Annotated in this window: 48 protein-coding genes, 1 tRNA gene and 2 pseudogenes (2 of these 51 running past the window's edge); 36 read left to right on the forward strand and 15 right to left on the reverse strand. The window is 55.3% G+C overall.

Annotated features, from left to right (window positions below; genetic code table 11):
* From BB497_00490 to BB497_00500, 3 genes are all read left to right on the forward strand, one after another.
* Positions 1 to 464, forward strand: the 3' portion of a protein-coding gene (locus tag BB497_00490) for a transposase (GenBank protein AVI61285.1). It extends 355 nt beyond the left edge of the window; the window shows 464 of its 819 coding nt (coding positions 356–819); its start codon lies off the left edge, out of view; the stop codon is at positions 462 to 464.
* A 539-nt stretch (positions 465 to 1,003) separates the two neighbouring features.
* Positions 1,004 to 1,627, forward strand: a complete 624-nt coding sequence (locus BB497_00495) for a hypothetical protein (protein AVI61286.1) — start codon at positions 1,004 to 1,006, stop codon at positions 1,625 to 1,627.
* The gene (locus tag BB497_00500; protein AVI61287.1) at positions 1,624 to 2,694 is read left to right on the forward strand and encodes a nucleotidyltransferase; all 1,071 of its coding nucleotides are present in this window, start codon (positions 1,624 to 1,626) and stop codon (positions 2,692 to 2,694) included. Before BB497_00495 ends, BB497_00500 begins: the two co-directional genes overlap by 4 nt.
* A 134-nt stretch (positions 2,695 to 2,828) precedes the next feature.
* Here the strand turns inward: BB497_00500 and BB497_00505 are convergent, their stop codons facing one another.
* The 4 genes from BB497_00505 to BB497_00520 are packed head-to-tail and all read right to left on the reverse strand — an operon-like array spanning position 2,829 to position 9,266.
* Positions 2,829 to 3,698 (reverse strand): hypothetical protein, encoded by an 870-nt coding sequence (locus BB497_00505; GenBank protein ID AVI61288.1) that lies wholly within the window; start codon positions 3,696 to 3,698, stop codon positions 2,829 to 2,831.
* On the reverse strand, positions 3,695 to 4,948 hold the full coding sequence (locus BB497_00510; GenBank protein AVI64217.1) for a hypothetical protein: 1,254 nt from the start codon (positions 4,946 to 4,948) through the stop codon (positions 3,695 to 3,697). The genes BB497_00505 and BB497_00510 overlap by 4 nt, the downstream gene beginning before the upstream one ends.
* A 20-nt stretch (positions 4,949 to 4,968) precedes the next feature.
* Positions 4,969 to 5,604 (reverse strand): hypothetical protein, encoded by a 636-nt coding sequence (locus BB497_00515; protein AVI61289.1) that lies wholly within the window; start codon positions 5,602 to 5,604, stop codon positions 4,969 to 4,971.
* Positions 5,601 to 9,266: an ATP-binding protein gene (locus tag BB497_00520; GenBank protein ID AVI61290.1), complete on the reverse strand. Its 3,666-nt coding sequence runs from the start codon at positions 9,264 to 9,266 to the stop codon at positions 5,601 to 5,603. Before BB497_00520 ends, BB497_00515 begins: the two co-directional genes overlap by 4 nt.
* Positions 9,267 to 9,612: 346 nt before the next feature.
* Between BB497_00520 and BB497_00525 the strand changes: the two are divergent.
* The 4 genes and pseudogenes from BB497_00525 (at position 9,613) to BB497_00540 (ending at position 13,854) form a co-directional block, all read left to right on the forward strand.
* Positions 9,613 to 10,665 (forward strand): annotated as a pseudogene (locus BB497_00525) (C4-dicarboxylate ABC transporter substrate-binding protein).
* A gap of 88 nt (positions 10,666 to 10,753) precedes the next feature.
* Positions 10,754 to 11,269, forward strand: coding sequence for a C4-dicarboxylate ABC transporter substrate-binding protein (locus tag BB497_00530; protein AVI61291.1), 516 nt, complete (start codon positions 10,754 to 10,756; stop codon positions 11,267 to 11,269).
* A complete protein-coding gene (locus tag BB497_00535; GenBank protein ID AVI61292.1) occupies positions 11,266 to 12,594 on the forward strand; it encodes a C4-dicarboxylate ABC transporter permease in 1,329 nt (442 codons plus the stop codon). Before BB497_00530 ends, BB497_00535 begins: the two co-directional genes overlap by 4 nt.
* A gap of 147 nt (positions 12,595 to 12,741) precedes the next feature.
* Positions 12,742 to 13,854, forward strand: coding sequence for an aminotransferase (locus BB497_00540; protein AVI61293.1), 1,113 nt, complete (start codon positions 12,742 to 12,744; stop codon positions 13,852 to 13,854).
* On the opposite strand, the gene BB497_00545 is transcribed toward BB497_00540, so the two are convergent.
* The 4 genes from BB497_00545 to BB497_00560 form a co-directional block, all read right to left on the reverse strand.
* A complete protein-coding gene (locus BB497_00545; GenBank protein AVI61294.1) occupies positions 13,836 to 14,786 on the reverse strand; it encodes an ornithine cyclodeaminase in 951 nt (316 codons plus the stop codon). The genes BB497_00540 and BB497_00545 overlap by 19 nt on opposite strands.
* 254 nt (positions 14,787 to 15,040) lie before the next feature.
* Entirely contained in the window at positions 15,041 to 15,808 is a 768-nt protein-coding gene (locus BB497_00550; protein AVI61295.1) for an AraC family transcriptional regulator, read from the reverse strand.
* 182 nt (positions 15,809 to 15,990) lie between these two features.
* Positions 15,991 to 22,203, reverse strand: coding sequence for a hypothetical protein (locus tag BB497_00555; protein AVI61296.1), 6,213 nt, complete (start codon positions 22,201 to 22,203; stop codon positions 15,991 to 15,993).
* Between the two features lie 275 nt (positions 22,204 to 22,478).
* Positions 22,479 to 22,565, reverse strand: a tRNA-Leu gene (locus BB497_00560).
* A gap of 113 nt (positions 22,566 to 22,678) precedes the next feature.
* Between BB497_00560 and BB497_00565 the strand changes: the two genes are divergently transcribed.
* The 5 genes from BB497_00565 (at position 22,679) to BB497_00585 (ending at position 28,228) form a co-directional block, all read left to right on the forward strand.
* A complete protein-coding gene (locus BB497_00565; GenBank protein ID AVI61297.1) occupies positions 22,679 to 23,710 on the forward strand; it encodes a tRNA preQ1(34) S-adenosylmethionine ribosyltransferase-isomerase QueA in 1,032 nt (343 codons plus the stop codon).
* A gap of 16 nt (positions 23,711 to 23,726) precedes the next feature.
* Entirely contained in the window at positions 23,727 to 24,872 is a 1,146-nt protein-coding gene (locus BB497_00570; GenBank protein AVI61298.1) for a tRNA guanosine(34) transglycosylase Tgt, read from the forward strand.
* 80 nt (positions 24,873 to 24,952) lie between these two features.
* Complete coding sequence (locus tag BB497_00575; protein ID AVI61299.1) at positions 24,953 to 25,279, forward strand: preprotein translocase subunit YajC; 327 nt, start codon at positions 24,953 to 24,955, stop codon at positions 25,277 to 25,279.
* 134 nt (positions 25,280 to 25,413) lie between these two features.
* A complete protein-coding gene (locus tag BB497_00580; GenBank protein AVI61300.1) occupies positions 25,414 to 27,267 on the forward strand; it encodes a protein-export membrane protein SecD in 1,854 nt (617 codons plus the stop codon).
* Between the two features lie 34 nt (positions 27,268 to 27,301).
* Entirely contained in the window at positions 27,302 to 28,228 is a 927-nt protein-coding gene (locus tag BB497_00585) for a protein-export membrane protein SecF (GenBank protein AVI61301.1), read from the forward strand.
* A 98-nt stretch (positions 28,229 to 28,326) separates the two neighbouring features.
* On the opposite strand, the gene BB497_00590 is transcribed toward BB497_00585, so the two are convergent.
* Positions 28,327 to 29,121: an inositol monophosphatase gene (locus tag BB497_00590; GenBank protein ID AVI61302.1), complete on the reverse strand. Its 795-nt coding sequence runs from the start codon at positions 29,119 to 29,121 to the stop codon at positions 28,327 to 28,329.
* A gap of 144 nt (positions 29,122 to 29,265) precedes the next feature.
* On the opposite strand from BB497_00590, the gene BB497_00595 reads away from it, so the two are divergent.
* The 15 genes from BB497_00595 to BB497_00665 all read left to right on the forward strand — a co-directional run bounded on the left by BB497_00595 (position 29,266) and on the right by BB497_00665 (position 43,560).
* Entirely contained in the window at positions 29,266 to 30,009 is a 744-nt protein-coding gene (locus tag BB497_00595) for an RNA methyltransferase (protein AVI61303.1), read from the forward strand.
* 167 nt (positions 30,010 to 30,176) lie between these two features.
* Complete coding sequence (locus tag BB497_00600) at positions 30,177 to 31,055, forward strand: serine O-acetyltransferase (protein AVI61304.1); 879 nt, start codon at positions 30,177 to 30,179, stop codon at positions 31,053 to 31,055.
* Positions 31,056 to 31,132: 77 nt separating this feature from the next.
* Entirely contained in the window at positions 31,133 to 31,600 is a 468-nt protein-coding gene (locus BB497_00605) for a Fe-S cluster assembly transcriptional regulator IscR (protein AVI61305.1), read from the forward strand.
* Positions 31,601 to 31,625: 25 nt separating this feature from the next.
* Complete coding sequence (locus BB497_00610) at positions 31,626 to 32,801, forward strand: cysteine desulfurase IscS (protein AVI61306.1); 1,176 nt, start codon at positions 31,626 to 31,628, stop codon at positions 32,799 to 32,801.
* A 57-nt stretch (positions 32,802 to 32,858) separates the two neighbouring features.
* On the forward strand, positions 32,859 to 33,185 hold the full coding sequence (iscA, locus tag BB497_00615) for an iron-sulfur cluster assembly protein IscA (GenBank protein AVI61307.1): 327 nt from the start codon (positions 32,859 to 32,861) through the stop codon (positions 33,183 to 33,185).
* Positions 33,186 to 33,350: 165 nt separating this feature from the next.
* Complete coding sequence (locus tag BB497_00620) at positions 33,351 to 33,776, forward strand: nucleoside-diphosphate kinase (protein AVI61308.1); 426 nt, start codon at positions 33,351 to 33,353, stop codon at positions 33,774 to 33,776.
* 84 nt (positions 33,777 to 33,860) lie between these two features.
* Entirely contained in the window at positions 33,861 to 35,045 is a 1,185-nt protein-coding gene (locus tag BB497_00625) for a 23S rRNA (adenine(2503)-C(2))-methyltransferase (GenBank protein ID AVI61309.1), read from the forward strand.
* Positions 35,046 to 35,220: 175 nt separating this feature from the next.
* Positions 35,221 to 35,952 (forward strand): type IV pilus biogenesis/stability protein PilW, encoded by a 732-nt coding sequence (locus tag BB497_00630; protein ID AVI61310.1) that lies wholly within the window; start codon positions 35,221 to 35,223, stop codon positions 35,950 to 35,952.
* A 40-nt stretch (positions 35,953 to 35,992) separates the two neighbouring features.
* Positions 35,993 to 36,928 carry a cytoskeleton protein rodZ gene (locus tag BB497_00635; protein AVI61311.1) on the forward strand — a complete coding sequence of 312 codons (936 nt, stop codon included), beginning with the start codon at positions 35,993 to 35,995 and terminating at the stop codon, positions 36,926 to 36,928.
* 8 nt (positions 36,929 to 36,936) lie between these two features.
* Positions 36,937 to 38,052: a 4-hydroxy-3-methylbut-2-en-1-yl diphosphate synthase gene (locus BB497_00640; GenBank protein ID AVI61312.1), complete on the forward strand. Its 1,116-nt coding sequence runs from the start codon at positions 36,937 to 36,939 to the stop codon at positions 38,050 to 38,052.
* Positions 38,053 to 38,135: 83 nt separating this feature from the next.
* The gene (locus tag BB497_00645; protein ID AVI61313.1) at positions 38,136 to 39,431 is read left to right on the forward strand and encodes a histidine--tRNA ligase; all 1,296 of its coding nucleotides are present in this window, start codon (positions 38,136 to 38,138) and stop codon (positions 39,429 to 39,431) included.
* A gap of 86 nt (positions 39,432 to 39,517) precedes the next feature.
* Complete coding sequence (locus BB497_00650; GenBank protein AVI61314.1) at positions 39,518 to 40,177, forward strand: hypothetical protein; 660 nt, start codon at positions 39,518 to 39,520, stop codon at positions 40,175 to 40,177.
* On the forward strand, positions 40,177 to 41,358 hold the full coding sequence (locus BB497_00655) for an outer membrane protein assembly factor BamB (protein AVI61315.1): 1,182 nt from the start codon (positions 40,177 to 40,179) through the stop codon (positions 41,356 to 41,358). Before BB497_00650 ends, BB497_00655 begins: the two co-directional genes overlap by 1 nt.
* Positions 41,355 to 42,758: a ribosome biogenesis GTPase Der gene (locus tag BB497_00660; GenBank protein AVI61316.1), complete on the forward strand. Its 1,404-nt coding sequence runs from the start codon at positions 41,355 to 41,357 to the stop codon at positions 42,756 to 42,758. Before BB497_00655 ends, BB497_00660 begins: the two co-directional genes overlap by 4 nt.
* 187 nt (positions 42,759 to 42,945) lie before the next feature.
* Positions 42,946 to 43,560 (forward strand): hypothetical protein, encoded by a 615-nt coding sequence (locus tag BB497_00665; protein ID AVI61317.1) that lies wholly within the window; start codon positions 42,946 to 42,948, stop codon positions 43,558 to 43,560.
* 65 nt (positions 43,561 to 43,625) lie between these two features.
* Here the strand turns inward: BB497_00665 and BB497_00670 are convergent, their stop codons facing one another.
* Positions 43,626 to 44,495, reverse strand: a complete 870-nt coding sequence (locus BB497_00670; protein ID AVI61318.1) for an AAA family ATPase — start codon at positions 44,493 to 44,495, stop codon at positions 43,626 to 43,628.
* Positions 44,496 to 44,593: 98 nt separating this feature from the next.
* On the opposite strand from BB497_00670, the gene BB497_00675 reads away from it, so the two are divergent.
* On the forward strand, positions 44,594 to 45,397 hold the full coding sequence (locus BB497_00675; GenBank protein ID AVI61319.1) for a peptidase: 804 nt from the start codon (positions 44,594 to 44,596) through the stop codon (positions 45,395 to 45,397).
* Between the two features lie 22 nt (positions 45,398 to 45,419).
* On the forward strand, positions 45,420 to 45,677 hold the full coding sequence (locus BB497_00680) for a hypothetical protein (protein ID AVI61320.1): 258 nt from the start codon (positions 45,420 to 45,422) through the stop codon (positions 45,675 to 45,677).
* Positions 45,678 to 45,800: 123 nt separating this feature from the next.
* Here the strand turns inward: BB497_00680 and BB497_00685 are convergent, their stop codons facing one another.
* From BB497_00685 to BB497_00705, 5 genes are all read right to left on the reverse strand, one after another.
* A complete protein-coding gene (locus BB497_00685; protein ID AVI61321.1) occupies positions 45,801 to 46,625 on the reverse strand; it encodes a shikimate dehydrogenase in 825 nt (274 codons plus the stop codon).
* 9 nt (positions 46,626 to 46,634) lie between these two features.
* Positions 46,635 to 47,567, reverse strand: a complete 933-nt coding sequence (locus tag BB497_00690) for a coproporphyrinogen III oxidase (protein ID AVI61322.1) — start codon at positions 47,565 to 47,567, stop codon at positions 46,635 to 46,637.
* 40 nt (positions 47,568 to 47,607) lie between these two features.
* Entirely contained in the window at positions 47,608 to 48,162 is a 555-nt protein-coding gene (locus BB497_00695; GenBank protein AVI61323.1) for a tRNA threonylcarbamoyladenosine biosynthesis protein RimN, read from the reverse strand.
* Positions 48,163 to 48,230: 68 nt separating this feature from the next.
* On the reverse strand, positions 48,231 to 49,352 hold the full coding sequence (locus BB497_00700; GenBank protein AVI61324.1) for a DNA protecting protein DprA: 1,122 nt from the start codon (positions 49,350 to 49,352) through the stop codon (positions 48,231 to 48,233).
* A 35-nt stretch (positions 49,353 to 49,387) separates the two neighbouring features.
* Positions 49,388 to 50,437 carry a peptidoglycan-binding protein gene (locus tag BB497_00705; protein AVI61325.1) on the reverse strand — a complete coding sequence of 350 codons (1,050 nt, stop codon included), beginning with the start codon at positions 50,435 to 50,437 and terminating at the stop codon, positions 49,388 to 49,390.
* Positions 50,438 to 50,627: 190 nt separating this feature from the next.
* Here BB497_00705 and BB497_00710 point away from each other — a divergent pair, with 190 nt between their 5' ends.
* From BB497_00710 to BB497_00740, 7 genes and pseudogenes are all read left to right on the forward strand, one after another.
* Entirely contained in the window at positions 50,628 to 51,140 is a 513-nt protein-coding gene (locus BB497_00710; GenBank protein AVI61326.1) for a peptide deformylase, read from the forward strand.
* Between the two features lie 138 nt (positions 51,141 to 51,278).
* Positions 51,279 to 52,265, forward strand: a complete 987-nt coding sequence (locus BB497_00715) for a methionyl-tRNA formyltransferase (protein ID AVI61327.1) — start codon at positions 51,279 to 51,281, stop codon at positions 52,263 to 52,265.
* The gene (locus tag BB497_00720) at positions 52,262 to 53,596 is read left to right on the forward strand and encodes a 16S rRNA (cytosine(967)-C(5))-methyltransferase (GenBank protein AVI61328.1); all 1,335 of its coding nucleotides are present in this window, start codon (positions 52,262 to 52,264) and stop codon (positions 53,594 to 53,596) included. The genes BB497_00715 and BB497_00720 overlap by 4 nt, the downstream gene beginning before the upstream one ends.
* A 49-nt stretch (positions 53,597 to 53,645) precedes the next feature.
* Positions 53,646 to 53,828 (forward strand): annotated as a pseudogene (locus BB497_00725) (hypothetical protein).
* Positions 53,829 to 53,965: 137 nt separating this feature from the next.
* A complete protein-coding gene (locus BB497_00730; GenBank protein AVI61329.1) occupies positions 53,966 to 55,339 on the forward strand; it encodes a Trk system potassium transport protein TrkA in 1,374 nt (457 codons plus the stop codon).
* A gap of 49 nt (positions 55,340 to 55,388) precedes the next feature.
* Positions 55,389 to 56,837: a potassium transporter gene (locus BB497_00735; protein AVI61330.1), complete on the forward strand. Its 1,449-nt coding sequence runs from the start codon at positions 55,389 to 55,391 to the stop codon at positions 56,835 to 56,837.
* A 54-nt stretch (positions 56,838 to 56,891) separates the two neighbouring features.
* Positions 56,892 to 57,671: the 5' portion of a conjugal transfer protein TraB gene (locus BB497_00740; protein ID AVI61331.1), read on the forward strand. Its footprint extends 474 nt past the window's final position; only the first 780 of its 1,254 coding nucleotides appear in the window; the start codon lies at positions 56,892 to 56,894; the stop codon falls past the right edge of the window.

A 57,671-nucleotide genomic window follows, 5' to 3' on the forward strand; every position in this document is an offset into this window, starting at 1 on the left:
GCACTTATGAAGGCTGGCTTTACTTAGCGGTAGTTATCGACCTGTTTTCTCGTCAAGTGGTTGGCTGGTCGATGAAGTCTCGCATGACTACGGAGTTGGTACTGGATGCTTTGTTATCAGCAGTCTGGCGACGCAAGCCACAAGGAACGGTGATGGTGCATTCGGATCAAGGAAGCCAGTTTAGCAGTGGAGACTGGCAAAGCTTTCTGAAAGCGAATCACTTGGTAGGCAGCATGAGCCGACGTGGTAACTGTCATGACAACGCCGTTGCTGAAAGCTTCTTTCAACTTCTAAAGCGAGAGCGAATCAAGCGACAGATTTATTCAACACGCGAAGCAGCTAGATGTGACGTGTTCAATTATATTGAAATGTTTTACAACCCAAAGCGCCGACACGGCACAAGTGATAACTTGTCACCGGTTGAGTATGAAAGGCGTTACTTTAAGAGCCTAACGGGTGTCTAGAATATCCGGGGCGATTCAAGATAACGACGCAGCCAAACAGTTTTATTTGAAGGCCGGAGGCCAAAAAGATGACGTGTGGGAGCTTTGGGAATTGAAACATTCAATAAAAGCTGAGTGATCTTAAGCTTGTAGAGTGTTAACGGAATGTCGCAAGCGATGAAGCTTCTTTGATGATGATGGTGGAAATCAGCGCGGCGAACAGCACGCTGGTTTCACTTAGGGCTGAGACCATTTCAAGAGGGGCGTAGGCAATCGCCCATCCCCGCACTCGCCAGTATGCCCGGCAGCCCATAGCAGTGGTCACCGTGCACGTGGGTAATCAAGATGGCTTTCAAGGAATGGAATGTTAGCTTGGTATGCAAGACCTGATGTTAGGTAGGATCGTATCAAGATGACCATTTCAATTGGATCACTTCATTTCTCCATCACTAAAAGTACGCTCAATGAAGCTTTTCTATCCTGACATCAAAACGCTTGCACACCCTATTATTAAAGGGCTAGACTGATTTTACTGTGTAACCATCATGTCAGGTTAAACCATGTCTACGTCAGAAAAAATCACCCGTCGATTGCGGCACATGAGGCGAGGCGTCCCGTTTTCCATCAGCCAGTTCCATGAGCTGGGATCAAGTGCGTCTGTGCAAAAAGCGCTAAGCAGGCTCGCTCAAGAAGGCGTGGTCGAGCGTGTGGCCAAAGGTATGTATGTTCGTCCAAAGCCCCTGGCCAGCATGCCATCTATCAAGATCACTGCAAGTGCAGAGCAGATCGCAAAGAAATGGGCTCAGCAGCATGGTTATACATTAGTGAGACAAGGCGTTGAGTCCGCTTATCGACTCGGCCTGCAAACACAGGCACCTGTCAAAACGGTATTTTGGAGTAACGGTGCCAGCCGAACGTTTTCGATAGGTAATGAAGTCGTCGAGGTGCGGCATGTCGCAGAATCAAAGCTTCGGTGGAAATCACGACCGGAAGGTGAGCTATTGCGAAGCTTAACCGTTACCCCAGCCAATTCCGTTAAGCTCAGCGGACTGAAAAAGGCCATTTCCAGGCTGAAACTTTCTGAGGCAGAAAGTCGAATGGCTATCAAAAAGCTCAAGTCCACTTCTCTGCCTGAAGGATGGCATGACAAATTAGAGCAGTTTGAAAAGGAAATGATGGTTTGACGGACATTTTCGATCTTTATCGCGATCCAAAAAAGCATGACGAGCTGAAAGCCATCTTAAACCTTGGCGCCCAAGAGCATCCCGCTGGTCTTGCCCAGAATTTCCTTGAGAAGGATATCTGGGTAGCGGAGGTTCTTCGTTTACTCTATGACGAAAACTTGCTTGGCGCCCACTCAACCGCCTTCAAGGGTGGCACCGCCCTGAGCAAGTGCTGGAGTGCCATAGAACGCTTCTCGGAAGACATTGACCTCTCCATTCACTGGAGTGATCTCGCTGGCGAACCTGATGAGATCGCAGCTTGGGATCAATCTACCCAAAGCAATAGTCAGAAGAAAAAGTTCCGCGAGCGGCAGACAAAACTACTTACAGAGTGGTCTACCGATCTTGTTGATCGCCTCAACGAAAAACTGGCTCACTATGAGATTGCTGGGCTACGAGCGGAGCTTGAGCTGAGCTCGAAAGGGGAAAAAGTCAACGTCCATTTTCCAAGACTGAGCAGCTACGACAGTAATTACCAACTCGACTACATCTTGCTGGAATTCGGTGGCCGAAACCGGGGCCGACCAACGATAAGCCATAAGATCAAATGCTATCTTGCAGAATTAGAAGAACTGCAAGTCATCGCTTTTCCTCAAGCAACGGTTGAAGCATATCACCCTGGCTATGTTCTTTGGGAAAAGCTGACCGCACTGCATCAATTTTCGACTCAGGAAAAAGACCCAGACCCACATCGCCTGGCTAGGCATTGGTACGACGTGGACTGCCTCCTTCAACAAGATGATTTTATTGCTCACATTGATGCCACGGAAGCGATGGTCGACGTGGTGGCTATGAAGAGCCAGCGATGGCCCCAGAGGGGTGTGAATTTCGAGGAAGTGCGGAAGGGGCAACTTGTTCTTATACCAGAAGATGACCGACTCAAGCAGATTGCAGCAGATCACAACGCTGCAATTGAAGGAAGGATGTTTTTTGGCGTCCCGGACGATTTCGAGACCATCGTTTCAAGGCTTAAGGAAGCACAGGATAGGATAAATGCCGGTATTAACAGCGACTCTCCAGGCAAGTAAAGCCGATTTGGCTAGCATCAAGCCTGCGTCAGTTTCGAATCTAATGAAGACCTCTGGCTGATTAGGCCTTTAACAGCCAACCAAGGCAAAGCGTGAAATATTGGGGTTGAGTGACAGCCACAACAAAACGGCTTTTAGCTAAGCGCCACACAAACCATCTCCCCACCCAACCACTGCTGCTTTAGTCCCTTCTGCTTTTCAAGCAGCAGCGTCAAATACTCACGCAAAGGATGATCAGACGGCAGCACGGCAAGATGTTTGCGTAGCCTGCGCTGATAAGGAAACTGCTCAGCAGGCACGTGCAACGGCGTGGCATTCTGGGTGAGCCATTCGATATCGGGCAGGAGTAAATGAGTAGCGCCGCTATCCAGCGCTAGTGTGACGCCTTTTACATCAAAGTCACCGGCGTAGATGTGTGTTCGGCGGGTTTTGTGCCACGCCTCAGCGAGTAATGCAAAGCCACCACCGTAGTGGCTGTCGCCACGGTAAAAGACTAGCGGATTTGCGTAACCGCTTAGTGCGGGTAGTTCCGGCGAAAACTCATAGAAGCTGTCCAGGTTTTCGACCTGAATTAGTGCACTAAAGGCGCTCAGCTTTAGCCCCATTACATCCACATCGCGAATAGCTCGTGGCTCGCTGGCAAGCCCTGCTGTTGGCTGTGGCGGAAAGCTGACGAGCACCCGACGTGCTCGGGGGCTTTCACGGGTGGCTTTATCTTCTTCTACGCCCTCTTTCGCCTGAGCGCTGCTAGTCAGGCCACTGAGTGAGCGGCCTAGTGGCGCTATGCGGGCGCTCTCTAGAACGTCATTAATCTGCGCCAGCAATGCGGCGTCAAAGCGTAGCGTTTTGCCGTTGATGCGCGAGGCTAGGTCAATGTCGTGCTGGTGGCACCAAGCCACTACGTCGTTTACCCATTGGCCACGGGGCTTTTCTACTATGGGCTTGCGGAGCAGTTCGCGGGCGACGCCGTTTAGCCCATTGCGGGCGCGACCGGGTAGGTTCATACGGCTAGCTGCAGCTCAACGTCGTGGATCAGGCGCAGGTGATTGAATTGGCTGGCCTGGCTCTCCTGCTGTTTGAGCTTAAACGCCTTTTGGTCGCTGCGGGGCAGGCCCTGGTATTCGGAAATCACCTGGAAGAGCCAGATCTCATCGGGCCATTCCAGAGGGCTTTCGTGCAGGTACTCAAGGGCGCTGACCGGCTCCGCCTGGGGCTGATCGATCACGCTCAAGTAGAAGTGCTCCACATCCTGTTTCAGCGCCTGCTGGCGGGCGGCGGCCAGGCTGCTTTCTTGTGCTTGAGCAGGGGCTGCGGCTTCTACCGTTTGCGTGGTGTGGCGTGGCTGGGGTAGCTGGTGGAGCAGCTCGGCAAGCACTTGGCTATCAAGGTTACGATCCAGCGCCGGGGCGGCGGCTGCGCTTAGCGGTGCGGCTTGATTGACCAGCGTGGGTACCTCGCTGCGCCGGGCGTAGTTGCCCGGCACAAAGCCAGGGTGTTCACGCATAAAGGCGGCCATGCCGCTGATTAGACGGCTGCGCGCCTGCTGCTTACGAAAGCGCGCCATCAGTTCGATCAGGCGGCGCTGCACTTCGCGCAGGCTGGTGTAGTGGTGGCTTAGCTGCTGCTGAAGCTGGCTGATCAATAGCTTGCGCAGGCTGCCGTCGCTGCCTACCAGCTCAATCAACTCGTCGAAGTCGATCAGCGCCAGGCCATCCAGCAGCCTGGCGATCTGCTTCTGGGCGCGGTCGTTTTCGCGGATTTTGTCGTTGAGCTGGCTGACGAAACCAAAATCGCTATTCAGCCGCTGCCATAGGCTGTCGATGGCGTCGGCGAAGCGTCCGTTCAGGTCGTCGACCTCCTGGCGCAGGCGCATCAACTGCTGCTCCAACCGCCAGTGTTCGCCGCGGCTGCGCGCCTCTCGGTAGCTGTGTACCAGGGCGCGAATCAGCTCCAGGGTTTCTGCTACATCGGCATTCACATGGCGGCGGGTCTCGTCGGCGAGCATCTCGGCGATCAGTTCGCGCACCTTAGGCGCCAGCTTCACGCCGCTCTGCTCATCCGGCCGCCATAGAATGCGCGCCGCCAGCAGCTTTCGTAGCGCGCTGTCGCTAAGCGCTTCCAGCGGCACTTCATCGCGGGTGTAGGCCTGCATCAACACATCGGCGTGTCTGCCCAGCAGCGCCAGCCGTTCGCTGCCGGTTTTCAGCAGGCGGCTTTCAAGCTCATTTCCATTGCTGTTCGCGTTCTTGCTCACGCTCTTATTCACGCTCTTATTCACAGAAGGGCCTCCTGTGAACCGGAGCCTTCCTCGCTATCAGCCTCAATGGGCAGGTTCTCTTCATCGCGAATAAAGCGCACCAGATCCACCAGGTAGTCGATCTTGCCGGTGACCACGAATACCTGCCGCTCTGAATGGGGCTGGAGCAGGTAGCCGTGCTCTTTCAGACGCTTGAACACCTGCTTTACCTGAGCATCCAGCTGGTCACTTTGGGAGCCAAAAAAGCTGTCGGTGGCCAGGCGCTCCAGGCGTTCCCGCAGGCTTTGGTTGTCTTCACACTTGGCGCTGAATTCGGCGGGTTTGAGCACATCGCCGGGGGCAGCCAGGGTATCGCGGCCCAGCGCCTCTTGAACCAGTTGTAGCCATTCCAGCAGTGGCAGCAGGCTATTGAGGGTATCGCTGAGCTGGCGCGAGAGCTGATCTCGGGCGCTGTCGTTGAGCTGACGCCAGGCCAGAAAATAGACGCTGCCATCTTCATTGCTGGCCAGCCGCCGATTAAGCGGCCGCAGGTAGGTATCGATCTCCTCCCGGGTCTCTTCATTGGTGAGATGGCGATAGCCGCTCTCATCGCTAATCGGGCAGACAAACTCACCCGCCAGCAGGCGTTCAAGCAGTGGGCCATGTTCAATCATACCGTCACCTCCTGCTGACGCTCCTGGAGCCGTTCGGCCAGGCGGCTTAGCCGTGGCTCGATGCGTTTTAACACCCGCTTGTTGGGGTTGGCCTCATCGCGATCAATCAGGTAGCGGTTGGCGAACAGCAGCAGCACATCGGACTCGGGGTTGGGAAACGCGCCGACGATATGAATGCGGTTGCTGTCGCAGGCGTCGAAGAGTTTTTCGACGTTGTGGTAGGCCAGGGTGCCGATTTCATCGATGGGCCAGTGGATGGCAATTTCCGCATCGCCGCGCAGCAGGCGGGTAAACGCCAGCAGGAATTTGCACAGAATCAAATACGCCATGCCCTGGCTGGAGGATTCCAGCAGCTGGCGGTCGTTTTTGATCACCAGATCGGTGCCGCCTTCGTTCAGGTGCAGCTCCAGGCGCAGCAGGCTTTCAAAGCTGTACTGCTGGTCGCTGCGCAACAGATCCACCACGTCCGCCAGGGCGTTGAGGTAGTCGTCGCTGGGTAGCGTCTGGCCGGATGCCCGCCACTCTTTATAGCGCTGGGCGAATAGCTTCAGCGGCTCCCAGAAGCCCAGCTCATCAATGGTGGACTGAATGCGCACTTCGGCTTTGCTGATGCCTTCCAGGCGCAGGTCATCGGCGACCTCTTCGGAAAGCCGGCGGCTTTGGGCGCTGATGCGCCGGTTCAGATCGCGGAATACGGTGAAGAACTTATCCAGGTCGTCGCTTAGGTTGCGCCCTTCCTGAATCAGCTGCTGCTGTTGATCTTCCAGCAGTTTGAGCATGTCGCGCAGTAGCGGCAGCTGTAGACGCGGGTTGTCGCTTTGCAGCTTGCTGCGTTCGCTCTCCAGCGCTTCGGCGAAGCCGCTGCTGGCGTCTTTGATCAGTTGGCTTTCCACCTCCAGGCAGCCACGGCGTAGCTGCTCGATGAGCTGGTGACGATTGCCCAGCGCCTGGCGGGCTCGCTCAATGCGCTCCTCTACATCGCCCAAGGGGGCACCTGGGGCTTGGCCGTCGGGTTCGATGGCCAAGGCTTCCAATTGGCTCAGCAGCGGCTTTAACGCTTCCAAACAGCCATGTTCACTCTCCCGCTGGGTTTTTAGCGTGCTGACCGTGCTTTGATGAGCTTTGCGCGCCGCCTGGAAGTCGTTTTTCAGGTGCTCTTTGTCACGCTGCAGCTTTTGTTCCGCCTGCTCCAGCTCGGCCGCTTGGGCGACCAACTGCGGTTTATGCTGGCCCCACTCCACGCGCATAAAGCGGGTGTACTCGGTGAGTTCATCCTGGCGGGCGGCAGTAACGCGGATGCGTTCTTCCTGGCTCGCCAGGCGCTGCTTGGTATCTTTGAGTTTGGCGGGGTCGACGCCCTGCTCGGCCAGTTCCTGGCTAAAGGCTTCTTCCAGTTCGCCACGCTGGCGCTGGTGCTCGGCGTTGGCGTCGCTTAGCTGCTGCTTATACTGGCGCAGCTGGGCTTCCAGGCTATCCACCTGGCTCTGGCCGTCGGCTTTTAGCTCCAGCAGCTGGCTTTGATGGGTCTCGCTAAGGGCGTCAAGCGCTTTCTGCTTCTCTTCCCGCAGCTCCTTTTGTGCCTGCTCCTGGCTGGCTAACGCAGTTTGATGAGCAGTGCGGCGCTCCTGCTGGCGCTTGGTGTGGCGCTCCTGCTGCTGGCGGCGGGCCTCTAGCGCAAACTCGACTTCCTGCTCGGCGCGCTTGTGGGCCATGCGGCCCTGATCCTGGGCTTCATCAGCCTGCTGCACCCGCTCGTTATGCTGTTTGAGCGATTTCTCGGCGGCTTGGCTCTCCGTTTGCACCCGGCGTTTGGCACCATCCGCCTCTTCGATGGCGGCCAGCAGGCTGGCTTCATCCTGGGCGTAGTCGGGCAAGGCGATGGCGGAGAGATCCAGCGCCAGCCCAAACAGGTCATCGCTGCCGCTTTCTGCCAGTTGCGGGGCAAGATCACGCCGCTCCAGCAGCTCCGGGGCGATCACTTTACCTAGCTGCTGCTCCCAACCGGGACGATGGTAGCGCAGGAAGTGGCGCAGGCTGCCCTGCTCCGGGTCGCGCTGCTGATAGAGCGCGTAACAGCGTTGCTCGGCGCGCTCCAGCTGCTGGCGAAGTTGCACCAATTGCTGTTCGGCGTCGTCCCGGGCGCGGCGGCAGCTTTCAAACTCCCGGCGCAGGCCTTCCAGGGTCGCCGCCGAGGCGCTGCGCTCCTGCTGGGCTTGATCCAGGCGCGCCTGGGCAAGCTCCGCTTCGGATGCCTCTTCGGCGGTTTGGGTCGAGAGCGAGAGCTGTGCCTTTAGTTCGGCGAGCTGCTCGACGCCGAGTTCCAGCTGCGCCTGGTACTCGCCTTCCAGGCGTTGGCGCTCCTGCTGGTAGCGCTCGTTCAACTGCTGTTCGGCTTCCCACTGCTGCTCACGGCGCTGGGCTTTCTCTTCTATTAAAGCGTCGATGAGCTCCTGGGCTTCTCCCGTTTGCCGGGCCAGCGCCTCAGAGAGTTCGCGCAGTCGGCCGTCTAAACGCGCCTGGCTCTCTTTTACCGCGTCCTGCATCACGTTCAGGTGCTTTTGCAGCTGGTCGCGCTGTTCCCGCCACTGGGGCAGCGCATTGATATCCCGCTCCAGCGCGGGCATGTCCGCATCGGCGTAGTGCTCGTACTGAGTTTGCAGGTCATTCAAGCGGCGCTGGGTCTGCTGCAGATCGCTGACCACTTCGCTGTGGCGGTCGTTTAGCGCGTCCCGGGCCTCACCGTAGTCGCTCTCCCGCTGCTGGAATTCGCGGTGATGGCGAGCCAGTTCGGCATCCACATCGGCCATGCGGCGCTCTGCTTTCTGCCGATCATCTTCCAGCTGGGGTTTCAGTTGCCAGAGTGTGGCATCCAGGTCGGCGAGTTCACGGTCGATACCGGCGAGCCGGGCCAGCGCTGTCTGCAGCGGTTCCAAGCGCATAGATTGGCGCATCTGGGCAATCCACTCCCGCGCCTTAGTGTTGCGAATCCGCGTCACCGGCAGCTCAACACCATCCTCTTCGAAAATCGCCGCCAGCATGGTTTTGAGGGTGTCCATCTTGCCCTCTTTGGCATGCACCGCCGAGACCAGCTTTTCGATATGGCGGATGCGCCGCTCGGGTTTCACCAGGCTAAACTGGGCGGCGATTTGGCGCAGCTTAAGGCCGTCGCGACTGTTGCCGTGCAGCTGGGTAAAGTCGTTTTGAATCACCGAGCGAAATTCAGAGGTCGCGCCCAGCTTGGGAGAAACGGGCGTGCCGTTGCGCCGCAGGCCGCTGGCCCACTGGGTGTAATCCAGCGCGGCTACCCCCGCGTCGCTCTCCACCAGATAATCTTCCGGCTGGTAAGGCGCGCCCACAAAGCGGTACTCCACCCCACCTTCGGCTTTGCGGGTCAGCACCGCCTGACAGATGTTGCCCGCTTCGCGACGGTATTCGTACACCAGATAGCTGTTGCGGTGGGGCAGGTAGAACGCATCAAACTTCATGCGGGTTTTGGGCACTACCTTGTTGGGTAGTTCGCCGTAAAACACCGGCACCAGCCGCTGTAGCGTGGTTTTACCGGAGGCGTTGGTGCCGCAAATATTGGTGTGGCCGTCCACACTGAGTTCGACCACCCCGTTTAAGTGGCCGTGAATCATCACGATTCGCAATAAGTGAGCCATGCCGTATCCTTGGACTGGTGTTGGTATTGCCTTTCTCAGACACTTCTAATTTGCCACTGCGCTTGCCAATACTGCATTAACCCCCTTCAAAACGCAGCAATCTTTGTGACATCACCAGTTCACTGCATACTGCGTTCATCACGCACTAGCGCCCTCCTCATGCCTGAACCAAGTTCATCCGAAGGCTTTTTTGCACACAAAGTTTGCCCATTACTGAGGTTCAGCATAATTCTTCTGAGTTTGGGCCAAATGCAGTATGTACGAAGGTGGTAACTTCAAAAAAACGATAAACATAAGTAACGGCCAGCAAACACACTTATAACGCTCCATTTATGAGGAAACTACCATGAATAAGCTAAACAAAATTACGTTGGCGGTCGGTTTAAGCCTTGGCGTATCCGTAACGGCTTCTGCTGCAGATATAAACTGGCGAATGGCAACACCATGGAGCGGTGGCCCATGGCTTGAGCGTGATGCGCAGCTGTTTGCTGATCGCGTTAGCGAGTTGACCGATGGAAAAATCGCGATCGAAGTCTACCCCGGTGGCACACTGGGTAGCGCACTGCGCGTTACCAATAGTGTGAAGTCGGGGGTTGCCCAGGTTAGTCATAACTACATTAACTATGACTATGGCACAGACCCCACTACTGCGTTGCTGGCAGGTCACTGAAGCGGCTTAACGCCGGAAGAGTTCATGCTATGGATGTACGAAGGCGGTGGTGCTGAACTCTACGAAGAGTATCGACGTGACGTATTTGATGTTGTGGCGTTTCCTTGTGCCATTCTTGGCACCGAAATCTTCCTTCATTCCAACAAGCCGGTTAGAACACTTGAAGACTTCCAGGGGTTACGGCTGCGTACCTCTGGCGCATGGGCAGAAATTGCTTCCCGTTTAGGCGCTTCTACGGTCGTCATGGCGGGTAGTGATATCTACAGTGCTCTAGAGCGAGGCGTGATTGATGCTGCGGAGTGGGGCAGCCCTGAAATGAACCGCCCAACAGGGTTTCAAGAAGTCGCGCAATACGTGATTACCCCTGGCGTTCACCAGTCAGGCGGCTTCCTTGAGTGCCAGGTGAATAGCAATACCTGGGAAGGGCTAGATGAACGCGACCAGAGCATGCTGCGTCTTGCCGGTAAATTGTCGGTTTTCGATACCTGGCTTGCTAGCTCATTCGCTGATCTTGAGGCCTATCAAGAGTTGGTTGATGGCCCCAATGAGCTGATTGAACTGGATCAGTCCTTCATCGACGCAATTTATGAAGAGACAACCAAGTGGGAAGATGAGTATGCCGCTGACAATGAGTGGTTTGCGCGGGTACTCGAATCTCAGCGCTCGTTTAAAGACAGCATGAGCAACTGGTCTGAATATCGACTGCCCATTGGTGTTATGGGCCGTTAGTAGCCACTTTTAAAACAATGAGAGGGGCCTTAACGGGCCTCTCTTTTGTTTGTTGGCGTATGTCCCTCTGATCCGCTGAGATTTCCTCATGAAACTAATCCGAACCATAGAGGCGCTCACCCGCTTTGCTGGCTGGTTGGGTGCACTCCTCGTCCTGCCTTTAATAGGTGCATTAATCATTGAAGTATTTAGCCGCTATGTAGCCGGTAGGCCGACCTTATGGGCCTTTGAAGTTAGTTACATGGTAATGGGGGCAATGTTCATGCTGGGTATGGCCAATGCGTTGCGTATAGGCCAACACGTCAGCGTAGATATTGTCGCTTTACAGCTTAGCCCACGTGCAAATGCTGCCATTCGCGTAATAGGTTACGTGCTATTTCTACCCGTATTGGCGTGGCTGGTATGGGAGCTATCCAAGTATGCGCTATCTGCTTTTGAAACCAATGAACGCTCAGGCCGCTCTGCTTGGAACCCGGTAGTTTGGCCGATCTTCACGGTATGGTTTGTAGGGTTTGCACTGCTGGCACTGCAAGTAGTGGCTGAACTTCTGAAATCCTTATGTTTGCTCGTCGGTAAACACCCCACAGAGGAGTCAGCCGAATGAGTAGCTACCTTGCGCTATTGATGTTCCCTGCACTGATGGCCTTAATCATTGCGGGTTTCCCAATCGCCTTTTCAATGATTTTAGTGGCCACCGGCTTTGGCATTATTCAGTTTGGCGACGTTGCCGCTTACCAGCTGTTGACCAAAATCGAAGACACGGCGTCCAACTCGATTCTTGCAGCCGTACCGCTGTTTATTTTTATGGGCGCAATGCTTGAACGCTCAGGTATAGCCGAGCGTTTATTTGAAGCGATTCATATGTGGACGCGCCGTTTGCCCGGTGGGTTGGGTATCGGGGCCATCATTTTGGGCACTCTGTTTGCCGCTTCCAGCGGCGTTGTTGGTGCAACAGAAGCGGTCATTGGCATGCTGGCCATCCCCGTGATGCTCAAGCACCAATACAGTAAAAGCCTGATGTCAGGCACCATCTGCGCCAGCGGTTCTCTGGGTACAGCCATACCCCCTTCGATTACCGTTGTGGTGCTAGGCCCTGTGGCAGGGGTTTCAGTGGGATCGCTGTTCAGCGGCTTGCTGATCCCTGGCTTTTTGATGGCGTTGATGTTCATGGCCTACATCATTGGCGTTGCGTACTTAAAGCCGGAAATGGCGCCGCGCATTCAAGTTCAGGAACCCGATGTTCCGCTCGGCGAAAAACTGCGTATCACGCTGATTGCGCTCGTGCCCACCATGCTGCTGATCTTTACCGTGCTGGGCACTATTCTTATGGGCTTGGCAACGCCAACAGAAGCTGCCGCGTGCGGCGCTCTGGGCTCCATCATCTTGGCAGCGGCTTACCGAAACTTGAAAGTTCCGGTTCTTTGGACGTCAGCAGTGAAGACCGTGAATATTTCTGCGATGATCCTGCTCATTGTATTAGGCGGCAGCATGTTTGCTGGGGTGTTTTTTGCCTCAGGCGGAATGGCGACGGTTCAGGGATTGCTGATGGACACCGGCTTGAGCCCCTGGATGATTTTAGGCATGATTCTGCTAATCGCCTTTATTGCAGGGTTTGTGCTGGATCTGATTTCAGTCGTACTGATTATTATCCCTGTGGCTATGCCGATCGTCAGGATGCTGGGCTTCGATGAGATCTGGTTCTGTGTTGCATTTTTAGTGGTGCTACAAACCAGCTATCTCACCCCACCGCTGGCACCGGCGATTTTCTACTTAAGGGCGATCACCCCTCCAGAAGTGACCCTCAGGCATATGTATAGAGGCGTTGTGCCCTTTATCATGGCGCAATTGATCGTGCTGGCGCTGGTGTTAGCGTTTCCACAAATCGCGCTCTGGTTGCCAGACGTGATGGGTGGCCCTTCTTGGCGCTAAAAATGCTATAAATAGGATGTTTTCAGCCGCTCTTTATGGGCGGCTTTTTTCATGGTGTAACAACCCTCAGCACCATACGCGCCTGCTGGACGAGAGTGGCCACTGCAGTGCTAAGCTACCGTTTACGCAATCTGATTTGGAGACATTATGCCCCGCTATCCCGACCACCTCACTGGCGAAGGCCCTGTTAACCCTTTTCCCGGCATTAAAGTGTTGGAGCGCCGCATTGGCCGGGAGATTCCTCATCGACTGGGCTCTAACGAGGGATTGGATATGCCACACCGCGCCCTGCGCGAGCACTTTGGCGATGCGGTGGTGCAGCACGTTTACTGCTACGGTGATGCTGAGGCGCTGGGGGTGCGCCAGCGTTTGAGCGCGCTGCAGAACATTCCGCTTGAGCACCTACTGGTAGATGCCGGAGCCGACAGCCTGATTGCCCTAGCACTACGCACCACCTGTACAGTGGGCGATACAGTGGTTAGCACCGCAGGCACCTACCCTACCTTCGGTTATTTCGCCCAGGGACAGGGCTGCCGCTTGATTGAGCCAAGTTACCATGAGGCGCCTGGCGTACTCGCACCCAATTTGGAAGCACTGGCAGCGGCCGCCCATCAAGAAGATGCTCGGCTGGTTTATCTAGCCAATCCGGATAACCCCAGCGGTCACCTGCATAGCAACAGTGCGATTCTCACGTTACGCGAAGCGCTGCCAGAAACTTGCTGGCTGCTATTAGACGAGGCCTACGGGGATTTTCGCGACGATGCGGATAGCGACTTTGCTAGCAAGGCGCTTCCGGGGGTGATTCGCCTGCGTACGCTATCCAAAGCACACGGTTTGGCCGGGCTACGCATTGGTTACGCCATTGCCGAGCCTACCGTGCTGACGATGATGATGAAGGCGCGTATTCACTACGCGGTTTCTTCCTTCACCCAAGCCGCTGCCGAAGTGGTGCTCGACCACCCCGAGGAAGTACGCCAGCATATTGCGGATGTCAAAGCCCGCCGCGAACAGCTGGCACTGCATTTTATCGGTCTGGGAGCAGATGTGTTGCCCAGCGCGACGAACTTCATCGGCATCCGTCTTCCCACCGTCGAACTTGCCACCGCGGTACATCAGGAGCTGCTAGCAGAGGGTGTGCTGGTCGCACGTTTAGCGCACCCTGAGCTGGCGAATGTGATCCGTATCACGGCGGTGGAAGAAGCCCTGGAACCCGGTAAATTAGCCGCGCTTGAAAAGGTGCTTCACCCCTCGACACGGTGAGAAGTAAGTGTCTCCCATAGCTCAATCGCAGCGGCCAAATCCTCCAAGGAAGCGCCTACCGACTTGAACAACGTGATGGCCTCTTTATCCGAGCGCCCCGGCTTGGCACCTGACAGCACCTCTGCAAGCTCGGCTTGAATGTCATCAAAGTGGAAAGCGCCTTCCTCTATGGCTTGCAGAATGTCCCCCGCTTCGCCTTTGGCCCCGGCGTAGGTATCCACAAACACCTCGGCACGGCGTAAGCACTCTGCGTCGCTTTCACGCATTAGGGGGCGAAACGCGCCAATTAAATCCAAGTGCGTGCCCGGTGTTAGCCATTCGCCTTTAATCAGCGGTTGGGTGGATAGCGTTACGCAACTCACAATGTCGGCCTCTCCCACAGCGGCGGCTAACTCTTCCACTACGTGAGTTTCAAAACGGTCAGCATACTCATGTGCGATTGCCGCTGCTTTGCTCGGGTTACGCCCCCAAATCAGCACACGTTTGATGGGGCGAACGCTGGCGTGGGCCTCAATCACCATAGGTGCCAGTTTGCCCGTACCCACCACCAACAGCGTTTCTGCCGACTCAACGGCCAACGCCTGGGCAGCCAGCGCAGAAGCTGCTGCTGTGCGTCGGCGCGTTAACTCACTGCCATCAATACAGGCCAGGGGCTGGCCGTGCTGTCCTTCGCTGAGCAGATAAAGCCCAGAGATAGCCGGAATACCGTGATCGGCATTTTGCGGGAAGACGTTTACCATTTTCACGCCAATATAGCCCGCCGACTCCCAGGCAGGCATCAGCAGCATAGTCGCTTCACCATCGGGCCGGTACATGGCGTGGTGGTGACGCGGCGGAGATTCAACACCCTTCACAAAAGTATGATGTAACCGGCTAATCACGCCTTTCCAACTAAGGTAACGTGCGACATCTGCAGAAGAGACAACCTGCATCACTTAGTCCTCCCACTGTGACGTTTTACCCTGCTGGGCCGGCATCTCGATGCGTTGTTGACTGCCATCACCCCTTGGAAGTAGTGATGATCTGGATAAATTGCGGCCATTGCGAGATCTCCAATCGTAGTAGCAGATGTTGGAGACTACGACGATGGGGTGCAGCGCGCTTGCCCGAAACTCTGAAAACTTTGCCCGCAAGTGCTGAAACACACCAAGCAACGTTGATTGGGGAAAAGTATTAACGACAAGGCTTATCTATCAGAAGAGGGGGCGATCTCAAAGTAGCGCCGATAGGCGCGGGAGAAGCTACCTTGATCACGAAAGCCTACCAGCATGGCAATATGACCTAAACTAAGCGTGCTGTGACGAACCAACGTGCGAGCATGCTCTAAGCGCCTACGCTGAACATACGCGAGGGGCGTAACACCCGTTAGCTCGCGAAAGCAGCTGTGGAAATGGCCTGGACTTAAGGCACACAGGGCAGCTAACTGCTCAACGCGCACTTCATCCGCCAAATGCTGGTCTAGCCAGGCGTCCAAACGCTCTAGGTCCAGCCGTTCGCTGATACAACGGGCACCTAGCTGCCCTGCTGTCTGTATGGACTCATCTTGTAAATACATATAGAGCGCCCGTAACAGCAGCACGGCGATTTCGTTTTGCAGCGCCGGGCACTGCTCAAGCTGATGAGCCAACGCATGGGTAAGTTGGTTTAAGGCAGGTGGAACGGTAAAGAAACGCGGCTTATCGAATAAGCGCTCAATCTCGCTGCCCTTTTCCAGCGTGGCTAAGTGCTGCACGGGAATGTCCAGCACTAGCGTGCGATTGCTGCCATCGCCCTGGTACTCATGATGGCGCGACGAAGGGATTAAGCAACCACGGCGAGCTGTGACTCGCTCTCCTTGGCCTTCCATAGCAAGCTCGGTGACACCGCACGTCGCCAAAATTAGCTGATGAAAATCGTGGGTGTGCGCCACCTGCTCTGGGGCCAAATTGCGGTTATGCAGCTCAAACTGGGCCATGGATGTACCGTTGAATGGGAGCAAGATGAATCATTGAACTATAAAACGGCTGACTTAAAAAAAACCATCAAGCGTTAACGCTCAGTAAACGCTTGATGACCAGCATAGTAATGGGGCAACAGCCACTTAGTGCATGTAACGAGCGCAACACCCGCTAAGGCGGCCAGAGCCGCCCCAAATGGTCAGGTGAAAGAGTAGTTGGTGTTCCAGTTCTCTTCGAGGAAGTTGTTGAGATCCAGGTTTTCGAAGTTAGCCAACGCTTGAGTATTAATATCTTCTCCTGAGAAGGAGACGCGCAGCAGTAAAGCATCATCAGGGTCTTCTGATGTATCACTATTGCCTGCCAGCAGATAGACTACTTCGTCGTTTGCAAGCCCAAGCTGACTAAGCCAATCAGCACCTTCCACGCCAAATTCGGCAGTTGTAAATACGGCAAAGGCAATATCAGCATCAGCTAAAGTTCCAGTACCGATACCATCTTGATTGACATCATACTTTCCGAAGCCTGCTCTATAAATGCCATCCATGACGTTACTTGCCTCAAATCCACGCAACATTTCAACATCACTGGCAGTTAGATCAATAAATAATTCATCACGCCCATCAGCATCACCAACACGAAAATCAGTAATGAGATCAACATCACCATCTGGTTGACCATTGACCAAAAACGTTTTTGACAATTGAGTGATGCTACCGCCAGGTTGTCCGTCCTGTTCGTTAGAAAATTTATCAAAACCTCCTAAAGCAAAGCGCAGCTTTTGGCTTTGGCTATCATCAAGAATACTTCCTACTACAACTACATTCTCCACTGCATCACTCACTAAAAACTCAGAAGCAACTCCACCATTATCCTCTACATTTATTTCATAAATATTTTCAAAAGTATCTTTCACAACCCAAGACACCAGCGAAGACAGCTCTAAATTATCATTATTAACAGCGCCAGCAATCAAATCAATCGAAGTATTGTAGAGTCGTTCAGCTGCATAGACATCCAGCTCACCTACTGCAAAAAACTTCTCATTAGAAACATCTAAAGCATACCTTTGTGGCAAATCTTCACCACTGAGGGAACGCTGCACCAACTCTCCTAACGGATAAGTCACAGTCAACCCTGCTTTATTAAAATTATCTAAAACACTCAGTGCTTCAAAGTCTTTATAACCAATATCACCGGTATTTACAGAAACTAAATCAGCCTTCTGGATTTCAATAGTGTTAACTGCTGCAATCAAACTATCAGCATCATCTTCAACAGTCCATGACAACAAATCAACATCAGCTAAGGCATCTTCATTATTTGCACCCAATAAAATATCATCAACTTTAGCCAACAAATCTTTTGTTTCTTCTACAGTCAAAGCACCTGCATCAAAAGGAGTACTCATTTTTACTTCGTAACTACCTGGGCGCCTGTCATTTGAAGGCTGCGGCAATGAGCTATCACTATCAATAATATTATAAGCTTGCTCTAGCGTATAAAAGACAACTACATCATTTAGATCTACATTCCCCAAGTCTAAAAAGGCTTCATATTGCTCAGGCGTAAGATCAGTTTTAGCTAGAGCAACTTTATCTGCGTTCTTTACCCAAGGGGCATTGACCTCAATGGCATTAAATAAACTGTCTAGCTGAGCAGCAGTAATCTCCCAGGATTGTAAAATTTCTACGCTTATCTCCTGTGAGTTTATAGCTCCATTAACGATTTCTTCCGTAGCTTTATACCTTGCTTCAGCCTTAGCTACCGTCACGAATGAAAAGCTTTCTTTAGGTTCTTCTGTTTGAATTTCGTAACGTTCACTGACACTGAGCATATCCCCCAGCGTCAAACTTTCATTAAAAATAAACCTAACAGGTGTTTCACCTAAAACAAACACGTCTCCTAGCTTTGCTACAAGCTGGTCACGCTGCTGAAGAGTCAAAATATCATCACGTACAGATACCTCGACAGCGCCTGAAAAGCGTCCGTTTGTATCTTCAGCATCAAGTATAACAATGGCGAAGTCTGACACTGTCCAGCTATAAAGCTCATCCAAAGCTGCGCTATCTAAGCGCGCATTCCTTGCAGACTGCTCGCCTTCATCCACGATTAAACCAACAGCATTTCTGTACTCTAAAGCTTTCTCAACGGATAGTGCCTCAGCCAAATATGCTGTTGAATCATCGATAATATAATTCGTCGCCAGCCCACTATTATCTTCTAGATAAATCCCCACCGCTTCCTCAAGCGTATACGACTGAATCTCAAAGCCAGCGATTTGATCCAGAATAGCGTATTGCTCAAACGTAATAACCGCCGTGTCGTTTATTTCAACCAGCGTTGCGTCGCGGATGTGAGGAGGATGTTGACTACCGTTATTTGTATAGGCCGTGACAATGGCGGCAGCACTATCTAAAACGCTCCACTCGTAGATGTCCGTCACTGACAAATTGTCGGTGCTTGCATTCACGAGCGCTAGTACGGCGCTGTAATACCCTGCTGCGTCGGCCACATTGATGCTGCCTTCGCCAACGGCTTCGTCAATATCGAACACGTCGCGAGTGAAGAAGAAACGCTCAGCTAAATCGCCTGGAGCGGCGAACGTTTCAGTTGCCTCATCAAACACGTAAGTCAGCGTGTATGCGACCTCGTTATAATCAAAGCCATCTTCACCAAGGCCATCAACCAAGGCGTCGTACTCAGCGGCTAGAATATTGCCATCTGCACCACCGTTGGCCACGAAGATACTGTCTGCGCCCTCAAGAACTTCCGGAATACCGCTTGTACTGTTCTCAATGACAGCCAGAATATCGCTGGCAGAATCGGTGATGCTCCAATTGTAAAAGGCTTCAAAATTGGCTGCGTCCCGGTCGGTAGAGCCCTCAAGAATGCTCTTGACGGTTTCAATCTCTGTTAGCGCGTTGGCAACTCTCAACGCTCCGTTGGCATTTGTGTAGGGCGTGTTGCCCGTAATGGAGTAAAACTCACTGGGGGCGAGTACGCCACCGGCCTCAGCACCCACGGCTGCTTCCAGATCCGCGTAGGTGACGGTAGTTCGGAGGGCATCCTCACCTGCATCCAAGCGCAGCGCATCCTCAACAACACCCAATAGCTCTTCGTACTGCGCTTGAGTGATTTCCTCACCTTTCACACGCACCGTTTCAGCATTCAAAATGGCATCGTTGTCAAACGCATCATCATCGGCGTTGACGTTACTGATACCGTTGAGCAAGTTGCTAATGGAGTCTTCGATCTGCCACACCACTGCATCGCTTGCCAGCAAGGCCGCTTGGTTCTCTGCACCCGCGATGATGGCGAAATAGCTCTCTCCCTCAGCCACTGTCCACACTTCATCGAACGATGTATCCAGATCGATCACGTAGCTGTCGACGAGCGGGCCATCGCCATCATCAATAACAGAGATGGCGTTGGCCAGCGTGTACTCCACCAGCTCATCGAGCCGCACGTAGTTAAACTCAGCCGCGCTCAGCGCTTCGAACTGCGCAATCGTGATGATGTCATCACTCACATTCACCGCATTCGCGCGCGTGAGATGAGGAACACTACCCTCTTCAATCGCTTCTAAGATCGCTGAAGCGCTATCGACGACCGTCCAGTTAAACAGCCCATCGGCATCGGGCGTTTGGGTATTAAGCGCGCCATCGAGAATGCGCTCTACTACTTCGAGAGTTGCCGCTGCTTCATCGACGCTGACCTCACCCGCCTCAAAGGGTACGGTGGTATCGATGTCATAGTTGGCGGCCAAGCTCTCGGCGTTGACAGCATTTTCCAGCGTGTAGCGAACGATGGTCGCGCCCAGTTCGAAGTTTTCCAGCGCATTGAGCTGGTCAAATTGAGCAGAGGTGATCACCCGATTGTTCGCTGATACCTGATTCGCTTCAATCACGTGCCCTTGATCCAGGTCCGCGATAATAGCCTCAGCCGTATCACTAATTTCCCAGACAAATAGCGTCAGCGGTGGCTGGTTGTTAGCGCCTTCCAAAATGCGAGACACATCCGCAAAGGTGCCTTCAGCTTGGGCAACCGTAACGGTGCCAGCATCAAGAACTTTATCAAGGTTAATAATGTAGTTACTGGCTAAGGGGTCAGCAGCCAGGGCCTCGGCCAGCGTGTAATCTACTTCTGTATCGCCGAGCACGAAATTAACTAGCGCGTCTAACTGCACAAACTGAGCGGGTGTGATAATCATTTCAGTGACCCGAATACTTTCAGCCTGATTAATTTGCGGGCGAGCAGAGGGCGTTGCCAGAATATTCGCCAAACTATCAACAATGTGCCACTCAAGTAACATGGAACGCGTTAGGCCGTCTGAACCGGTATTTTGTGCTAAATCGAGTAGTTGGCGGGTGTTATTAATGAGTTCGGCCGCTTCTCGTACCGTTACATTACCAGCGTTAAATAGCGCGCCGGGGGCCAGCGTATAGTTAGCTGGCATGTCGTCTGTGCCTAACGCCTCTTCTAACGTGTATGGCACCACCGTGTTGCCAAGAACAAAGTTATTTAACGTATTAAGGTCGGCAAACTGATCGGGGCGAATGGTGGCATTGGTTAATGTGACGCTTTGAGCGCCCACCACTTCTGGTCGGCCTAAGCCACCGCTTACCAGCACATCTTCGGCATCGGCACGAATCGACCATGTATAAACACTGCCAAGGCCAATTGGCGCAGTGTCTACGTCAAAATCACCCGCCAAAATCATCTCAACCAACCCAAGCTGGTTGCCCGCGGCTGTAAGGCCAAGCATCCCCGCGTCAAAAGGCTGGCCTGGGTTAATCAAGTACTGGTCAGGCAGCTCACCGTTTTGCGCCAGCGTTAATGCTTGCTGAAGGGTGAGGTAGGGAAGGTCAGCGCGGGCTTCAAGGGTATTGGAAAGCTCGCTATTAGGGTCTTGAGCATCACGTTGGGCACTGCGTAGTGGATTATTAGCCCCTTCACGATAAGCGTCTAAATCCAAATTGACGCCCGCCGCATCAATAGCGTCAAGCGCCTGCTTCACTTGGCCTGCAATTGAAGGAAGGCCTAATGCATCCGCCATTTCCTGATTGGTTAATTCGCGGCCGTTTTCACTCGCTTGATTAAAGGCAGAGGCCAACCGTGACAGTGCATCAGCACTACTGATGCCTGCGGTAGCCGCCATAGATAACAGGCTTGCGACTTTGACGCCGGCAATTAGCAGGTCAACGTTCGCCGATGCTTCGGCCAACGGGTCAGTGGTTAACAGGTTAAGTCGATCATCAAGCCCCAAGGCGGTTTTTATAACGCTTTCGGCATCGCTATTATTCAGGCCAAACTGCTGAGATAACTGCACCATCATGGTGGTGAGTGGTGTAATGACGGTCGAGCCATCGGGTGCTCGCAGCACGCCCGTAAAGGGAAGCCCTGTCGATATATCCACACCGCCAGTGGCGGTAAGAATACCGCTACCCTGCAAGCCGGAGAAAAACCCGCTGCCATTGGTGGTCACACTGTTAGCGTCGAACTCACGGGTAACGGTAGCACCCGAGATATACCCATCAATTACATAGCCACTAATCGTTGAAGGCCCGGTTTCGCCACCACCACCACCACCACCACCTCCCGCGGCGGCAGCTCCCAGGGCAATCGCGCCCCCGCCAACATACAACCAAGGTGGAATATCCGCGAAAGAACTAACAGGTGCGCTACTACTTGCAATGCTTGTGCCTGACACAGCGGGGCTGAAAGAGGCGCTCGGTACGAAAAGTAAATTACCGAAGTCGGTGCCTTCTGCTACGCCGTACTGAAGCGCACTACTGGGGCTGATAAGGAGCAAATCCCCTTGCTGGACAACTGCACTACGCGCCAACGTCATTTGGCTACCGTCCGCACGGGTAATCAGCACATCACCGTTTGGCAGCAGCTCCCATGACTGCACATCGGGAAGCTGACTAAGGGGAACTAGCAGGCCGCTATCATTACTTAGCGCCTCCATGAGCGCGGTGATATCAACCACCACACGGCCACCCTCAAGGGCAACATCCGCAGCCGCCAAGTCGATACGATAGCCATTATTCATTAGCAGCGTCAGGCTGCCGTTAGGCATGCGAATGACTTCGGCGACGCCTTGTAAATCGTTAATCGCCACGTTGGAGTCAGCAAGCGCCTGCTGGGCCATAAGGGGTAAAACCAGCGTGGCAGCCATGCCGGTATTTTTGAGTGCTTTTTGGTTTTTCGCCATCCAGCGGCGCACGAATGCCACTCGCGCCTGTGGATCAGCCGGTATGTCGATACGCACAACATCGCCGCGGGTGTCGGCCATTGTTTGCCATGCATGCTGCGAAGCAGCACTGCTGACCCTGACACCGTTAAGCAAATGGCCGCTAATCACGCCTGGTTGCGTCGACTTAAGAATATCGGCTGATGACGTCGCCATTAAGCACATCTCCACTAAAGGTAAATGGCGCTATGCGCCGTATTTTTATTTCGGATCGCCGTTAATCGACGATGTGCCGCGGTGAGAAGCAGCAATCAATGTGATTAGAAAATTGGCCTTAAGTATTTCACAAAGAAGTAGCAAATAAACCATTAAAAAGGACGCTTAATTGCCTGTTAACGCGTATTAGAGGCTTCATGAACATGCGCAGGGGGAGATAGTTTGGGAAGGCACAACAAAAAAGGGCCTAGCGATGAACGCTAAGCCCTAAAATTTGGTGCCGGTGGCCAGACTCGAACTGGCACACCCGTAAAGGCGGCGGATTTTGAATCCGCTGCGTCTACCAATTCCGCCACACCGGCAATGGATGAGCATTATACGGAGATAACACCGTAGGTCAATCACATCAACTGACTTTATCTAACGAAAGCGCTATCCTATGCCGCCTGTTTGACCACTGAAAAGAGCCATTTCCATGCAGCGCGCGGACTTCCATTTCGAGCTACCCGATGAGCTCATTGCCCGTTACCCCTCTGAGCAGCGCAGCGACTGCCGTTTGCTATGCGTGGATGGCCAGAGCGGCGCACGTGACCATCGCCGATTTACCGACTTACTTGAAATTCTCGAGCCTGGCGACTTGCTGGTGTTCAACGACACCCGTGTCATACCGGCACGCCTGCACGGCCATAAAGCCAGCGGTGGAAAAGTCGAAATGCTATTGGAGCGCCCTTTAGACAGTCATCGCGGCTTGGCGCATATCCGCTCCAGTAAATCGCCGAAGCCTGGCACCGAGCTAATCTTTGAAGGCGATATTCATGCCATCGTAGAAGGCCGCCGCGACGCACTGTTTGAGCTGCGTTTTCTAGGCGACACGCCGATGATTGCCCTGCTAGAAGCGCATGGCCATATGCCACTGCCGCCCTATATCACCCGCGAAGATGAACTCAGCGACCGAGACCGTTACCAAACGGTGTATGCCCGTCGCGACGGCGCGGTGGCCGCTCCTACGGCGGGGCTTCATTTTGACCAACCGCTGCTAGACGCGCTGGCCGAAAAAGGGATTAACAGTGCATTTGTGACCTTGCATGTGGGCGCGGGCACCTTTCAGCCAGTACGGGTTGATAATATCCTTGAACACCACATGCACAGTGAGTGGATTGAGGTTTCTGAAGCTGCCTGCCAAAAAGTGCGCGATACCCAGGCTGCTGGTAGGCGAGTGGTTGCGGTTGGCACCACCAGCGTGCGCTGCCTAGAGAGCGCCTGTATGAAAAGCGCCAATGGTGAGATAGCTCCCTACAGCGGCGATACCGATATTTTTATCTACCCTGGTTACGAGTGGCGCTGCGTGGATGCGCTAATCACCAACTTCCACCTGCCGGAATCTACCCTGCTGATGCTGGTGTCGGCCTTCGCAGGCTATGAACACATGATGCAGGCTTACCGTACAGCCGTAGAAGAGCGTTACGCCTTTTTTAGTTATGGCGACGCCATGCTGCTTACCCGCTAATTAACGAGTTATTGTGATGCGAAACGAATGCTTTATGCGCTTTGAGCGCTTAGCCGAAGATGGCCGTGCGCGCCGTGGCCGCCTGCACTTTCCCCGTGGCACGGTGGAAACGCCCGCCTTTATGCCCGTAGGCACCTACGGCACTGTCAAAGGTATGACACCCGACTCCGTGAAAGAGATTGGCGCGGAAATCATCCTTGGTAATACGTTTCACCTTTGGCTGCGCCCGGGCACCGACGTGATTGAAGCCCACGGCGACCTTCACGATTTTGCCCAATGGGACAAACCCATACTGACCGACTCCGGCGGCTTTCAGGTGTTCTCGCTCGGTGAAATGCGCAAAATCACCGAGCAGGGCGTCCACTTCCGCTCGCCGGTAGATGGCAGCAAGGTGTTTATGGGGCCGGAAGAGTCCATGGCCGTGCAGCGCTCGCTGGGCTCTGACGTAGTGATGATCTTTGACGAGTGCACCCCCTACCCCGCTACCTTTGAAGAAGCGGAAAAATCCATGGAGCTTTCGTTACGCTGGGCCCAGCGCTCACGCGATGCCCATGGCGACTCACCTTCAGCGCTATTCGGCATTATTCAGGGCGGCATGCACCCAGCGCTGCGCGAGCGTTCGCTCAACGGGTTGTTAGAGATCGGCTTCGACGGCTTGGCGATTGGTGGCTTGTCCGTTGGCGAGCCCAAAGAAGAGATGATCAAGGTGCTCGATTACCTACCCACCTGGATGCCCGATGAAAAGCCGCGCTACCTGATGGGCGTGGGCAAGCCGGAAGACCTAGTAGAAGGCGTGCGCCGAGGCGTGGATATGTTTGACTGCGTAATGCCGACCCGCAATGCGCGCAACGGCCACCTCTTCACCTCTGACGGCACGGTCAAAATTCGCAACGCCAAACACCGTTTCGACACCCGCCCGCTTGATGATGAGTGCGACTGCCATACCTGCAAGAATTTCTCCCGCGGCTATCTGCACCACTTGGATCGCTGCAACGAAATGCTAGGTTCGATGCTTAATACCATCCATAACTTACGCTACTACCAGCGTGTGATGGCTGATTTGCGCGCGGCAATCGAAGCGGGTACATTGACGACCTTTGTGGAAAGCTTCTATGCACGGCGCGGCCTACCGGTGCCTCCCCTTGCAGAAACTGACACCTAATCAATAATAGCCACTGGCTGCGGCGAGTGGTTTATTAACCCGTTCACCCATTGAGTGTTCTAACCCAGGAGTTCCCTGCAATGCTGGATTTCTTCATCTCACCAGCCCATGCCCAAGAAGCCGCTGCTGGCGGTGGCATCGCGCAAATTGTCATGCTGGTCGGTTTCGTACTGATTTTCTACTTCCTGCTGTGGCGCCCCCAGGCAAAACGCGCCAAGCAGCACAAACAGCTGGTTACCAGCTTAGCTAAAGGTGATGAAGTCGTCATCGGTGGTGGCTTAGTGGGCCGCATTACCAAAGTTAGCGATGAGTTTTTAACTCTGGAAGTTTCAGAAGGCAACGAAGTTAACGTGCAGAAAAATGCCGTCGCTGCCATTCTGCCCAAGGGTACCATTAAGTCCATCTAACGCCTGAAGTCTTCCCTGCCGAGTCAGTGCCAGCCACCCCGGCAGGGGTGACATGGTAGCGTCGATGGTGAACGTTGCTGTGCACAGCCTGTCTGTGCACAGCAATTCCGTTTGTAATTGAAGGCAGGGCTTGCATGCTCAACCGTTACCCCCTGTGGAAGTATCTGCTGATACTGGTCGTCCTGGTGGTTGGCCTTATCTATGCGCTTCCCAACTTGTTTCCCGCAGATCCCGCCATTCAGGTTAGCAGCGCCCAGGGCGATGCGCTGGATGAGCGTCAAATAACCCGTGTCGAAGAAGCGCTTAACGAACAAGGCGTCGAAATCAAAACCATCGAGCAGGAGAATGGCCAGTGGCTCATTCGCCTGGAAAAGAACGATGATCAGTTGAATGCTCGCGACATCGCCACTCGCGTATTAGGCAACGAAGCCACGGTTGCACTTAACCTGGCAGAAGCCACGCCGAGCTGGTTACAAGCATTTTCTGCGTCACCCATGACGCTGGGCCTAGATTTACGCGGTGGCGTTCACTTTTTACTTGAAGTGGACATGGATGCTGCCCTTACCCAACGATTAGAAGTCAATGCAAGCGCCATGCGTGAGCTGCTGCGCGGTGAGCGCATTCGCTACCGCAACACCGAAGTAGCCGAACGCTCGCTCTCTATTGATTTTGCCAGCAGCGATGACCGTGATGCAGCGCGCCGCTTAATCAGCCGCGACTTTCCCGACTTTGATTACAGCAGCGAAAGCGATGGCCGCACCTCTCGGCTGGTGATGTCGCTTAGCGACCAAACGGTCAACGAAATACAGGATTACGCGGTTAACCAAAACTTAACCACCTTGCGCAATCGGGTGGATGAGCTAGGCGTTGCCGAACCGATGGTACAGCGTCAGGGCCCCAGCCAGATTGTGGTTGAACTACCGGGCATCCAAGACACCGTGGCTGCAAAGCGTATTGTCGGCGCCACCGCTAACCTGGAGTTCCGCTTAGAAGCGCGCAACGACACGCCCGACATGGAAACCGAGCGCCATACATTCCGCAACGACACTTCGCGCTCAGCGGATTTGATGCGTGATGTGATTATTACAGGCGATAGCGTTTCCAGTGCCAGCCATAGCTTTGACGAAAACGGCCGCCCCCAGGTCAACATCAACCTGGATGGTACCGGCGGTACGCTAATGAACCGCGCCACGCGCACCAACATTGGTCGCAATATGGCAGTGCTGTTCATTGAGCACAAAAGTGAAGACCGGGTTGAAACTGACCCAGAAACCGGCCAAGAGACCATCGTTCGCGAGCCTTACGTTGAGCGTGGCCTGATCAGCCTTGCCACCATTCAAAGCGCGCTAGGCAATAGCTTCCGGATTACTGGGCTGGACTCGCCCACCGAAGCCGCAGAGCTTGCGCTACTGCTGCGTTCCGGCTCGCTGGCAGCGCCCATTTACTTTGTTCAAGAGCGCACCATTGGCCCAAGCCTAGGCGCTGAAAACATCGAGCGCGGCGTACTCTCGGTGCAGATCGGCTTGCTATTGGTAGTGATCTTTATGCTCGCGCGCTACAAGGTATTCGGTATCTTCGCCAACATTGCGCTCGCCATCAACTTAACCCTGCTAATCGCCGTAATGTCGATGCTGGGGGCTACCCTGACGCTGCCAGGCATTGCCGGTATTGTGCTGACGCTGGGCATGGCGGTGGATGCCAACGTGCTGATATTTGAGCGAATACGCGAAGAGCTGCGCAACGGCATGTCGATTCAACAAGCCATACACGCGGGCTATGAACGCGCTTTCACCTCCATCGTGGATGCCAACATCACCACGCTGCTGGTGGCTGTGATTCTGTTCTCTATTGGCACCGGCCCCGTTAAAGGCTTTGCCGTTACGCTCTCCATCGGCATTTTGACGTCGATGTTCACCGCCCTGCTGGTGACCCGTGCCATGGTTAACCTAACCTATGGCAGCAAACCCGTCAAAAAGCTGTGGATCTGAAAAACGTGCTCAGCTCAGAATTTAAGAGGTGGTAATGAAACCCCTATCACACCTGCAGATCGACTTTATGGGGCGGCGCAACATTGCGTTCGTGGCCTCAGCCGTCATGCTTATTGTTTCGATTGGCGCCATTTTGTTTCAGCAGCTCAATCTAGGGCTCGACTTTACTGGCGGAACCTTGGTTGAGGTGCGTTATAGCGCAGCACCTTCGCTGGATGCGATCCGTCAACTTCTTGAAAGCAGCGGCTTTCAGGATGTGTCGGTGCAGACTTTTGGCGCTTCAACCGAAGTATTGATCCGTTTGCAGCAAGCTTTTGATCCTGAGGTAGGCAACGAAGTGGTGAGCCTGCTTCGCGCTGAGGGCGAAAGCGTTGATCTTGTACGCGCGGAGTTTGTCGGCGCTCAGGTCGGTGAGCAGTTGCGCGACCAGAGCGGGCTAGGCATGCTGGTCGCCCTTGGCATTGTGATGCTCTACGTGGCCTTTCGCTTCCAATACAAATTTGCCATCGGTGCGCTATTTGCTCTGCTGCATGACGTTATTATCGTGGTGGGTATCTTCGCGCTATTCCAGCTCGACTTTAACCTCACGGTTCTTGCAGCCATTCTGGCGGTCATTGGTTATTCGCTAAACGATACGATTGTGGTGTATGACCGGATTCGTGAAACGATCCGCACGTCACGCATTGATGATATGCCGCAAATTTTTAACGAAGCGATCAACGCCACGCTCTCGCGTACCCTGGCAACGTCTGGCACCACCATTCTCGTACTGCTAGCCCTGCTGTTACTGGGCGGCGATATGATTAATAACTTTGCCATTGCTTTGTTAATCGGCGTGCTGGTGGGTACTTTCTCCTCAATCTATATTTCCGGCGCGCTGCTGCTGCCACTTAAGCTTTCTCGGGAAGATCTAATTCCAACCAAAAAAGAGCTTGATGAAGAGGAAGAAGAGCTGCCTTAATAAAGTACGTTTGGCACACAACAAAAAGCCCTGCTGGTGATGCCAGCAGGGCTTTTTTAAGCACTCATTTTAGGTGCTCATTAAGTATTCGACTTGACCTAAAAGTGCGGCGCCAGCTGTTTGATCAGCGCTTTATAAAGGCGCGGGCCAGCAGCCATCAGCTGACTCTCGGGACTTACGGTCGGTTTGCCATCTGGTGTGCCCATTAACGCACCCGCTTCTTTAAGCAGCAGTGACCCCACCTGCATATCCTGCTCTTCAAGGCCCAAGACAAAAACGCTGTCTACGCGGCCAGTCGCCAATTCACAGATATCAAGCAAACCACTGCCGGTGGCCAGCAAGGTTTCAACCTGGGGGGCAAGCTGCTGAGCAATGGTTAAGTAAGCAGGCAAGTGGCTAGGACGTAGCCAAGCTTCGGGTAGACTCATCGCCATCCGCGTACCGGCGATCGCCGTTGGCTTGCTAACGCGCATACGCTTGTCGTTATACTGCGCGCCACGGCCACGGCTGGCGATATACTCGTCATCACCAAACGGCGAGAGAATCACCGCGTGCTCGGGGCGGCCTTTCACAAGACACACCACTGAGAGTGCAAAGCCCTTGCCAGCTACCGCTAAATTTGTGTAGCCATGCATAGGTTCAATCTTCCAGACAGTATCCGCGCCCTCCCCTTCACCGGCTTTATACGGCGTATAGCGGCCGGTAACACCGTGGTGGGGGTAGCCACGCTCCAACTGCTGAACGATGGTCGCTTCTGCCTTACGCGCAGTGTCTTCTAGCAACCGGTCGAGATTAAATTCTTCATGAGCATTTTCAATCCGCTCACGGACGCGTAAAAAGTGTTCAACAGCGCCACGCGCAGCGCGCAGCGTAAATTGGACCATCGGATTCATGATCGGGCCTTGTCACAGTGATGTTAAAGAACAGTGGGTAGTCGCAGGGCTACCTTTGGCGCGCAATTCTAGCAGAGCCCCCTCGGGCATGCCATCGACTCATGCTAAACTGCGCGGTTTCCGCATTTGATTACCGAGCCTATTATGCTTGAGCGCATTCGTATTGTTCTTATCGGCACCAGCCATCCCGGCAATATTGGCGGCGTAGCACGCGCTATGCACAACATGGGCTTGGCCGACCTTGTCTTGGTAGCTCCTCGCTGCGAGGTGATCACCCAGGACAGCATCTCCCGGGCCTCTGGCGCTGACCACCTGCTTCATCAAGCGGTGATTCACGCCACTCTTGAGGATGCTGTTGCTGACTGCACCTTGGCCGTAGGCGCCAGCGCGCGCTCGCGCACCCTCCCCTGGCCAATGATTTCACCCCGCGAGCTGGCCGAGCGCCTACCGAGCGAATGCCACCAGGAAGGCGCCCACGTCGCGCTGGTATTTGGCCGTGAAGACAGCGGCTTAACCAACGCCGAGCTACAGCGCTGTCATGCCCATGTGCATATCCCCACCAACGCTGATTTCAGTTCGCTCAACTTAGCAGCAGCCGTTCAGGTATTAGCCTACGAATGCCGCATGGCGTGGTTAAGCCAAGCGACACCAGAGCCAGTCAGCGATAATGAGGACGAGCTGGCGACTCACGCAGAACTGGAGCGTTACTTCGAGCATTTAGAGCGCACCCTCATTGCGATTGAGTTTCACGACCCGGCTCAGCCGCGCCAGTTAATGGCAAGATTGCGCCGCTTATACTTACGCGCCCGTCCAGAAAAAATGGAAATGAATATTTTGCGCGGCATTCTATCAGCCACCGAAAAAGCAGCAGATCGGCAGCAGCCATAGTGATAGCCGCTGAACTAACCAGAATGACCTAAACTTGAAGTCGTGGCTTCGCGCCCCAACATCGCCTTCCTGCTAACGTTATTCCATTACGCTTTTTTATTGCTGTTAACTTATGACGGTTAACCCACTGATGCGACGCTGCCGCCCTTAACGCCCAAGGATCACCCATGTTTCAACGCCTGCGTGAAGACATTAATAGCGTATTCGACCGCGATCCTGCGGCCCGTAATTTTTTGGAAGTGTTAACCAACTATCCTGGCCTGCATGCGCTGCTGCTGCACCGCTGCGGCCACTGGCTATGGAACAAAAACCTCAAGTGGCTAGCCCGCACAATCTCGACGTTTTCCCGCTGGCTTACGGGTATAGAAATTCACCCAGGCGCTACCATTGGCCGGCGCTTTTTTATCGACCACGGCATGGGCGTGGTGATTGGTGAAACAGCGTTAGTAGGCGATAACGTAACGCTTTACCAAGGGGTCACTTTAGGCGGCACCAGCTGGAATAAGGGCAAGCGCCACCCAACCCTGGAAGATGGCGTGATTGTCGGCGCGGGTGCCAAAATTCTTGGCCCGTTCACCGTCGGTGCGGGGGCTAAAATTGGCTCAAACGCTGTGGTAACAAAAGAAGTACCTCCGGGTGCAACCGTGGTAGGTATTCCTGGCAAAATTGTTAAGCGTGCTGACCCGGATGTAGAGGAAGCACTGGATGTGGACCCTGCTCGCCGAGAAGCTATTTGCCAAAAGTTTGGCTTCGATGCTTACGGCGTTAGTCAGGACATGCCCGACCCCGTTGCCCGCTCCATGCAGGCGATGCTGGACCACATGCATGCCGTGGATGAGCGCATTGAGCGCATGTGCTCCACACTGCGCAAATTGGATGCAAGCTACCGGGATGGCCAGCTACCTGAACTGCGGGATGAAGATTTTGCCGACATTCTCGACGAAAACGATACCGGCTGCCCAGGGCTAGGCAGACATCAGCGCAATCAGCCCAACGACACAGCCCCCCATTCATCTTCTGATACGTCGACCACGCGCAATAGTTGACCAAAGCACTCAGGATTTCCATAATGGCTGTACATTTGCCGTGAGCACGCTGATGGCTCAGCGTCGAGGTTCCTGTCATGCGCTTGACCACAAAAGGCCGTTACGCTGTCACTGCCATGCTTGATTTGGCACTTAATGTGCAGCACGGGCCCACTAGCCTGAGCGATATTTCGCAACGCCAAGAGATTTCCCTCTCTTATTTGGAGCAGCTATTTGCCCGCTTACGACGTGCAGGGCTGGTTACCAGCGTACGCGGGCCTGGCGGCGGATATTTACTGGCCATGCCCGCTGAAGAGATCAGCGTCTCGCAAGTTATCGACGCCGTGAACGAAACCGTTGATGCCACACGTTGTCAAGGACTATCCGACTGCCAACAGGGCGATACCTGCTTAACCCACTTTCTGTGGTGTGAGCTTTCTGGGCAAATTCGCAGCTTTTTTGACGACATTACCCTTGCCCAGTTGATGCAGCGCCCCGATGTAATACGTATTGCTTCCCGGCAACAACATCGCGTAGATGCTGGCATTCTTGCCTCATCCCCCTGAAGGCCCAACCTGCACGCTGGAACCCATGACCACGACTACCTCACCTTCGCTGCCGATTTACTTAGACTACGCCGCCACGACGCCGGTTGATGCTCGGGTGGCCGAGGTCATGCAGCGCTACCTGACGGTTGATCAGCTGTTTGCCAACCCCGCCTCGCGTAGTCATATGCTCGGCTGGCAGGCTGAACAAGTCGTTGAGCAGGCACGGCGCCAAGTGGCAGATACTATTGGCGCTGACCCGCGTGAAATTGTCTGGACCAGTGGCGCCACCGAAGCCGACAACTTAGCGCTGATTGGTTTTATGCGTGCTAACCGTGAACGCGGCATGCACTTGGTAACCTCCCTCATCGAGCATAAAGCGATTGTCGATACGGCTAAGGCGCTTGAAAACGAAGGGTTTGAGGTCACTTGGCTAACACCAGGGCGCGACGGCTGCATAACGCCCGAGCAGCTTCGCAGCGCGATGCGTGATGACACCGCACTGGTGTCGCTGATGGCGGTCAATAACGAACTGGGCAGCATTAACGATACTGCCGCACTGTCCGCGGTTGCCCACGAATTTGGTGCCGCGTTTCATACTGACGCAGCTCAAGCGGTGGGTAGGGTTCCCCTTGATGTGGTGGCGCAGAGCATCGATTTGATGTCGCTTTCTGGCCACAAAGCCTATGGCCCCAAGGGGGTCGGCGCGCTCTACGTTAAACGCCACCCAGATATTCGTGTTGAAGCGTTGATCCATGGCGGCGGGCACGAGCGGGGCATGCGCTCGGGCACCCTTCCGACCCACCAAATCGCCGGAATGGGGGAAGCCTTTGCGCTCATACAGCGCGAGCATCAAGCCGACCAAGCACACGTCGCACAACTTCGCGAGCGGTTTTTAACCGGCTTGGAAGGCATTGACGGCATTGTCGCCAACTCCCCGCTGAAGCACGCGGTGCCCAATATTTTGAACCTTGCGTTTAAAGGGGTTGATGGTGAAGCCCTTCTGATGGCGCTACGCGATGTCGCCGTATCCACCGGCTCAGCCTGCAACTCTGCAAGCGTTGACCCCTCGTATGTGCTGCTAGGTATTGGCACACCCCGCTCACTTGCCCTTTCATCGCTGCGGTTTAGTTTTGGCCGCTTTACCCACAGCGCAGATATTGACCATGCGTTAAGCCTTATTCGTCATGCGGTGAGCGGACTACGCGCCACAGCGCGTTAAATAGCCAATGCTCTCTCCTGGCTCTCTACTTAAGACTTCTTCAAGGAGGACGCCCAAATGGCAACTCTCAACATTACCCCCGCAGCCGCCCAGCAGATTCGTCACGTACTAGACGAACGCGGCCAAGGGCTCGGCCTGCGTGTATCTGTTAAACCCAGCGGCTGTTCCGGCTATAGCTACGTGCTCGACTTTGCCGATGAGACCACCGCCGACGAAGTGCGCTTTGAGGAGCATGGCGCCAGCGTCTATGTTGCACCTGATGCGCTAGAAATGCTGGATGGCAGCGAAGTGGATTATGTGAGCGAAGGGCTTAACCGCTTTTTCCGCTTCAATAATCCTAACGTTAAAGATCAGTGCGGTTGTGGCGAAAGCTTTACTGTTTAAGCTCTCCGGGCAATATCACCGGTATTCATCCCCTCCGGGAAACGCTATAATCGCGGCCACTCGGTACCCAGTGATACCTTTGCACGCGTACCGAATCACTTTTCCTGCGCCGCCTCGGCTTTCCGGGGCGGCAATTTTGCTTATCTCAATTAAGGAGAACTCTGCATGGCTACTGAACGCACTCTTTCGATTATCAAGCCCGATGCCGTCGCTAAAAACGCGATTGGTGACATCATTGCTCGCTTTGAAAAAGCTGGCCTGAACGTCGTTGCCGCTAAAATGACCCACCTTTCTGAAGAGAAAGCGGGCGGTTTCTACGCCGAGCACAAAGAGCGTCCTTTCTTTAAAGACCTAGTAGGTTTCATGACCTCTGGCCCGGTCGTTGTTCAAGTGCTGGAAGGCGAAGGCGCTATCGCTAAAAACCGTGAACTGATGGGCGCTACCAACCCGAAAGAAGCGGCTCCTGGCACTATCCGCGCTGACTTTGCGGAAACTATCGACGCTAACGCTGTCCACGGTTCTGATTCTGCGGAAAGTGCTGAGCGTGAAATTAGCTACTTCTTCGGTAACGACGAAATCTGCCCGCGCTAAGCACTTCGCGCCGCCGTTTCAACACCCGTTGCCGGCCATTTTTGCGGGGGCCTCGCCCCCGCCTCTTTATGAACGCTGACCGCCATGACCACCACCGTAGCTCAACATACGCCTGCCCCCCACTCCACAACTGAACGTGCGCCTACCGCTAATCCCGCGATAGAGCGCCAGAACCTGCTCGGCATGTCCCGCGAGCAGATGGAAGCCTTCTTTTTGTCCATTGGCGAAAAGAAGTTCCGCGCCGCCCAGGTGATGAAGTGGATACACCAGGAAGGCAGCGATGACTTCGCAGCGATGACTAACTTATCAAAGCCGCTACGGGAAAAATTAGCGAAGGTGGCTGAGATTCGTGGCCCGTCGGTTGTCTACGAAGGCACCTCAAGCGATGGCACGCGCAAGTGGGTGCTAGAGGTGGAAGATGGCAGCTACGTTGAAACAGTGCTGATCCCCGCTGAAAACGGTAAGCGGCGCACACTGTGTGTCTCTTCCCAGGTGGGCTGCTCGCTGGACTGCAGCTTCTGCTCCACCGGCAAGCAAGGCTTCCAGCGCAACCTGACCGCGGCTGAGATTATTGGCCAGGTATGGGTTGCCCAGCGCAGCGTCGGGCCACGCCGCGACACTGCCAATCGTCCAGTTACTAACGTCGTCATGATGGGCATGGGTGAACCACTGCTCAACTTTGACAATGTGGTACCCGCAATGAAGCTAATGCTGGACGATAACGGCTATGGGCTTTCCAAACGCCGGGTAACGCTATCAACCTCCGGCGTTGTACCGATGATCGATAAGCTGGGTGATGAGATGGACGTCAGCCTGGCTATTTCGCTGCATGCGTCCACCGATGAACTGCGTAACGAACTCGTACCGATTAATCGCAAGTACAACATTCGTGCACTTCTGGATGCCTGCCACCGGTACCTATCGAAATGTCCTGACAACCGCCAGGTCACAATCGAATATACGCTGATCCGTGACATTAACGACCAGCAGGAGCATGCCGAGCAGCTTGCTGCACTGCTGAAAGAGCTGCCCTGCAAAATCAATCTCATACCGTTTAATCCGTTCCCTAATTCCGGCTACGAAACACCGTCGCGCAACCAAGTCATGCGCTTTCAGCAGTGGCTCTATGATCAAGGTTACAACGCCACTGTTCGCGTTACGCGAGGTGAAGACATTGATGCGGCTTGCGGCCAGCTCGTCGGACGCGTCAAAGATCGCACCAAGCGCAGCGCACGCTACATTCAATCCGTGCAGTTAGATGCGGACTAGACGCTGGTGACCTTGACTTCCATTGAACACAGCGCTTTGATGGATTCGTTTTGTTGGCGGCAGGGGCTTGACCGCCAACAGTACCGTTTTAAGATTTACGGCATTTAAAGACACGTCATTTAGAATCAACCGTTTTCAGCGGCATTTAGTAAAGGCAACCATCAAGAGGGTGTACATGACCGGTCTTTGCAGGCGCTTCCCATCTAGGGCATCTATGCTGTGTGTGCTTATCAGCAGCATGCTGCTAACCGGTTGCGCTACGCCAAGCAACGCCCCGGTCGAAGGCGGCCAAAATGCAGCTGAAGCCTATACCCAGCTAGGGGTCGCTTACTTAGAGCGCGATAACCTTCCCCGCGCGTTGAGCGCTCTTGATCGTGCGCTGGAAATTAATCCTCGTCACGCTGAGGCACTTCAGGCCCTTGCGCTGGTCTATCAGCAGCAAGGAGAGAACGAACTTGCTAATCGCTACTTTGAGCAAGCCGTTAATGCAGCACCCTCGTTTACCCGAGCGCGCAACAACTACGCCGCATTTCTCTATCAACGGGCACAGTTTGCAGCGGCTTGTGAACAGTTAGAAATTGCATCGCAAGATGCCCAGTACGCCAACCGAGCCCAGTTATTTACTAACTTAGGGCAGTGCTATGTGGCGCTGGAAGAATTTGATAGCGCCCGCGAAGGCTTTCAGCGGGCGCAAAGTATCGACCCACGCAACCCGCGTGGGTATTTCATGTTAGCCGAACTTGAAGTTTCTCAGGGTAATTATGAGCAAGCCTGGGCGCCACTGCAGAGCTATTTGCAGCTAGCCGGACCAGACCCAGCAGCACTGGAAATGGCGATTGACCTCGCCCATGCCCGAGGCGACCACGCCGCGGCTGCCGATTACCAGCGCATGTTGAATACCAATTAACTGATGCCCTGATCACCTATTTATTGAAGGATGCTCAGCCATGAGCGACACACAGTTACACGATAGCGTTACCGCTGACACCAGCTCCCCTGGTGAGCTTCTATTACGCCAACGCGAAGCGCTTGGCGTTCCCCTAATTGATGCTGCACGCGCCCTCAACCTGCGCCCTGCTGTGGTGGAAGGGCTGGAACAAGACAACTACGCTGAGATTCCGGTCACCGCCTATCGACGAGGCTACCTACGCGCTTATGCCCGGTATTTAGGCATGGACGACCGCTTAGTGCTCGATGCTTATCAAGTGCAAAATGGCAGCATCGATACGGAACGCAAAGTTGCTCCCGTTTCCGTTAGCCGCCCCCCTTCCAAAGTGGGCGCCTGGCTATTTAAGCTTGTCACGTTGCTAGTAATCGTTGGTTTAATTGCCGTTACCGTAATGTGGTGGCAAAGCCGTGGGGGCAGTGAGCCACCCAGCATGGGCGCTTCCCCATCGGTAGAGGAAGAAGAAGCGCTTAATGCTACCGCTGAGCGCGAGCCAACCCCAACCAGTGAGCCGGCAGTAGCCTCAGCACCGCAACTAACGGAAGAAGAGGCTGAGACATCACCCGCGCCCATGGCAGAGGTGACGGATGAAGCCACACAAGCAGCCGCCATGGTGGTTGCGGGTAGTAGCACACCCGCGAGCGATGCCAGCGAAGAGGAGCCTACAGCAGAAGCCGCTCCCCCTGCCGCCGCGCCCAACACCCTGGAGCTGACATTTAACGAACAGTCTTGGACTGAGATTTTTGATGCCAGCAACCAGCGGGTGTTTGTCGGCCTCCAGACGCCCGGCACTACCGCCAGTGTAGAAGGGGAGCCTCCATTTCGGTTAACGATCGGCAACGCAACGGGCGTAGAGCTACGCTACCAAGGCGAAGCCATCGACCTTCCTCAACGCGCCGGTGCCAATAATGTTGCCCGCTTCACCTTAGGAGAGTGACACGTCTTATGCACGCCCCTTCTCCCATTAAACGTCGATTTTCTCGCCAAATTCATGTTGGCAAGGTACCCGTTGGTGGCGATGCACCTATCGCTGTCCAAAGCATGACCAATACCAACACGCTTGATGTCGCAGCCACCGTGGCGCAAATTCAACAGTTGGAAAAAGCCGGTGCCGATATTGTGCGCGTTTCCGTGCCTGATATGGACGCTGCTGAAACCTTTGGCCAGATCAAAAAGCTCGTCGATGTACCGTTAGTGGCCGATATACATTTCGACTACAAAATCGCCTTGCGCGTTGCCGAACTGGGTGTTGACTGCCTGCGCATCAACCCCGGCAATATCGGCCGGGAAGATCGGGTACGCGCAGTCGTCAGTGCAGCCCGTGATAACGGCATTCCAATCCGCATTGGTGTTAACGCAGGCTCTTTAGAAAAAGACCTGCAGAAAAAGTACGGTGAGCCTACCCCCGCCGCGCTGGTAGAATCAGCCATGCGTCATATTGACCACCTCGACCGCCTGGACTTTGCTGACTTTAAAGTCAGCGTTAAAGCCTCAGATGTGTTTATGGCTGTGGCGGCCTACCGTGACTTAGCTACGCGTATCGAGCAGCCGCTACACCTGGGCATTACCGAAGCGGGTGGTTTGCGCGCAGGCACCGTCAAGTCGTCTATCGGGCTCGGCATGCTGCTGATGGACGGTATTGGCGACACCATTCGTGTTTCCCTGGCGGCAGATCCGGTTGAAGAAATAAAAGTCGGTTTTGATATGCTCAAAAGCCTGAGGCTGCGCTCTAAAGGCATCAACTTTATCGCCTGCCCCAGCTGCTCACGGCAAAACTTCGACGTTATCAGCACCATGAATCAGCTCGAAGAGCGCTTAGAAGACGTGATGACGCCCTTGGATGTCTCCGTTATCGGCTGTGTCGTGAATGGCCCCGGCGAAGCCAAAGAGACCGATATTGGCTTAACCGGCGGCTCTCCTGCCAACCTCGTTTATATCGATGGCAAACCCGCCAGCAAGCTGCGTAACGACCACCTTGTCGATGACCTTGAAAAGCTGATCCGCGAAAAAGTACGTCAAAAACAGCAGCAGCAAGACGATATGATCGCTCGCAGCGTTTAACGCCGAGCCAGACTGCCCAGCCCGGAGCGCACTGTTCAGTTAACTTGTGCGTCCCGGGCTGCCTCCCATACAAGGAGTTTTCATTGAGTAAGTCCACCGCCAAAAAGATTCAAGCGATTCGTGGAATGAACGACCTATTGCCCAGCGACAGTCCTCGCTGGCAATTTTTTGAAACCACCGTTCGTCAGTTAATGCATCGCTATGGCTTTGATGAAATTCGCACGCCCATTGTCGAGCAAACCGCGCTCTTCGCCCGCTCTATTGGCGAAGTGACCGATATTGTCGAAAAAGAGATGTACACCTTCGACGACCGCAATGGCGATAGCCTGACGCTTCGCCCTGAAGGCACCGCAAGCTGTGTGCGTGCTGCCATGGAAAATGGCCTGCTCTACAACCAAACCCAGCGGCTTTGGTATCAGGGGCCGATGTTTCGCCATGAGCGTCCGCAAAAGGGCCGCTATCGCCAGTTCCACCAAGTAGGTGTCGAAACCTATGGCTTTGAAGGACCCGACATAGATGCGGAAGTGATCCTACTCTCAGCCCGCCTATGGCGTGAGCTGGGCCTTTTGGAACACGTAACGCTAGAACTGAACTCGTTGGGCTCCACAGAAGCCCGCGCCGCCTACCGCGAGAAACTGGTGGCCTATTTCGAGCAGCACCACGACGTGCTGGATGAAGACTCTAAGCGCCGCCTGACCAGCAACCCATTGCGTATTCTTGATTCGAAGAACCCGGCAATGGCCGAGATGCTTAATGCTGCCCCGCAGCTGATGGACCATCTTGACAACGAATCCAAGGAGCATTTCGAGCAGCTGAAAGCGATGCTGGATGCCGCCAATATTGCTTACGTGGTCAACCCTCGCCTTGTGCGCGGCCTAGACTACTACTGCCGCACGGTGTTTGAGTGGACAACTACCGCACTGGGCAGCCAAGGCACCGTTTGCGCAGGCGGGCGTTATGATGGTTTGGTAGAGCAGCTAGGCGGCAAACCTACCCCAGCGGTGGGCTTTGCCATGGGCATCGAGCGCCTTGTGCTACTGCTGGAAACGCTCAATTTAGTGCCTGACGCTGCGTTAGGCGGCTGCGATGTCTATCTTTTACCCATGGACGACAACGCCACGGTGGCCGCACTTACCCTAGCAGAACAGCTGCGCAGCGAGCTTCCGGCCCTCAGGTTGCAGCTACACTGCGGGGGTGGCAGTTTTAAGAGCCGAATGAAAAAAGCCGACAAAAGCAGCGCCCCCATTGCCGTTCTACTGGGCGAAGATGAGATGGCGGCAAATGTCGTTACGCTTAAGTTTCTGCGCGAAGCACGCGAGCAGCAACGCGTGGCCCGCGACGAGCTTGCGGCTACGCTTGGCGAACTAGTTTCCCATTAACCCTACTGCTGTGACGCAATGCCGAAACAGCAGATGAATACTTGCTAGCCGCCTATGCGGCTATGCCATAGCACAGGAGGCCGCCCGTGGCGGAGCTGAGAAGCGAAGAAGAGCAGCTTGATGTCATCAAGCGCTGGTGGAAAGAGAACGGAACCTCTCTTATTGCAGGCGCCGTTCTCGCAGCAGCGGGGGTGTTTGGTTGGAACGCCTGGCAAAACTACCAGGAAGGACAGGCCGAAGCCGCCTCTGCGCGTTACCAACAGCTTGTGAACATGACGGCTGGTAACGCTTTAGAAGAGGATCAACTGGCCACCGCCCGCGCGTTAATCAGCGAGATTAACGACGATCATGGCAATACGCTTTATGCCGAGCTTGCGCTACTGCTGGACGCTCGCCTTGCCGTACAGCAAGACAACCTGGCAGACGCCAAGGCCGCTCTAGAGAACGTCGCCGACAGGTCGTCGCGCCGCTATGTACAAAGCCTTGCCTGGCTGCGCTTAGCGCGTATCGAAGTCGCTGAAGGCAACCCTGAAGCTGCGCTTAGCCTGCTTGATGAGCCAATCACAGAGTCGCTCGCCGCCCAGCAAGCCAATATACGGGGCGACGCCTATGCGGCGTTAGGTGATACAGAGCAAGCGCGTGACGCTTGGCAAACTGCGTTAGAGCTGGCCCAAGCCCGTAACCAAGCGCTCTACGGCGTACAGTTTAAGCTTGACGATCTCGGCGCCGAGGAGGCGACACAATAATGACGATCAGCCTGACAAAACCGCTTTTTTCCAAGCAGCTACTGCGCGTGGCGCTAGGCGCTGTTGCCTTAGCATTACTAGCGGGATGTGCCAACAAAGGCGAACCCGCCTATACGCCTAAAGAGTTACGCAGTTTTGAAGAGACCTCATCGCTGGACAGCGTGTGGCGTAGAAACGTAGGCGATGGTCTAGGCCGCGCACGCTACCCCATCGCCCCCACCCGTGAAGGCGATACGGTATTTGCTGCTGACGCTACAGGCCTGGTGATGGCGCTTAATGCGGACAGCGGTGAGCGTGAGTGGCAGACCCAGCTGGACACGCCTATCTCAAGCGCTTTGAATGCCGTGGCAGGCAACCTCTACCTAGGCACCCGCAACGGTGAAGTGTTCGCGCTTAACCAGCGTGATGGCAGCGTTCGCTGGCGTTCACGGGTCGCCAGCGAAGTTCTGGCCGCCCCCCAGGCTAACCAGCAATTACTGTTAGTACAAAGCATTGATGGTCAAGTAACCGCGCTAGACCGTGCTAGCGGTGAAGAGCGCTGGGTGTATACCAGTTCGCAGCCAGCGTTGACGCTGCGCGGCACCGGCACACCCATGACCATCGACCCGGTTACCTTTGTTGGCATGGCCAATGGCCGATTAACCACACTGGATAACCGTAATGGTCAGCCACTGTGGGACATGCAAATTGCCACACCACGGGGGCGCAGTGAAGTTGAGCGCTTGGTCGACCTATCCGGCCAGCCAGTGCTGAGCCCGGACGGCCGCTTATTTGTGACCAGCTATAATGGCCGCGTTGTTGCTCTGGAAGCTACCCAAGGGGGTGTGCTGTGGGAAAGCAATCTGTCTAGCCGTCACACGCCCATCCTGGTAGGCAACCTGCTGTTTGTGGTCACCGACAACAGCCACGTGGTGGCTCTGGATGCTAACAGTGGCCAAGAAATTTGGCGCAACAACAGCCTGGAAGACCGCTGGCTAACGGCGCCCGCCTTCGCGGATGGACGCCTGGTATTTGGCGATTTTGAAGGTTACCTGCATCTACTTGATGCGCGTGAAGGCGATATCGTCGGCCGCACCCGCGTGCACCGTTCAGGTATTAGCGTACGCCCGGTGACTGAAGGCAACATCATTCATGTTCAGGCGAATAATGGTCGCCTGGAAACCCTGGAAATAACTCCATGACACCCGTCATTGCTTTAGTCGGTCGACCCAACGTGGGTAAATCGACGCTGTTTAACCGCCTGACGCGTTCGCGTGATGCGCTCGTGGCCGATTTTCCTGGCCTCACTCGTGACCGCAAATATGGCAATGGCATGTTGGGCGGCAAGTCATACACCGTCATTGATACTGGCGGCATTAGCGGTGATGAAGAAGGCATCGATGCCGCAATGGCGGAGCAGTCGTTAGCTGCTATTGATGAAGCCGATATCGTGCTGTTTTTGGTTGATGCCCGGGCAGGGCTAAACGTCGCTGACGAGGCCATTGCCAATCACCTGCGTGTAAACCAGAAAAAAACCTGGCTGGTAGTGAATAAAACCGATGGCTTGGAAGAGCACTCGGCCATGGCTGACTTTTGGAAGCTTGGCCTGGGTGACCCCTGGCCCATCGCTGCCGCCCACGGGCGTAACGTATCGCTGCTAATCGATACCGTACTAGAGCCGTTCCCTGAGCGCGACGCCAGCATCCCTGCCGATACGGGCAGTAAAGGGATTCGTATTGGTGTGATTGGCCGCCCGAACGTGGGTAAATCCACGCTAGTCAACCGCCTGCTTGGCGAAGAGCGCGTGGTGGTGTTCGATGAAGCCGGCACCACCCGGGATGCCATCGAAATACCCTTCGAGCGTAATGGCAAACCTTACGTATTAATTGATACTGCCGGTATTCGGCGTCGTAAGAACGTGCGCGAAATCGCCGAAAAGTTCTCGATCATCAAAACCCTCGACGCGATCAAAGAGTGCCATGTTGCAGTGATGGTACTCGATGCACGCAGCGGTTTGGTTGAACAAGACATGCACCTGCTGGATTACGTGCTAACCACTGGCCGAGCGCTAGTGCTAGCCATAAACAAGTGGGATGGCCTTGAGAGCGACGCCAAAGAGAAGATGCGCGCGGAAATTAAACGCCGTTTAGGCTTTGCCGACTATGCCGAGATACACTTTATCTCGGCTCTGCACGGTACGGCGGTGGGTGATCTATACCCTTCGATTGAACGCGCCTTTAACGCCGCTAACGCACACTGGTCAACCAACCGGCTGACCACATTGCTGCAAGATGCGGTAAGCCAGCACCCACCGCCGATGGTCAACGGGCGGCGGATCAAACTACGGATGGCCCACCAGGGCGGCAGCAACCCGCCTATCATTGTGGTACACGGCAACCAGACCGCGTCGCTGCCTGAGGCTTACCGCCGCTACCTGACCAACACCTTTCGTAAAGTGTTAAAGGTACGCGGCACACCTATGCGCTTTGAATTCCGTACGGGCGACAATCCGTTCGACCATATGGCGGGCGCCAGCGATAAAGAGAAGGCTAAAAAGCGCGAGCTTAACCGCACCAAAGAAGCGCGTAAAAGCCGCCGCTAGGCCTTAATGCCGGCGACATCATCTAGGCTGATATAAACAACGCCTGCTGAATTCTTCAGCGGGCGTTTTTAGTTATAAGTTAGCGCTCGTAAATTAGCTTGACAGACGTTCGCGCTAGCCCTCAAATAGCCGCGCTTTTCAGCACTGCCTCACCCTGAATTCTTAGCCCTTCCTAGGAGGGAGTTTTATGATAACGGCCGTTAGCCGCTGGCGCGGATTTGCGATGTTAACCATGGCAAGCCTTTTAACTGGCTGCCTGGCGCTACCCCAAACGGGTTTGTTTGCTTTTCGCTTAGCCGTTACCTCACTGGGCATTGAAGAGGTGCGTATTGGCCCCTATAACATTCAGGCTGGACTCGATACCAGCGATTTGACCAGCTTGATAGCCTCTAGCCTAGGCACGGGCAGTTTGCCCGTTCAGGCCACGCTGGCGATGGGTTTAGGCCTACCCGCGGGCATGCCTGCGGTTGAGATGTCGGGCTTTCGCTGGACGCTGGATATGCCGGGAGTCGACCCCGTCAAGGGACAATACCAGCAGGATGTCACGCTGACCCCCGGCGACGATGCTAAATTACGCCTGCCTGTTGCCTTCGACATTCTCGCAACCGACCCGCAGCGTATGACGCCAATGCTAGAGCTGGTTAGCCAACTAGCATCTCAGGGGGAGTTACCGGCCGGCAGCGAGCTAGCCATTACACCAGGGGATCTGCGCGGCTTAGGCATGACGCTGCCATCAGGCCTCTTCACACCTACCATTCGCCTAAACGTTGGGGCCGATGGTCAGCTCGTTCCCCAACGCTAATGGCTTAGGGCGGTTTAAGAGAACGATTTAAAAAGGGCAAGCTAAGAGGCGCTGGTATTATCAGGCTATCTCTTTTCTTGCAGCCGCTTGCGGCCTACCCAGTGGGCCGCAAATTGCCAGGCGGTTCGACCGCTACGCCCTCCTCTCAATGTCGCGAAACGAACGGCCTCTGCTTTTGTCGTATCGTTCCAATCCTGGGGTTTGCCAAGGTGGCTAACCCAGTGCTCACACACCTCAAGGTACGTCGCTTGGCTGAAGGGGTGAAACCCAAGCCATAGCCCAAACCGGTCTGAGAGCGAAATTTTCTCTTCCACCGCATCGCCATGATGCAGCTCCTCGCCAACCAAGCGGCTGCCGCTATTGTCATCCATCGATTCCGGCAGCAAATGGCGACGGTTGGAAGTTGCATAGAGTAAGACGTTCTCGGGCGGCCCAGTTAAGGCACCGTCCACCACGCTTTTGAGCGCTTTATAAGCGTCATCGTTGCCCTCAAAAGAGAGGTCATCGCAATACACCACAAAGCGCTGTGGCATATGGCGCAACTGCTCTACCAGCAGAGGAAGGCTGCAAAGGTCGTGACGATCCACTTGGATCAACCGCAGCCCCTCCTCAGCCAGCGAATTAAGCAGCGCGCGTATAATGGATGACTTCCCGCTTCCCCTAGAACCCCATAGCAGCGCGTGATTAGCGGGGTGTCCTTGTAGAAACGCCCGCGTGTTATCAATGAGGGCCAATTTTTGCCGCTCAATACCCAGCAGGTCGTCCAATGTCAGCGCATCGCGTGGTGGTACCGGCACCAGCCACCCACCCAAGGGGTGGCGCTGCCAAATCGCCGCCACATGAATGTTCCAATCCACCGGCGTGGGTGCAGGCGGCAGCCAGTGGTCGACATGATCTAACAGGCGCGTAATGCGCTGGCTCAATTCAGCATCCATCGTTGTCCTCGGAGTGCGTTATGATAGAAAGGTTTGATTTACCACCGACAGTAGTTATCTTGTCGGCAAGGATCTCTACTCGTATAAGGAAACCGTCTATGCGTTGGCTTCGTCCATTGGCTATTACTGCGCTGTGTGCCTCTATAGCGGCGTGCGCCACCTCCCCAACCGGCCGATCACAGCTGTTACTGCTTTCAAATGATCAGTTGAACCAAATGGGTCAACAAGCCTTTGCTCAGTATCAACAAGATGTGCCTACCGCTGATCAGGCAAGTCACCGCTATGTTCAGTGTATAACCAATGCGATTGTTGACGTACTCCCCGCTGAACAGCGTGACCTCGATTGGCAAATCCGTGTCTTCGAGTCTGAGCAGCCGAACGCGTTTGCGCTACCCGGCGGCTATATGGGGGTCAACACGGGCATGTTAAATATAGCCACCAATCAGCATCAGCTTGCCTCTGTGGTAGGCCACGAGATAGGCCACGTTATCGCTAACCACGCCAACGAGCGCGCCTCTACCCAAAGCGCGACGTCACTGGGCTTATCGGTCATTTCCAGCACATCAGGCATGCAGACCCCCGGGGGCCAGCAATTAATGGGCGTGCTAGGCATGGGGGCAGAGTATGGCATTGCGCTCCCCTTCTCACGCCGCCATGAAAGTGAAGCCGACATTATCGGCCTACAGCTGATGGCCCAGGCCGGTTTCGACCCTCGGGAAAGCGTCACGCTATGGGAGAATATGCAGGCGGCCTCCAGCGGTGGCGCACCGCCCGCCTGGATGTCTACCCACCCAAGCCAAGGCCAGCGAATCCAAGGGCTTCAAGCGAATATGGATCAAGCGCTGGCAAATTATGAACAGGCACGCAACAGCGGCCGCACGCCCAACTGCCCGCGTCCCTGAGCGGCCTACGCTAGAGGTTTGAATGATTCGAATTGGTTTACTACTGCTTGTCCTGCCCATTTTGGTCCTGATGGCCGTCTATTTTTGGGAACTGGGCGATGTACGCGCCTGCCAGCTTGACGGCGGCTACTGGGATTACCTGGAAAGCACCTGCCGTGAGACGCCGCAGCCTTTTGTTTCCTGGCTTGAGCGCTCGCCGCTACTGGTCAACGGCGGCATGCTAGTGTCTGTGTTGGGGCTGGTTATGTGCATGGTAGGGTTTTACACCAAACGCCGTTAATCGCGGATAATAACGCCAGCAACAGTAACGGGGGCAGCTAACCAAGCTGCCCCCGTTACTTATCATGCACTGCCATTTGTCGATCAACGCCTTCATCAACAGCAGCACTAATCGATAGAAGCACTAATCGCTAAAATTTAGCGATTGCCTAAGCTGCGAGCGCACTGGCGCGGTGTCCGGGCGTACATTACGCCACAGAAAAAACGATTCAGCAGCTTGCTCTACCAGCATACCTAGCCCATCCAGCAGCTTGGCGCCACGGGGTCCCGCCCACTGTAAAAAGACCGTTGGCTCGCTGCCGTACATCATGTCGTAAGCCCAGGCCTGCTGGGTAAAAAGCAGGTCAGGCAGCGGCGGTAAGTCTCCGGTAAGACTGGCGCTGGTGCCATTAATAACCAGATCAAACTGCCCCTCTATGGTGTCAAACCCACCGCCTTTCACCGGGCCCAGGTCAGCAAAGTCCTGCGCCAACTGGCTGGCTTTCTCTGCGGTGCGATTCACCACCACCAGCTCGCGGGGCTTTTCAGCCAGCAGCGGTTCCAGCACGCTACGTAGGGCACCACCCGCGCCAATGACCAGCACGCGCTTATCTTGAATGGGCACGCCGTGGTAAGCCAGGTCACGAACAAGCCCTATGCCGTCGGTGGTGTCGCCATAGGTACGGCCATTGCCCCCCGCGATCAGGGTATTGACCGCCTGAGCACGTTTGGCACGGTGGCTAAGGGTGTCACATAGTGCAAAAGCCTCACCCTTGAAGGGCACGGTCACATTCGCCCCGCGCCCGCCTTGCTCCACAAACGCCTGCCATGCCGCAGCAAACCCGTCCAACGGTGCAAGCTCAGTGGTATAGGTCATGGGCTGCTGGGTTTGGCGACCAAACTCCCCGTGAATCAGCGATGATTTAGAGTGTTTGATAGGGTTACCAAAGACGCAATAACGGTCAGCCATAGAGCCTCCTTATGTCTCGCCCTGCTGGGCGGCTTCAGCAAGCCAATCCCTGGGCACTAGGTATTCATTAAGCTTCGCCTCTGGGCTACCCGCTTCGGGCGTAAAGGCGTACTCCCAACGCGCTAATGGCGGCATCGACATTAATATCGACTCAGTGCGACCGCCGCTTTGCAGGCCAAACAGCGTGCCTCTGTCCCAGACCAGATTGAACTCCACGTAACGACCGCGACGGTAAAGCTGGAAGTCCCGCTCTCGTTCTCCCCAGGCATCTTCTCTGCGCCGCTCAACGATGGGTAGGTAAGCCTCTAAGAAACTATCGCCAACGGCTCGCTGAAAGGCAAAACAGTCCTCAAAGCTGCCTTCATTTAAATCATCAAAAAACAGCCCGCCTACGCCCCGGGTTTCATCACGATGCTTGAGGTAAAAGTACTCATCGCACCACGCTTTGTAGCGAGGATAAATCTCTTCACCAAAGGGCGCGCAGGCGGTTTTTGCCACGTGATGCCAGTGCACGGCGTCTTCAAACACAGGGTAGTAAGGGGTCAGGTCAAACCCGCCGCCAAACCACCAAACGGGGGGTTCGCCTGCCTTTTCAGCAATAAAAAAGCGCACGTTGCCGTGACTCGTAGGCACATGGGGATTTTCAGGATGCAGCACCCAGGAAACACCTACCGCGTGAAAGCTGCGCCCAGCAAGTTCAGGCCGCACCGCCGTGGCAGAGGGCGGGAGCTTTGCACCAAACACATGGGAGAAGTTCACACCGCCTTTTTCAAACACAGCGCCATGCTCAATCACCCGAGAGCGCCCGCCGCCGCCCTCCTCACGCTCCCAGCTATCCTCCTTGAAACTGGCACGACCATCGGCGGCGGCAAGGCCGGCACATAGCCGTTCCTGCAGGTCTAACAGGTAGTGTTTAACGTCGTCTAGGTGCTCGTGTGCCACATTAACTCCCAGGGTAAATAGGTTGAGTGAGCCGCTGCGTTTACTGGCGAAGCACCTTGCCAGTGACTAAATCACGAATGGTGCTTGGGCGAGCGTTGCCACCTAATGCACCGGGTGCGATAGCAGCGACGTCATCACCAAATATCGAGGCGACTTCTTCAGCGCTCATGGCAGGCGGGTCTCCCGCGCGGTTAGCGGAGGTGGAGACCAGCGGCCCGCCAAACGCTTCGCATAATGCTTTCATCAGAGGATGGTCGGTTACCCGCAGCGCCACGCACTGATGAGCGCCACGCACAAGCCCATGGCTGCGGCCATTATCCGGCACCAGCCATGTATTGGGCCCTGGCCAACTAGCGGCTAAGGGGGCATGAAGGGCAAGCGGCAGCTGATTTAACCAGGGCTGAAATTGATAAATACTGGCCGCCACCAGAATGACTCCTTTGGCAGGGTCACGCGCTTTCATACGCATTAAGTGCGCCAGCGCTTCATCGTTATCCGGGTCACAGCTAAGCCCCCATACGGCTTCGGTGGGGCATGCAATAACGCCTCCCGAGCGCAGCGCGCTCACTGCCGCCTTTAATTCAGCTGATTCCATAGATGCTCCTCGTGAAAAATCATGACCTGCCACTGCTCAGCCAGTGAAAATAATCAGCTAGTGGCATCCTACCATGGCCGTGCCAAACGCACCCAACCGCCTGCCTGCTGCGTAACATGGCCCTCTAGCTCTAGCATCAATAGCCGCTGCTGACACTCGCTTACCGTGACGCCAGTACTCTGAACCAGCACATCAATTGGCGTTGGCGAGGTACCTAAGACGCTCAATAGATGGTCAGCGGGCGGTACAGTGCCGCTTGTCTCAACAACGCCCGTAGCGTCGGCAACCGGTTTCAGCTCAGGCGGTAAAAAACTGCTAGCCCAGTGCTGCAGTTCTTCAAGTATATCGTCCACATGGCGTACAAGTGTGGCGCCGGTACGTAGCAGGTGCAAACAGCCGCGCGCCTGCACATTATGCAGCGACCCTGGCAAGGCAAACAGCTCGCGCCCCTGCTCAAGGGCTAAACGAGCGCTCACCAGTGAACCGCTTTTCTCGGTCGCCTCTACCACTAACGTGCCTAAACTGAGGCCGGTGACAATTCGATTACGACGGGGGAAGAATGCCGGGCGGGCAACCGTTCCCGGCGGATGCTCGGAAAGCAGCAACCCACCTGGCGCGGTGCTTAACTGCTCGTATAAATCTCGATGACGGGCGGGATAAATGACATCAACGCCGCAGCCTAATACCGCAATTGAGTGCCCACCGGTCGCCAGCGCAGCGCGCTGGGCGACTCCATCGACTCCCAGCGCCATGCCGCTAACAATGCACCAGCCACGCTGGGCAAGTTCGCGGGCAAACGCTTGGGCATTACCGCTGCCCTCTGAGGTAGGCCTTCGCGTTCCCACCATCGCAAGTTTGGGGCCCTCTAGCGCACTTAGATCGCCTTGGGCCCAAAGCACGACGGGCGGGTCGGGTAGCTGGTTAAGTAGCGTGGGCCACGCGGGGTGGTCACGGTGGAGCAGATGACGATTAGGGCCAGCCTGGAGCCAGGCTTCGGTGTCGTTTACCACAGATTGCAGCGGGCTGCGCTCTGGATGTTCAAGCCATAAGCGCAGCGCCGTGGCTGCCGCGCTGGGCAGCGCCGCCAGCCAGCCCTGGGGCCACTGTGGCCCGCGAGCCACCAGCTGAGTAATACGGTGGGCGCCCATACCGGGCAGGGCATTCACTACCAGCCACTCCTTGGCATCCATACTCAACCTCCTCTTCGCTGCTCTTTAGTAACGTTTCATCTAACCGGTGTACGTGCCACATCACCCACGGTAAGTACATTCGATGCCTGCATGACCAAGGCATAGCTCACGCGGTTGTAAGGCTTAAAGACCATCACTTGGCCTGCTTCTGTTGCAGGCAGTTGGATAAGCTCGTCAGTACGCGGGTCATTAACCAACTCCCCCTGCTGGTCTACCCGCAGCACGTGTCCTGGCTGAAGGCCGTCTTGAGTACCGAGGTCTACCGCCACCACCTGCAAGCGCCCAATAAAACGCACGCCCCCAGGAACTGCAATAATATGACCAGACAGACTATTTAACGGTGCGCGAGGCTGGAAGATCTCCTCTTGCTCACGATCTTCAAGCGCCATCAGAATGTCGTTATTACGTACTTCTTGATAGGCACTCAACACTTCTACCCGAGCAATATCGCCTTCACTGCTTAGCTGGCGCGCCTCGCCAATGTTGATCATTTCAATACCCAGCGGTGTTCCGTCATTGGCAAGATAGGGGTCGCTTTGGCGATAAATGCCCAGCCGTGCTCTCGCGGGAAGTTCCCCCCGAACATAGAGCGTGTCCCCTGCGCCGCTAATCAAGCGTCGGTTCTCCCCACCCACCACGTAGGCCAGCTCCCGCAGCGACTCACCCTCCTCCAGCACTCGGTGTTCGCGCAAAAAAGCCCGCACAACGTCCATGGGCAGGGGAGCAATCGCTTCCCGTTCCGGTACGGTGCGCATTTGGGGGGTCAGCTTTACCACACTCTGCCCCCGCTCTAACGTTAAACAGGGGGCGCCCTGGCAACGGCCTAGCACCAGCACATCGCCTGGGTAAATAAGATGGGGGTTGCGAATTTGCGGGTTGGCCTGCCAAAGTTCAGGCCACTGCCAGGGGGAACGTAAATAGCGCGCAGAAATACCCCACAGCGTATCGCCGCGAACCACTTCATACCGCTCCGGCGCGTCGCTACGCAGCCGCTCCCAGCCTAAAACTGGATGACTCACCAGCAGGGCTATACACATTAGTAGGGCGCCAAAGACGCTATAATAAAGAGGCTTTCTTGCCGCCATCCTGTTCTCCCTAGGCAGTCGCTGGTGAAGTGATACGCAAGGCCGCAGCGAGGAACGCACGAGCCCAGTAAGACCGACAGCATGATATGATGGCTGTTAGTAAACCACTTATAGTAATGCACATAGGCCCGCCGACACAGGTGGCGAGGCCTTTACATTAAAGACTCAGTTTAACGGTGATTGTAACGCCATGGCCAAACTTCCTATTCTCGAATTCCCCGACGAGCGCCTGCGTACCAAGGCGGTAGCGGTGGAAACCGTTGACGATGAGGTTCGCCAGCTCGTCGACGATATGCTGGAGACCATGTATGACGCACGGGGTATCGGTCTTGCGGCCACGCAAATCGATATACATCGCCGCGTGGTAGTGATGGATGTTAGCGACGATAACTCCCAGCCGCTGGTGCTTATCAACCCACGCTACGAGCCGATGGGTGAAGAGAAAGAGCCGCTCTCCGAGGGGTGCCTGTCCATCCCTGAGTATTACGCCGAAGTACCGCGTTTTCTCAAGGTAAAGCTCAATGCGCTTGACCGAAACGGCGAGCCCTATGAGTTAGAGGCTGACGGCCTATTGGCACACTGTATTCAGCATGAGTATGACCACCTAGAAGGCGTACTGTTTGTTGACTACTTATCGCCACTCAAGCGTGACCGGGTGCTGCGAAAAATGCAAAAACGCCACAAGCTAATGCAGGACGCTTAAGCTGATACCAATGCGTTACCCCCGGCCGAGCGGCCACGCTATAAACAAGCCCACTTGTTATTATGTGGCTTTTGCGTTCGCTGCTCGGCCTTTAACTGTTAAACGCCCCCCCCCCTTTACTGTTAGGTAGTCACGCCCATGTCTCAGTTGCGCGTTGTTTTTGCTGGCACGCCTGATTTCGCCGCTTCAAGCCTCGCCGCCGTGTTAGAGAGCCAGCATCAGGTGGTAGCAGTTTATACCCAGCCTGACCGCCCTGCAGGCCGAGGACGCAAACTTACCCCTAGCCCGGTCAAGCAACTTGCCCTTGAGCATGAAATACCGGTGTATCAACCTGCCAGCTTAAAAAACGCGGACGCCCAAGCCGAATTAGCGGCGCTGGAAGCTGACGTGATGGTCGTTGTTGCCTACGGCTTGCTGCTGCCCCAGGCCGTTTTGGATACGCCGCGATTAGGCTGTATCAACGTACATGCCTCGTTATTACCCCGTTGGCGCGGCGCGGCGCCTATTCAGCGGGCTATTGAAGCCGGCGACAGCGCCTCTGGTGTAGTCATTATGCAAATGGATGCAGGGCTCGATACCGGCGCAATGCTTTATGAAGTACGAACGCCGATCACCGCGCGTACCACCGGCGGTGAGCTGCATGACCGGCTCGCCATCCAAGGGGCAAACGCGTTGGTTAACGTGTTAGACGAACTGGATAGCGGCAACCTAACCGCCACTCCACAGCCCGAAGAGGGCGTGACCTATGCAGCCAAGCTAAGTAAAGCGGAAGCCGAGCTAGACTTTCACCAGCCCGCCGAACAGCTAGCGCGTAAGATTCGCGCTTTTAATCCCTGGCCGGTGGCCTGGTGCACGCTGGGTAATGACCGCCTACGTTTATTAATGGCCAGTGTTGAATCCAGCGAACAGCCGTCCTCACTGCCCGGCACGCTGCTTGAACATGGCGAGGATCACCTGCGTATTGCCTGCGGCGAACAGGGCCAAGAAGTGCTTTGTGTTAGCCGCGCGCAACTACCGGGGGGCAAAGCCATGGCCGTACGTGACCTGCTCAATGCCCGCCAAACACCCCTAACGACTGGCGCCCAGCTTGGGCTGCCCGCACCTCAACAAGGAGCTAATCAATGAGCCAACAGCGTCCCGCAAAAGGCGGCAGTGGCCAAGAGGTGCGCGCTGCTGCCGCCCGTGCGTTAGTCCCCGTTATTACTGACAAAGGCTCACTCGCCGGGCTTGATGAACATAGCGTTGTCGCCCGCGACCGTGGCCTGCTGAAAGAGTTGTGCTACGGCACCTGCCGCCGCCTGCCCCGCTTGGAAGCCCTCGCTAACAAACTGCTTAAGCAGCCGTTTAAAAAGCGCGACAGCGACGTTCACGCGCTGTTGCTCATCGGTATTTATCAGCTGCTGTATATGCGCATCCCTGCTCACGCCGCGGTGGGTGAAACCGCGGGCGCTGCGCGCTTGCTGGGCAAAGAGTGGGCTACCCGCGTGCTTAACGGTTGCCTGCGCCGTCTACAGCGGGAAGCCGAGGAACTCCAGGCGGATGTCGACCGCGAAGAGCACGTTGCGCTAGAGCACCCCCCTTGGCTGCTAACCGCCCTGCGGGATGCTTGGCCCGACCAGTGGCGCGCCATTGCCGAGGCGAATAATGAGCCGGGGCCCATGACGCTAAGGGTTAACCAGCACCACAACGACCGCGAAGCGTACCTAGCGCAACTGGTTGAACAAGGGCTAAGCGGTTATTTATGCCCCCATGCGCCTGACGGCATCACGCTTAATACCCCCTGCGATGTTTCCGTGCTGCCAGGGTTTGAGCAAGGCCATGTGAGCGTTCAAGATGAAGCGGCCCAACTCTCTGCTGCGCTGCTTGGCCCCGCTCTTGCGCCGCGCCCTGGCGCCCACGTGTTGGATGCCTGCTGCGCCCCGGGGGGTAAAACAGCCCACTTGCTAGAGCAGTTCGATATTGCCCTAACCGCCATTGATAGCGATAACCAGCGTTTAGGCCGGGTGGATGATACCCTCAACCGTCTAGGGCTAACGGCAGAGCTACAGCATGCCGATGCCACCCAGCAAGATTGGTGGAGCGGCACCTCGTTTGATGCCATCTTGCTCGACGCGCCCTGCTCCGGCACCGGGGTTATTCGCCGCCACCCAGATATTAAAACGCTGCGCCGCAAAGAGGATATTCGTCAACTCGCGAAGCTGCAGCAGCAGTTGTTGGATAATCTCTGGCCCTTGCTGCGCCCCGGTGGCACGCTGCTCTACGCGACTTGCTCTGTACTACCCGCAGAGAACGCCGACCAAATTGACGCCTTCATTGCCCGCACACCGGATGCCAAGGTCACCACGCCCAGCGACGTGGCCTGGGGCATCCCAAGCGGCGAAGGTCGTCAGCTCTTTCCAGAGCAGGGCAGTCACGATGGCTTTTTTTATGCCAGACTAGAGAAGCAACCTGCCTAAGCGGTTACTTCACCCAAGGCAGTGAATTCATGACAAGGATGGAGACACCATGAGTCATCACACCTACAAGCACATTGAGCTAACCGGCTCCTCTGAGAAAAGCATCGAGGATGCCGTACAGAACGCAGTGGCTAAAGCCTCTGAGACAGTGAAGCACATGCGCTGGCTAGAAGTCACCGACACCCGTGGCCATATCGAAGATGGTCGCGTTGCCCACTGGCAAGTCACCGTTTTACACTGGAGTAAGCGCTACCTGCTTTTTGACGGCGGCTGGTTTACACTGGCCGCCGTCTTTATTGCAGCGCACACTTACACACATTATCCAGTGGCAAGACGCGCTGGCGCTTACAACGGAACCGATGCTCAGCAATGAAAATCATCATTCTTGGCGCCGGCCAGGTCGGCGGCACCCTGGCGGAGCATCTTGCCCGCGAGGAAAATGACATTACCGTCGTCGATACCGACGGAGCGAAACTACGCGAACTGCACACCAAGCTGGATATTCGTACCGTTACCGGTGCAGGTTCTTATCCAATTGTGCTTCGCCAAGCGGGCTGTGAAGACGCCGACATGCTGATTGCGGTGACCAACACCGACGAAATCAACATGATCGCCTGCCAAGTGGCCCATACGCTGTTTCGCACCCCCACCAAAATAGCCCGCGTGCGCGCCACGGCCTACCTAACCCGCAAAGGCCTGTTTGCCCACGAAGCGATCCCCATTGATGTATTGATCAGCCCAGAGCAAGTGGTGACCGACCACGTGCGCCGCCTGATTGAGCACCCAGGTGCTCTGCAGGTGCTGGAGTTTGCGGGTGGGTTGGTGCAGCTAGTGGCGGTTAAAGCGTTTTACGGCGGCCCACTAGTAGGGCAAGACCTCGCCTTCTTGGGCAAGCACATGCCCAACGTGGATACCCGGGTAGCGGCCATCTATCGCCGCAACCGGCCGATTATTCCCCGTGGCGATACGGTCATTGAAGCCGACGATGAAGTGTTCTTTCTCGCCGCACGGCGGGATATCCGCGCGGTGATGAGCGAACTGCGCCGCGTCGAGCGTGATTTCCGCCGGGTGGTGATCGCCGGCGGCGGTAATATCGGTGAACGCCTCGCCGAGCACCTGGAGCACACCCACCAGGTGAAGATCATTGAACACAACCTGGAGCGCTGCACCACGCTCTCTGAGCGGCTTGACCGCACCGTGGTACTCCACGGCAGTGCCACCAGCAAACGGCTGCTGGAAGAGGAAAATATCGAGGATTGCGATATTTTCTGTGCCCTGACCAACGACGACGAGGTCAACATCATGTCGTCGCTGCTGGCCAAACGCCTTGGAGCGAAGAAAGTGCTCACGCTGATCAACAATGCAGCCTACGTTGATCTAGTTCAGGGCGGTGACATTGATATTGCCATCTCCCCTCAGCAGGCCACCATTGGCAGCCTGCTCACTCACGTGCGCCGGGGCGATATTGTTAACGTACACTCGCTGCGCCGGGGTGCCGCAGAAGCCATTGAAGCTATTGCCCACGGCGACAAACAGTCTTCCAAGGTCGTCGGCCGCACGATTCATGACATTGATCTACCCGAAGGCACCACCATTGGTGCCATTGTGCGTGGCAAAGAGGTCCTCATAGCCCACGACGATGTGATGGTAGAGAGCGGCGATCACATCATTCTGTTTGTGGTCGATAAGCGGCGAATCCGTGATGTGGAGCGGCTATTTCAAGTGGGATTAACGTTCTTCTAGGCAATGTTCTTACTAAACACGGGGCCACTGCTATGAGGCAACCACGGCTATGAGTTTGCGGATTATTTTACGCATTTTAGGTTTGCTGCTGATGCTATTCAGCCTCACCATGCTGCCCCCGATGCTGATATCGCTATGGTTTCGTGACGGCGTCTGGCACGCCTTTATGAGCGGGATTGCCATCTCAGTAGTGACCGGTTTAGTCCTTTATTTACCCAACCGAAATGCCCGAAAAGAGCTGCGGATTCGCGATGGTTTTATTATTGCCGCCATGTTCTGGACGGTGCTGGCGCTGTTCGGCTCGCTTCCCCTCATGCTGTTTGGTGAAGGGTCGCTAAGCATCACCGATGCAGTGTTCGAATCATTTTCAGGGCTAACCACCACCGGCGCGACGGTGATTACCGGCATCGACTTTCTGCCGGAATCCGTGCGCTACTATCGCCAACAGCTACAATGGCTGGGCGGTATGGGGATTGTGGTACTGGCTGTCGCTATCCTCCCGACGCTGGGCGTTGGGGGCATGGCACTTTACCGCACCGAAATACCGGGGCCGCTAAAGGACTCCAAGCTAACACCGCGCATTACCGAAACCGCCAAAGCCCTCTGGTATATTTACGCCACTCTTACGATTGCCTGCATGGTGGCCTACATGCTGGCGGGTATGGACTGGTTTGATGCCCTGGGCCATAGCTTTTCTACCGTCGCCATTGGCGGTTTTTCTACCCACGACGCCAGCATTGGTTACTTTGATAGCGCCACGATTGAGCTCATTTGTATTGCCTTCATGATCATTTCAGCGGTGAGCTACAGCCTGCACTTTATCGCGTGGCGTGAAAAAAGCCTGCTGCACTATTTTCAAGACCCGGAAGCCCGCTTTTTAATGCTGTTTTTGGCGGGTTTAACCATTATCACCGTCATTACACTCTGGCTGAGCAATACCTACGATGTCATGCGAGGATTGCGCCACGGCGTTTTCCAAGTGGTCTCGGTTGCCACTACGGCTGGCTTTGGCGTCGCTGACTTTTCCGCCTGGCCCGGCGCACTGCCCTTTTTGCTGTTCATGGCCGCTTTTGTGGGCGGCTGCTCAGGCTCCACCGCAGGCGGTATGAAAGTCATCCGTATTATTCTGATTTTGAAACAGGGCATGCGTGAGGTAATGCGCTTAATTCACCCCAATGCGGTGATTGCCGTTAAAGTGGGTAAAGTTAGCGTGCCTGACGGCATCGCCCAAGCGGTATGGGGGTTCTTCTCCGCTTACCTCATGCTGTTTTTCTTAATGATTGTTGGTGTCATGGCGACGGGCGTTGACCAGGTGACCGCTTGGTCAACCGTTGGCTCAGCGCTTAATAACCTTGGCCCTGCCCTCGGCGAGGCCAGCAGCCACTACGGCGATATGCCGAGTCTCGCCAAATGGATTCTAGTCATCGCCATGCTGTTGGGGCGCTTGGAGATTTTCACCATACTAGTGCTGTTTACGCCCGCATTTTGGCGCCGTTAACCCACCACCGCTTTTATCTGTGCGCTTTCATATTTTATACATTGAGTAATAGTCATGACCCAAGACGACAGTTCACCACTGGCCACGGCGCCTATCACCCTACCCGCCACCAGCGGGCCTTTAAAAACCGTGACCGTGGGTAACACCCACTACACCCTGCTGGGTACCGCACACGTCTCTGCCGAAAGCGCTGATGATGTTCGCAATCTTATCAACGGCGGCACCTTTGACGCCGTTGCGATTGAGCTATGTGACGCACGCCACCACAGCATGAACAACCCTGACGCCATGGGCGAGCAGGACCTGTTCCAGGTATTCAAGCAAGGTAAAGCGGGCATGGTGGCAGCAAGCCTGGCCCTTGGCGCCTTTCAGCAGCGTATTGCCGAGCAGTCGGGCATCCAGCCCGGCGCCGAAATGCGAGCGGCGGTGGAAGCCTGCCAGCGCCGTGAGCTACCGCTGCTGTTAGTTGACCGGGATGTGGGTATTACCCTGAAACGTATTTACCGCAATGTGCCCTGGTGGCAGCGTTTCTCGCTTTTCTCTGGGCTGATTGGCAGCGTCATGTCCCGCCAGGACGTTTCCAAAGAGGATATCGAGAAGCTCAAAGAGGGCGATATGCTGGAGGCGACCTTCAACGAATTCGCCGCCGAATCGGAAGCGCTGTACACGCCGCTGATTCGCGAACGCGACCGCTACATGGCGCTACGCTTGGCCGAAGAGGCACCGCCCGGGCGCTATAAAAACGTGCTGGTGGTGCTGGGTGCCGGGCACTTGAAAGGCACGGTGGAACATCTTGAAGCGCCGCTGCCGGAAAGCCCCACCCCCGAGCGGGAA

It is taken from the genome of Halomonas sp. GFAJ-1, from assembly GCA_002966495.1.
In the GTDB taxonomy this organism is placed as follows: Bacteria; Pseudomonadota; Gammaproteobacteria; order Pseudomonadales; family Halomonadaceae; genus Vreelandella.

Excerpts from the sequence above, each read along its gene's own strand:
- BB497_00495 (AVI61286.1), top strand. The coding sequence starts at position 1,004 with ATGTCTACGTCAGAAAAAATCACCCGTCGATTGCGGCACATGAGGCGA.
- BB497_00505 (AVI61288.1), bottom strand. The coding sequence starts at position 3,698 with ATGAACCTACCCGGTCGCGCCCGCAATGGGCTAAACGGCGTCGCCCGC.
- BB497_00515 (AVI61289.1), bottom strand. The coding sequence starts at position 5,604 with ATGATTGAACATGGCCCACTGCTTGAACGCCTGCTGGCGGGTGAGTTT.
- BB497_00520 (AVI61290.1), bottom strand. The coding sequence starts at position 9,266 with ATGGCTCACTTATTGCGAATCGTGATGATTCACGGCCACTTAAACGGG.
- BB497_00530 (AVI61291.1), top strand. The coding sequence starts at position 10,754 with ATGAAACTAATCCGAACCATAGAGGCGCTCACCCGCTTTGCTGGCTGG.
- BB497_00535 (AVI61292.1), top strand. The coding sequence starts at position 11,266 with ATGAGTAGCTACCTTGCGCTATTGATGTTCCCTGCACTGATGGCCTTA.
- BB497_00540 (AVI61293.1), top strand. The coding sequence starts at position 12,742 with ATGCCCCGCTATCCCGACCACCTCACTGGCGAAGGCCCTGTTAACCCT.
- BB497_00545 (AVI61294.1), bottom strand. The coding sequence starts at position 14,786 with ATGCAGGTTGTCTCTTCTGCAGATGTCGCACGTTACCTTAGTTGGAAA.
- BB497_00550 (AVI61295.1), bottom strand. The coding sequence starts at position 15,808 with ATGGCCCAGTTTGAGCTGCATAACCGCAATTTGGCCCCAGAGCAGGTG.
- BB497_00555 (AVI61296.1), bottom strand. The coding sequence starts at position 22,203 with ATGGCGACGTCATCAGCCGATATTCTTAAGTCGACGCAACCAGGCGTG.
- BB497_00565 (AVI61297.1), top strand. The coding sequence starts at position 22,679 with ATGCAGCGCGCGGACTTCCATTTCGAGCTACCCGATGAGCTCATTGCC.
- BB497_00570 (AVI61298.1), top strand. The coding sequence starts at position 23,727 with ATGCGAAACGAATGCTTTATGCGCTTTGAGCGCTTAGCCGAAGATGGC.
- BB497_00575 (AVI61299.1), top strand. The coding sequence starts at position 24,953 with ATGCTGGATTTCTTCATCTCACCAGCCCATGCCCAAGAAGCCGCTGCT.
- BB497_00580 (AVI61300.1), top strand. The coding sequence starts at position 25,414 with ATGCTCAACCGTTACCCCCTGTGGAAGTATCTGCTGATACTGGTCGTC.
- BB497_00585 (AVI61301.1), top strand. The coding sequence starts at position 27,302 with ATGAAACCCCTATCACACCTGCAGATCGACTTTATGGGGCGGCGCAAC.
- BB497_00590 (AVI61302.1), bottom strand. The coding sequence starts at position 29,121 with ATGAATCCGATGGTCCAATTTACGCTGCGCGCTGCGCGTGGCGCTGTT.
- BB497_00595 (AVI61303.1), top strand. The coding sequence starts at position 29,266 with ATGCTTGAGCGCATTCGTATTGTTCTTATCGGCACCAGCCATCCCGGC.
- BB497_00600 (AVI61304.1), top strand. The coding sequence starts at position 30,177 with ATGTTTCAACGCCTGCGTGAAGACATTAATAGCGTATTCGACCGCGAT.
- BB497_00605 (AVI61305.1), top strand. The coding sequence starts at position 31,133 with ATGCGCTTGACCACAAAAGGCCGTTACGCTGTCACTGCCATGCTTGAT.
- BB497_00610 (AVI61306.1), top strand. The coding sequence starts at position 31,626 with ATGACCACGACTACCTCACCTTCGCTGCCGATTTACTTAGACTACGCC.
- iscA (AVI61307.1), top strand. The coding sequence starts at position 32,859 with ATGGCAACTCTCAACATTACCCCCGCAGCCGCCCAGCAGATTCGTCAC.
- BB497_00620 (AVI61308.1), top strand. The coding sequence starts at position 33,351 with ATGGCTACTGAACGCACTCTTTCGATTATCAAGCCCGATGCCGTCGCT.
- BB497_00625 (AVI61309.1), top strand. The coding sequence starts at position 33,861 with ATGACCACCACCGTAGCTCAACATACGCCTGCCCCCCACTCCACAACT.
- BB497_00630 (AVI61310.1), top strand. The coding sequence starts at position 35,221 with ATGACCGGTCTTTGCAGGCGCTTCCCATCTAGGGCATCTATGCTGTGT.
- BB497_00635 (AVI61311.1), top strand. The coding sequence starts at position 35,993 with ATGAGCGACACACAGTTACACGATAGCGTTACCGCTGACACCAGCTCC.
- BB497_00640 (AVI61312.1), top strand. The coding sequence starts at position 36,937 with ATGCACGCCCCTTCTCCCATTAAACGTCGATTTTCTCGCCAAATTCAT.
- BB497_00655 (AVI61315.1), top strand. The coding sequence starts at position 40,177 with ATGACGATCAGCCTGACAAAACCGCTTTTTTCCAAGCAGCTACTGCGC.
- BB497_00660 (AVI61316.1), top strand. The coding sequence starts at position 41,355 with ATGACACCCGTCATTGCTTTAGTCGGTCGACCCAACGTGGGTAAATCG.
- BB497_00665 (AVI61317.1), top strand. The coding sequence starts at position 42,946 with ATGATAACGGCCGTTAGCCGCTGGCGCGGATTTGCGATGTTAACCATG.
- BB497_00670 (AVI61318.1), bottom strand. The coding sequence starts at position 44,495 with ATGGATGCTGAATTGAGCCAGCGCATTACGCGCCTGTTAGATCATGTC.
- BB497_00675 (AVI61319.1), top strand. The coding sequence starts at position 44,594 with ATGCGTTGGCTTCGTCCATTGGCTATTACTGCGCTGTGTGCCTCTATA.
- BB497_00680 (AVI61320.1), top strand. The coding sequence starts at position 45,420 with ATGATTCGAATTGGTTTACTACTGCTTGTCCTGCCCATTTTGGTCCTG.
- BB497_00685 (AVI61321.1), bottom strand. The coding sequence starts at position 46,625 with ATGGCTGACCGTTATTGCGTCTTTGGTAACCCTATCAAACACTCTAAA.
- BB497_00695 (AVI61323.1), bottom strand. The coding sequence starts at position 48,162 with ATGGAATCAGCTGAATTAAAGGCGGCAGTGAGCGCGCTGCGCTCGGGA.
- BB497_00700 (AVI61324.1), bottom strand. The coding sequence starts at position 49,352 with ATGGATGCCAAGGAGTGGCTGGTAGTGAATGCCCTGCCCGGTATGGGC.
- BB497_00705 (AVI61325.1), bottom strand. The coding sequence starts at position 50,437 with ATGGCGGCAAGAAAGCCTCTTTATTATAGCGTCTTTGGCGCCCTACTA.
- BB497_00710 (AVI61326.1), top strand. The coding sequence starts at position 50,628 with ATGGCCAAACTTCCTATTCTCGAATTCCCCGACGAGCGCCTGCGTACC.
- BB497_00715 (AVI61327.1), top strand. The coding sequence starts at position 51,279 with ATGTCTCAGTTGCGCGTTGTTTTTGCTGGCACGCCTGATTTCGCCGCT.
- BB497_00720 (AVI61328.1), top strand. The coding sequence starts at position 52,262 with ATGAGCCAACAGCGTCCCGCAAAAGGCGGCAGTGGCCAAGAGGTGCGC.
- BB497_00730 (AVI61329.1), top strand. The coding sequence starts at position 53,966 with ATGAAAATCATCATTCTTGGCGCCGGCCAGGTCGGCGGCACCCTGGCG.
- BB497_00735 (AVI61330.1), top strand. The coding sequence starts at position 55,389 with ATGAGTTTGCGGATTATTTTACGCATTTTAGGTTTGCTGCTGATGCTA.